This is a genomic window from Bacillus sp. B25(2016b) (assembly GCF_001679765.1).
Classification (GTDB): Bacteria; Bacillota; Bacilli; order Bacillales; family Bacillaceae_G; genus Bacillus_A; species Bacillus_A thuringiensis_K.
Genome location: NZ_CP016285.1, coordinates 4,714,716 through 4,772,386 on the forward strand (window position 1 = coordinate 4,714,716; position 57,671 = coordinate 4,772,386).

Sequence of the window (57,671 nt, forward strand, 5' to 3'; positions counted from 1 at the left end):
TTCATCTTTTCAGGAAGACCGTAACGGTTGCTACGTGTACGAACAACAAGCCCCTTCTCTTCCATCGTTACAAGTGCCTTTACGAAATCTTTAAAGCCCTCAGAACCTTCAATTCCAAATGCCTCTTCTAACTCTTGTATCGTTAACGGTTTATACGCTTCTTCTCTCATAAATAATAACAACTTATCAATATGTTCTTGTATGATTTCTTCCAAGCAAAAATACCTCCTTTAAAACCTTATATTATTTAGTGTATCCGAAAGATAGGGGATGTATAAAGCGAAACTTCAATACTCCCCTTATGATTTTTACAGTTTTCACAAAAAATTCCTTATGAAAAAAAGAGGCAACTAGATCTTACCAATCTAGTTGCTCCAAGAAGTTATATACATCCTCATGTAGCTCGTCACGTTGTTTATCAAGTGTAATGACATGCGTAGAGTCTTCATACCATTTAATGTCTTTTAACGTAGATTCTACACCGTTATAAATAATGTTAGCACTATCTGTATTAATCATTTCATCATGACGCGCTTGTACAACAAATGTTGGCGCATAAATCATATCCACATTGTTACGTACGTCAGCAATTAATTGTTGTAATGCTTTTAATGTATTCATTGGTGTCTTTTGGAATTCCAACATTTCTTGTTCGATTTGTTCTAGTGATTTTTGCTCACGTTTTTTATATTCGCGGGCATATGCCAATATACCTTGGTACATAGTTTCTTCGCTCTTAATATACATCGGTGCACACATTGGTACCACACCTAAAACAGGTACTGTATAACCTAATTTTAAAGAAAATACGCCGCCAAGTGACAATCCAACAACAGCAATTTTCTCAAAACCTTTATCTTTTAAAAGCTGATATGCCTCCGTTACATCTTGCCACCAATCTTCAGGCCCTGTATGAACAAGCTCTTCTGGTGGTACACCGTGCCCTTTATAAATTGGCGCATGACAAGTATAGCCTTTCTTTTCTAAGAAACGCCCTAACATACGTACATCAGCTGAGTTCCCTGTGAATCCATGTAGTAATAAAACAGCGCGGTCTCCACCCTCAAATGTAAATGGTTTCGGAGATGCTAATTTCATCATGTACTTCTCCTCTTTCTCTTCTGTAATCTAGTCGTATTCTTTCTATATCTAGTGTACCATATTTATATTTCTATAATCTAATTAGAAACATCTTTCAAATGGTAAAACAAAAAAAGAAGAACCATTAGTACATCTTACTAACGCTTCTTCTTTCAATTCTATAAGTTTAAGTACGTAACAGCAATTGTTAATACAAAGAACAATACAGCTAAAACAATTGTAATACGGTTTAATACCGCTTCAATTCCACGTGCTTTTTGCTTACCAAATAATTGCTCTGCACCGCCTGAAATTGCACCTGAAAGGCCTGAGCTATTACTAGATTGCATAAGTACCATAACAATCATTAAAATCGATACAATAATAAGTAAAACTGATAATAACGTATGCACTTGGCGTACCTCCTACAAAGATTCAGTTATTGTAACTGTAGCATAAATCCTATAGAAAAGCGAGAGCTATAGAGTCGCTCTCGCTTTTCTTCTATTACATAAACATCATTGCAAATAACGGTCCAAGTAAACATGTCAAAATTGCTGTTAATGTCATTGTTACCGATCCAATAACACCTTCATGTTCGTTATTTTTCATCGCTCTCATAACACCCATAATATGAGACGCACATCCAAATCCGATACCTTTACCAACTGAGTTTGTAACACGGCTCCATTTTAATAAAAGAGGTCCTGTAATGGTTCCAGTAATACCCGCGATAACAACGAAAGCTGCTGTTAAGGAAGGTACACCACCAACTTGTTCAGAAACGCTCATCGCAACTGGCATTGTCACCGATTTTGGTAAAGAGGATAAGATTAAGCTTTTATCTGTTCCCATAAGTGAAGCAATGGCAAAATCACTAGCGATTGCAACTGTTGTACCTACTAATACGCCACCAGCAATCGGTACAACATATTTTTGCAGAACATGACGTTGTTTATAAAGAGGAATTGCAAATGCTACAACACCGGGTCCAAGTAACTTTGCAATCCAGCCACCACCACTTTCCATATAATGTTGATATGGTATATCAAGCACGATAAATAGGAAAGCCATTAATCCTGTTGCTACAAGCATTGGGATGGTGAATGGTGTTGGAAATAATTTATAGATTTTTTTAGATAATTGATATAATAGCACCGTAAAAAGAACCCAACCGATTCCGATTAATATTTGGCTCATCGCGACTCTCTTTCCTTCCTATTCGCAAGATATTGTCCTGTATGTCCTGCGACAATAATAATTAAAAATGTACTCGCTACAACTGTAATGAAAAGAGAAATTCCTTTACTCATAAAAAAAGCACCGTAATTCATTAGGCCAAGCGTTGGCGGAATTAATAAAAACGGCATAATAGCAACGAGTGTTTCTGCTCCTAAATCGAACCATTTCACTGGAAGAACTTTTAGGCTAAGTAAAACAAGTAAGAGGAACATTCCAATCAAACTTCCTGGAATCGGAATATTTAATATTTCTTGCACCCAAGTTCCAACCATATAAAACACGTAAAGAGCAGCAATTTGGACAAGAATCTTTGTAAATTTCATGTTCATCATCCCTCATGTTTATACGATCTTCTGTTAATATCTTTATCATAGTATAAATTGTAAAAAGCTGCAATTTATCAACTTGACAGCAAAAACAGCCTATGTTATACGCTTACAACCTTGATATGACTGCATTTCTAAACAAAAATTATGTCAAAAACATTGACCTAATATAAAAAGTTTTTATTTTCTGAATTTAAAAGACTATTATTTCAATAAAATAATCTTTTTATCCTTAAACTTACATATATATAAAGTGAAACTTTAATCATTGAGGTTTTCCTCATCCCCATTAATTATTAGCCCTCACCAAGCGGATTTGTACGGGATAAACAAGATAGGTGGTGAACATATGCCCAAAAAAGTTCTCATTTTTTGTGATCCTGGGATTGATGATACGATGGCTCTCCTCTTAGCATTCTTTATCGATGAAATAGAAATCGTCGGTATCGTTGCTGATTACGGCAATGTTCCAAAAAAAATGGCCGTAGAAAATGCTCATTTTTTTAATAACGAAACAAAGAATAGAAATATCAAGATATTCGGTGGTTCAGAACGTCCCCTTACTGGTGCCCCACCTGCGTTTTTTACGGATGTACATGGGAAACAGGGGCTCGGTCCAATTATTCCAAAGGTGAATGTGACTAACGGAGAAATGGAGAATTTTTTTGAAGTCATTCCTCTTATTGAACAGTATAAAGATGAATTAATCATTGTGAGTTTAGGAAGACTTACCTCCCTAGCAATTTTGTTTATCATGTGCAAACAGTTAATGAAACAAATTAAATCTTACTACGTAATGGGCGGTACCTTTTTACATCCTGGTAATGTTACCCCTATTTCCGAAGCAAACTTTTATGGCGATCCTACTGCCGCTAATATAGTCCTTCAATCCGCAGTTAACATGTACATATACCCATTAAACGTCACTCAATACTCCATCATTACACCAGAAATGGCAGAATACATTGAGGTAAAAGGAAAAGCTCCACTTGTCAAACCGTTATTTGATCATTATTACTACGGATATTATAAAGACGCCCTACCACATTTAAAGGGGAGCCCCTTCCATGACACAATGCCAATACTCGCTTTATTTGATAACTCTATGTTCACGTATCATAAATCACCTATTGTTGTCATGACAGAATCCTCTGCACAAGGAGCAAGCATAGGGGAATTTCGCTCTCTAGTGAACCAGAAGCCATTTATTGATTGGCCGGTTCATCAAATTGCAATTGATTTTGACTATAACCGCTTCTTCAAACATTTCATGTCACTTATGACGGGTGAACAATTTTAGCATAAAAAAACAGACCGTGATTTCTCACGGTCTGTCGTTTATTTTCTACAATTATCGTTTGATGTTATAGAAAGATTTGATACCATCGTAAACAGCGATTTCGCCTAGTTCGTCTTCGATGCGTAATAATTGGTTGTACTTAGCAATACGGTCAGTACGGCTCATAGAACCAGTTTTGATTTGGCCAGCGTTAGTTGCAACTGCGATGTCAGCGATTGTAGCATCTTCAGTTTCACCAGAACGGTGAGATACAACTGCTGTGTAACCAGCACGTTTAGCCATTTCGATAGCTTCGAAAGTCTCAGTTAAAGTACCGATTTGGTTAACTTTAATTAAGATTGAGTTAGAGATACCTTTTTCGATACCTTCAGCAAGTTTTTGAGTGTTAGTTACGAATAAGTCGTCACCAACTAATTGTACTTTATCACCGATACGCTCAGTTAATAATTTGTGACCATCCCAGTCGTTTTCGTCTAAACCATCTTCGATAGAGATGATTGGGAAGTCTTTGCAAAGCTCTTCATAGAAATCAACCATTTCTGCAGAAGTTAAGCCAGTACGGCCTTCGCCTGCAAGGTCATATTTACCAGTTTCTTTGTTGTAGAACTCAGAAGAAGCAACGTCCATTCCTAAGAATACGTTCTCGCCAGCTTTGTAACCAGCTTTTTCGATAGCTTCGATGATTACTTCTAAAGCTTCACGGTTAGAACCAAGGTTTGGAGCGAATCCACCTTCGTCACCTACTGCAGTGTTAAGACCTTTGTCATGTAATACAGCTTTAAGTGCATGGAATACTTCAGCACCCATACGGATTGATTCTTTGAATGTTGGAGCACCAACTGGTAAGATCATGAACTCTTGGAAGTCAACGTTGTTATCAGCGTGAGAACCACCGTTGATGATGTTCATCATTGGAGTTGGTAATTGTTTTGCATTGAATCCACCAAGGTAACGGTATAATGGAAGACCTACGAAGTCAGCTGCTGCGTGAGCTACTGCCATAGATACACCAAGGATAGCGTTAGCGCCTAGTTTACCTTTGTTTGGAGTGCCATCTAATTCGATCATAGCGCGGTCGATACCAGCTTGGTCAGTTACATCGAAACCAGCGATTTCTGGAGCGATAATTTCGTTAACGTTGTTTACTGCGTTAACAACACCTTTACCAAGGTAACGAGATTTGTCACCGTCACGTAATTCTACTGCTTCGTGCTCACCAGTAGATGCACCACTTGGTACGATAGCGCGTCCGAAAGCGCCGCTTTCTGTGTAAACTTCTACTTCTACAGTTGGGTTACCACGAGAGTCAAGGACTTCGCGAGCATAAACATCAATAATTGTTGACATAATAAATTCTCTCCTTTTTATATAAGCAAATTATTTAATAATTGTTTTACCTGTCATTTCTTTCGGTTGCTCAACACCAAGAAGTGTAAGCATTGTTGGAGCGATATCACCTAAGATACCATCTTCACGTAATTCTACGTCGTTCTTAGTAACGATGAAAGGAACCGGGTTAGTTGTATGAGCTGTCATTGGCTCTCCTTCAGAAGTTAATTCTTCATCCGCATTACCATGGTCAGCAGTAATAAGTGCTACACCATCTTTTGCAAGAATCGCTTCTACAACTTTTCCTAAACATTCGTCAGTTGCTTCTACTGCTTTAATTGTTGGTTCCATCATCCCAGAATGGCCAACCATATCACAGTTCGCAAAGTTAAGAATGATAACATCATGTTTATCATTTTCGATTTCATTTACTAAAGCGTCCGTTACTTCGTAAATGCTCATTTCAGGTTTCAAGTCATATGTTGCAACCTTCGGTGAGTTAATTAAGATACGCTCTTCTCCTGGGAATTCAGCCTCACGACCACCGCTAAAGAAGAATGTAACGTGCGGATACTTTTCAGTTTCCGCGATGCGAAGTTGCTTTAATCCCGCTTGCGCAACAACTTCACCTAAAGTGTTATCAAGGTTCATTGGCTTGAATGCCACGTAACCATCTACAGTTTCACTGAAGTGTGTCATACATACGAATTCTGGAATGTGAGGTACTTTTTCACCACGATCGAACTCACGGAAGTCTTCGTTTGTAAATACACGAGCAATTTGAATTGCACGGTCTGGACGGAAGTTATAGAAGATAACTGCATCATCATCATTGATTGTTGCAACTGGCGTGTTATCTTCGTTAACAATTACAGACGGCAATACGAATTCATCATAGATACCGTTCGCATAAGAGTCTTCTACACACTCTTCTGCTGATTTATAAGTAGGGCCTTCACCATTCACCATAGCACGGTAACATTTTTCTACGCGATCCCAACGCTTGTCACGGTCCATGGAGTAATAACGACCAGAGATAGTCGCGAATTGTCCTACTCCTGTTTCTTTAATTACTTCATTTGTTGCATCGATATAGCTTTGTGCTGTTTTTGGTCCAACATCGCGGCCATCTAAGAATGCATGAATGTATACTTTCTCAACGCCTTCTTTAGCTGCTAAGCGAAGAAGAGCAAACATGTGATTCATGTGACTGTGCACACCACCGTCAGAAAGTAAACCGAATAAATGAAGTGCAGTACCTTTTTCTTTTACTCTTTTAATTGCACTTTGGAACGTTTCGTTCTTATCGAACTCACCTTCACGAATTGCAACGTTAACGCGTGTTAAGCTTTGATATACAATGCGGCCAGCACCAATATTTAAGTGACCAACCTCAGAGTTACCCATTTGACCTTCTGGAAGACCTACTGCCTCGCCACAAGCTGTAAGCGTTGTGTGAGGGAATTTATTCCAGTAACCATCAAAATTAGGTTTCTTAGCTTGTGCTACAGCATTCCCGTAAGTTTCTTCACGAAGTCCGAAACCGTCAAGAATGATTAAAGCTGTTGGCTTTCTCATTTTACCGCCCCCAGAAGACCTAAGAACGAAGCAGGCTCTAAGCTAGCACCGCCAACTAAAGCGCCGTCGATGTCAGATTGTGCCATATACTCTTTAATGTTTTCTGGTTTTACGCTACCGCCGTATTGGATACGAACAGCTTCTGCAGCTTCTGGAGAAACAGCTTCTGCAACAACTTTACGGATGTGCGCACATACTTCGTTTGCATCTGCAGAAGAAGAAGATTTACCTGTACCGATAGCCCAGATTGGCTCATAAGCGATAACAGTTGCTTTAACTTGCTCTTCTGTTAAACCTGCAAGTGCTTTTGTCACTTGACCTGCTACTAGATCAAATGTTTTTCCGCTTTCGCGCTCTTCTAAAGTCTCACCACAACATACGATTGGTGTTAAACCATGTTCAAATGCTGCGATAGTCTTTTTGTTTACTGACTCATCTGTTTCAGCAAACATTTCACGACGCTCAGAGTGGCCAAGTACTACATAGCCAACTTTTAAGTCGCTAAGTGCTACTGGGCTAATTTCGCCAGTGAATGCACCATTTTTTTCGAAGTGCATGTTTTGTGCACCTACTTGTAAGTCAGTTCCTTCAGTTGCTGCTACAAGGCGCTCTAAGAATAGAGCTGGAGAGCAAACTACTGCATCAACAGCTGAAGCTGCTGGGATTTGACCTTTAACTTCCTCTACGAAGCTAACTGCTTCTGATAGAGTTTTATTCATTTTCCAGTTACCTGCGATAATTGGTTTACGCATGCTTTGCACCGTCCTTTTTCTTTGGCTGCTACTTATTTGTCGTTAAGACAAACTACACCTGGAAGCTCTTTACCTTCCATGAATTCTAATGACGCACCGCCGCCAGTAGAAATGTGGCTCATTTTATCAGCCATACCGAATTTTTCAACAGCTGCTGCAGAGTCACCACCGCCGATAACAGAGTATGTATCTTCTGCATCTGCTAATGCTTGTCCTACTGCTTTTGTACCTTCTGCGAATGGAGTCATTTCGAATACACCCATTGGTCCATTCCATACAACAAGCTTAGAATTTTTAATTACATCTGCATAAATTTCACGTGTTTTAGGACCGATGTCCACGCCTTCCCAGTTAGAAGGGATAGAGTCGATACCAACGATTTTAGTTGTTGCAGTTTCAGAGAATTCCTCAGTGATTACAACATCAACTGGCATGTAGAAGTTTACGCCTTTTTCTTTTGCAAGTTGCATAAATTCTTTAGCTAGTTCAATCTTGTCGTCTTCACATAGAGATAGACCAATTTCATGACCTAAAGCTTTAACGAATGTGTAAGCAAGTCCTCCACCGATGATTAAGTTATCTACTTTGTCTAATAGATGACGAATTACACCGATTTTGTCTTTTACTTTCGCACCACCGATGATAGCTGTAAATGGACGTTCTGGGTTAGAAAGTGCTTTACCAAGTACATCTAACTCTTTTTCCATTAATAGACCAGATACTGCTGGTAGGTAGTCTGCGATACCTGCTGTAGAAGCGTGAGCACGGTGAGCTGCACCGAATGCATCGTTTACGAAGATGTCAGCAAGTGCTGCAAATTCTTTCGCAAGTTCTGCATCGTTCTTTTCTTCGCCCGCATAGAAACGTACGTTTTCAAGAACTAATACGTCGCCTTCGTTCATTGCTGCAACCATTTCTTGTGCAACTGGTCCGAATGCTTCATCCACTTTTTTAACGTCTTTACCAAGAAGCTCGCCTAAACGTGCTGCTACTGGAGTTAAACGCATTTCTTCTACTACTTGACCTTTTGGACGGCCTAAGTGACTTGCTAAAATAACTTTCGCACCTTGCTCTACTAAATATTGAATTGTAGGAAGAGCTGCACGGATACGAGTTTCATCTGTAATTTTGCCTTCTTTCATAGGTACGTTGAAATCAACGCGGCAAAATACACGCTTACCTTTTAAATCTACGTCACGAATTGATTTTTTGTTCATTGGATTTCCCTCCGACTACTAGTTAGGATTGACAAAACCCACTCAAAAGCTTAACACATTTGCTTTTAAAACGAAAGAAGAGAGAGAGGGAACAAACCCTCTCCCTCGTTTTGTCATTGATAACTTATATAATTAAGAATTAAAGACCTTTTGAAGTCATGTAAGCTGCTAGGTCTACTACGCGGTTAGAGTAACCAGTTTCGTTATCGTACCAAGAAAGTACTTTAACCATGTTACCTTCCATTACCATTGTAGATAATGCATCGATTGTAGAAGAAGCTGTACATCCGTTATAGTCGATAGATACTAATGGCTCTTCGCTGTATCCAAGGATACCTTTTAATTCGCCTTCAGCTGCTGCTTTGAATGCTGCATTTACTTCTTCAACTGTTACTTCTTTGTCAAGTTCAACAACTAGGTCAACTAGAGAAACGTTAGCAGTTGGAACACGTACAGCGCCACCGTTTAATTTACCTTTAAGTTCTGGTAATACTAATGCTACAGCTTTAGCTGCACCAGTAGATGTTGGGATCATGTTTTCAGCTGCTGCACGAGCACGACGTAAATCTTTGTGTGGTAAGTCTAAGATTTGTTGGTCGTTAGTGTAAGAGTGAATTGTTGTCATCATTCCGCGTTTTACGCCGAATTTTTCGTTTAATACTTTAGCGAATGGAGCTAGACAGTTTGTAGTACAAGAAGCGTTAGATACTACGTTGTGGTTAGCTGCATCGTATTGTTCGTGGTTAACACCCATAACTACAGTGATATCTTCGTCAGAAGCTGGAGCTGAGATGATAACTTTCTTAACTGATCCACCTAAGTGTTTCTCAGCGTCTGATTTTTTAGTGAAACGGCCAGTAGATTCTACTACTACTTCTACTCCGTAGTCGCTCCATGGTAATTGAGCTGGGTCACGCTCAGCGATAACTTTAATTTCTTTACCGTTAACAACGATGCTGTTTTCGTTAGCAGATACTTCTGCATTTAAAGTTCCGTGAACTGTGTCATATTTTAAAAGGTGAGCTAATGTTTTAGCATCTGTTAAATCGTTGATTGCTACTACTTCTACCTCAGAGTTGTTAAGAGCTGCGCGGAATACGTTACGTCCGATACGTCCAAATCCATTAATACCAATTTTAGTCATTTGAATTTCCTCCTTGGGGGATTATATTAAAGGGTAAAACCCTTTGTTAACTGTTTTGCTGCACCTTCATCTGTAATTAGAATTGAAGTGTGCCCTTGTTTAATTACAGCCTGTATTGCTTTTGCCTTTGAAGAACCTCCAGCGACTGCAACAACGTGAGATACATTTTGTAAGTCCTCTAGTTGCATACCAACTGTTCTTACTTTATGAACAACATTTCCTTCTTCATTAAAGTAGTAACCGAAAGCTTCGCCAACTGCTTCGCTTGCCTGAATCTTTAACCAATCTGCTTCTGAAGTACTTCTGCGACGTGCCATTGTTAACGCATCACCTATTCCATGAATGACGATATTGGAAGATCGAATCAACTCAAGAACTTCTTTCACGGAAGGCTCTGTCACAATAGACGCATATGCTTCGCTGCTAACATGGTCTGGAACATACAATAAGCGATAATTACTCATCGTATTTTGCGCCATCTTGGCACAAATGGTATTGGCTTCTAACTCGACGCCTTCTCCAATTCCACCACGTGCTGGGACAAATAGCATATGTAAATCTTTGCAATCAAGTTGCATCATGTCCGCAGCAGCAGCTAGCGTAGTTCCTCCAGCCACAGCAACGATATTATTCGCTGTCAGACGGTCTTTTATACAAGTCACACAAGCACGGCCCATCTCCAGTTTGACCCAAGGTGATTCATCACTATCGCCAGGGACAACGAAAACTTCATCCAAGTCTAATGTTTCCTTAAGTTGCTTTTCTAAAACCTTTAACCCGGAAATTTCTTTCATAAAGTCTTCCAAAGCAAGAACTAAAGCTGTTCCTTCTTCTGTCAAAGTCATTCCAGAAGAAGCGACGTGAACTAAGTTTTGTTCTTTCAAAACTTGTACTTCACTTCGCAATACTCGTTCTGTCATACCGAGACTTGCTGATAAGTTTCTTCTTCCAATCGGCTGCATGAGCCTAATGTATTGCAGAATTTGCATTCTCGTTTGCATAACAGGTAGCAGATCAGGTAATAATTTTTTTGTGTTCTGAATCCATGAGCGCATATCTTTTCTCCTCACTACATCGGTTCATTTCCCCTCGTGGTCACTTTACGTCCCGTAGTGACATTTTGTGTCCCACATAGGTTAAAAAAATAATCCCTGCTACGTGTATTATTGTAACAGGAGATAGAAACTTATTCAACTCTTAACTGCATTCTTTATATAGTTTATTATGACACCTTTGTGAATGTTACCATATTCTACTTGTTTTCCGTCCATTTCTACAACCGGAATCATTAAATGATATTTTTCTAAAAGGTCATTATCTTCATATATATCTATTTCCTCGATTTGAAAAGAATATTCACATTGTACTTCCTGTAAAACTTGTTTCGCCTTCACGCAAAGGCCACAATCTTTTTTGGTATACAGTACAACTTTCATCTTCTTCACCTATCCAATCGTTTTTCTTAATGACGAAGCTGGGATATGCATTTGCTCTCTATACTTCGCCACTGTTCTTCGAGAAATAACAATTTCATGCTCTTCTTCTAATAATTTTGAAATCTTTTGATCTGAAAGTGGCTTTTTCTTATCCTCTGCCCCAATAAGCGTTTGAATAAATTGTTTTACACGTTTTGTAGAAACTTCTTCATCTTCAGTCGTCGAAACGGCATTGCTAAAGAACGATTTCATCTCAAATAAACCGTGTGGTGTTTGCACATATTTATTTCGCGTCGCACGACTAATTGTCGATTCATGCACACTTAACTCTTCTGCTACCTCTTTTAAAGCGAGCGGTCTTAAATACTCTGGACCTTTCCAGAAGAAATCACGTTGTTTTTCCATAATAATAGTCATTACTTGCAGCAATGTCTGTTTTCTCTGCTTCAAACTGCGCATAATCCACTGCACATGCTGATACTTTTCTGACACGTAAGATGCTACTTCACTTTCACTATTATTAAGAAGCGCACTATACTCAGAATGAATTTCAATTCTCGGCATATTTCTCTCATTCATTTGCAAAACGAGGCGATCATCTTCTTTTTTTACTGCCATATCAGGCACAATATAAAGTGGCTTATCTGAAGAAAATGCAAGACCTGGTTTTGGTTGTAATGACGTTATACAATTTACTGCACTCTGCAATTCTTCATTGCTACACTTCAACACTTGAACGAGCTTTCGCCAATCTTTCTTCACAAAATAAGCGAAATGATCTTCTACAACCTCTTCTGCTAATCCATTACGTCTTTGTAAGCGCTTCAATTGTAAGGTTAAACATTCCTGAATATTACGCGCCCCTACCCCTGCTGGCTCCAGTGATTGGACAAGCTCTACAGAGCGGTCAACTACATGAATATGTGCAGAAAGGAGCTCTGCTAACTCTTCATTCGTTTCTTGTAAATACCCGTTTCCATCCATGTTCATAATAATGAAAGAAGCCACTTTCCGCTCTTCTTCATCTATTTTATAATACTGTATTTGATTTAATAAATGTTGCTGAATCGTTGTAGAATCCACACTGTAGATTTCCATCTGATTCTCGACTTGTTTGCTGGTACTTTTACTTGTGTTAGAGCTCTTTTTCTTCTCCCTCTCAAAACCACCTAACTCAATAAGGGGATTCTCTAACGATTGCTCATACAAAAACTCCGATAATTCTTGTACATTATACTGGAGCATTGTAATCGCTTGCCTTAACTCTTGTGTCATTGCCAAACGTAAGCTTTGTTCTTGTAAAAGACTTGCCTTCAAACTAATCTCCCCCTTGTTTCTATTGTACAATAAGTTTGGTAAAAGGAGAATCCTCACGCAGACACCCATTCCAAAATATTATTAATTTATATGTATTAATGAGATTTACAACTTACAACCGAAATTTGAATAATATTGAAAGAAAATATTAAGGTCAAAAATTATTATCAAGTACTAATAGTAAATCTTATCACTAGATATAACAAGAGGGAAATAAAAAAAGTCCTAACCTACAAAACGTAAGTTAGGACTTTTTGACGCGCCCAGAGGGATTCGAACCCCCGGCAGACGTGGTACCGGAAACCACCGCTCTATCCGACTGAGCTATGGGCGCATGATTATAGAAAACACTTCATTTTCTTCTCATAATAATAGCAATAAAATCCATCTAAATCAATAAAAATATCCCCGTAATACCTTATGCATCTTAGCTAAAATCATATAAAATCTATTCCAACCCTAAATTTTCCAATCATAAATTCACCCCAACTCACAAATTATAACCTATGAATTGATATTCCAAAGGGGGCTTCATTCAATGACTGTAATTACAAAATTAAAGCAAACTGTTTCTGGATTAAAAAGTGCACAAGCTAGCTTAGAGGGATTCGCTCTTGATACGGATAACCAACAAGCTAAGCAACTTTTCCAAACAGCTGCGCAGCAAACACAAACGATTATCGATTCTTTAAACCCACGCGTTGAAGAAGTCCAACAAGAAGAACCACAATACTCACAGCAATAACGCATCCGTCTTGCTGTGAAATAGAAAAAGGATGATATGCAGTCATCCTTTTTCTATCACATTACATATTGCAATAGAAATGGAATGATAATTATGCGAAAACTCGGCCTCATAACCGCATTATTTGCACTTCTATTTAGCTCTTTTACCGGATGTAATAATAGTCCTTTAGATAAAAAAGTGAAAGAAGAAGCAAAACGAACGGAGAAAGAAAAAGGTCCAAAGTTAACAAAGACGAGTACGGAATCCTTTAATCAATCTATATCACAAGGAGCGAAGAAAAGAGCTCTCGCTATGGATGAAATTATAAAAAGCACAGCAGTGAATTCAAATTTAGATCTCTACATAGCAGTTACACCTGAGCATCACGAAAGGTTTGGATTAAAACCGCTGCGCAGCAAACTTCAAAAGCAATTAAGTGATGAATACCCCACTTTCGATGTTCGTGTAAGTACAGATAAAAAAATCTTTATGTTACTCGAAAAACTTGAAAACAAAATTAAGAAAAAAGAAGTATCTAAAGATGAAATTAATAAGCAATTAAAATTCATCGGCAAAAAAATGGAGTCTAACACTTAACGCTTTTTAAAAGAAAAGGAAGGATTGCAATGTCTAGTAAAGATAAAAACTTAACCCCTGTACAACAGGAGTATAAAAAATTCGAACAAGAACGCGAACCGAAACGACCTGTCTTAAAAAATTGTATAAAAGCCTTTTTCGTCGGTGGTTTTATTTGCTTCATAGGACAACTAATCTCTACTTTTTATATTACTTATTTCGATTTCACTGAACGTTCGGCAGGAAATCCAACCGTCGCAACTCTTATTTTTATTTCTATGTTACTAACTGGATTTGGTATATACGATCGTTTTGGGCAGTTTGCCGGTGCTGGTACAGCTGTACCTGTTACTGGATTTGGTAACTCTGTTATTGCCGCATGTATCGAACACCGAACGGAAGGATTTGTACTCGGCGTTGGTGGTAACATGTTCAAATTAGCTGGTTCTGTTATTTTATTTGGTGTATTTTCTGCTTTCGTCATCGCACTTATTAAAACGATTCTCGTTCAATGGGGAGGGCTATAAATGTTACAAGGGCACCGAACGTGGGTATTTGAAAACAAACCAGTTATTATTTCGACAGGAGTCGTTGGGGGGCCATTTGAAGCAAAAGGGAAAATCCCAGAAGACTTCGATACCCTCCATGAAGATTTATGGCTCGGACAAGATTCCTATGAAAAAGCACATAAAATTTTATTCGAAGAAGCTTGTAGTCGCGCAACTGAAAAAGCAAAACTTCGTAAAGATGATATTCAATTCGTACTTGCAGGAGATTTAATTAATCAAATTACCCCTACAAGCTTTGCTTGCCGTACACTGGGCACTCCTTATCTCGGGCTATTCGGGGCTTGTTCTACTTCTATGGAAGGTTTAGCACTTGGAGCAAGTATCGTAAATGCAAAAGGCGCAAAATATTTATTAACCGGGGCATCAAGCCATAACACCGCTGTAGAAAAACAGTTCCGCTATCCTACCGAATATGGTGGACAAAAGCCACCTACCGCACAGTGGACAGTAACCGGTGCTGGGGCCGCTATTTTAAGCGATACTGGTCACGGCCCTAGGGTAACATCTGCAACAATCGGACGAGTGGTTGATATGGGATTAACAGATCCGTTTAATATGGGAGGTGCAATGGCTCCAGCTGCCGTCGATACAATTGAAGCTCATTTACGTGAACGTCAAATTGATGCCTCTTACTACGATTTAATTGTAACAGGCGATCTCGGACATGTAGGCCGTGAAATTGCTTATGACTTACTACATAAACACGGAACAAAAGTAACGAGCGAACAGTTTCAAGATTGCGGGCTACTCATTTATAGAGAAGGACAGCCTGTCATAGCTGGTGCTAGTGGACCAGGATGTTCCGCAACAGTCGTTTATGGTCATTTATTAAACCGAATGAAAAGAGGAGAGTTCAAAAAAATACTTGTCGTTGCGACAGGCGCTTTACTATCTCCACTTACATTCCAACAAGAAGAAACGATTCCGTGTATCGCTCACGCCGTTTCGATTGAATTTGGAGGTGCAACGCAATGATTTTTTTCTGGGCTTTCGTCATTGGCGGACTCATATGTGTAATCGGACAACTTATGTTTGATGTTGTAAAACTTACACCAGCTCATACAATGGCAACACTCGTTGTTGCCGGAGCTATATTAGATGGATTCAATTTGTATGAACCATTAATTGATTTCGCTGGAGCTGGTGCAACTGTGCCTATTACAAGCTTTGGTAATGCTCTCGTTCATGGCGCAATGGAAGAAGCTGCAAAACATGGCATCGTTGGTGTTATCACAGGCATGTTTAAAGTAACGAGCGCCGGCGTATCCGCAGCTATTATTTTCGGCTTCATTGGAGCATTGTTATTCAAACCGAAAGGATAAGGAGTGTTTGTATGACTGTTATCGCTAGCGTTAAAACTTGCCTTGCTAGTGTAAGAGGAGCTCAAGCAAGCTTAAGTTCCCTTTCGCTAAATTCTACAGACGATGAAGCTAAACGCATATTTCATGAATGTATGTTAGAAATGGACAGTATCATCGCTGATTTACAAAATAGAGTTTCAGTATTGGAACGTGAAGAACCTCAATATAAAGGGTTTTAAGTAGACTGGAGGAAATGACTATGTCTCACCTGCCGGAATGGACACTTGTCATTATTCGCTCTGTATTCATATTAATCATTTTATTCACTATCACAAAGTGCTTAGGAAAAAGGCAAATTTCTCAGCTTTCCTTTTTCGAATACATAGCAGGAATGACAATCGGTGATATCGCCGCTCAAATATCTACAGGGCTTGACCAAAAGTTTTTCCATGGCGTCTTCGCTATACTTATTTTCGCCTCAGTACCTTTTTTCGTTGGCATTCTTTCCTTAAAAAACAAAACTGCTAGAGACTTTTTTGAAGGAAAATCTACAGTGTTAATAAAAGATGGCAAAGTACTTGAGGATAATTTAAAGAAAGAAAAATATACTAGTGATGAGTTACTCGAACTTCTTAGAGGAAATGGTGCATTTAGTATAGCTGAAGTCGAATTTGCTGTCTTAGAACCGAGCGGAGAATTAAATGTATTATTAAAGAAAGATTCTCAGCCACTTACTGCAAAAGACATCGGTTTAAAAGTACCAAACGAGAAAGAACCACAAACTGTTATTATGGATGGAAATGTACTAGATGAACCTCTTTCAGCAAGCGGACATAACCGCGCTTGGCTACATTCAGAATTAGAAAAACTCGGTGTTGTTATTGAAAATGTCTTTCTCGGTCAAGTGGATTCATACGGACAACTTACTATCGACATTTACAATGACAAACTCCAAATGCCTTCTCCTCAAAACAAACCTTTATTATTAGCATCTTTAAAAAAATGTCATGCTGATCTTGAACTATTTTCCTTAGAAACAAAGTCGAAATCAGCAAGCGAAATGTATAGTAAAAACGCGAAACAAATCGAAAAGATTTTAAATAAAGTAACCTATCTTTTAAAAGACTAATTATCGAAAGAACGCTTCAGTTAAAAGGCGTTCTTTTCTTTTTTTCTCCAGTTTTCATAACGTTTAAATTTATGTAATTCGGTTATGATGTTGAAGATACATAAGCAGGGAATTTCGAAAACATAGCGAATATTTCATGGTACAACTACATATTTTTTTGATTTAAAGTGGTTTCGTTTGACCTTTATTGACCATAATTGTATTATAAGACTAAGAAAGCTTTAGAAGGAGGAAATAACAGATGAATTTAATTCCTACAGTAATTGAACAAACAAATCGTGGAGAACGCGCTTACGATATTTACTCTCGACTATTAAAAGACCGCATCATTATGCTTGGTAGTGCAATTGATGACAACGTAGCTAACTCAATCGTTTCCCAGCTTTTATTCTTGGAATCTCAAGATCCAGAAAAAGATATTCACATCTACATCAACAGCCCTGGTGGTTCTATCACAGCGGGTATGGCAATCTATGATACAATGCAGTTTATTAAACCACAAGTATCAACAATCTGTATCGGTATGGCAGCATCTATGGGTGCCTTCTTACTTGCAGCAGGTGAAAAAGGAAAACGTTATGCACTTCCAAACAGTGAAGTAATGATTCACCAACCACTTGGTGGAGCACAAGGTCAAGCGACTGAAATCGAAATCGCTGCAAAACGTATCCTATTCTTACGTGAAAAACTAAATCAAATTCTTGCTGACCGCACTGGTCAACCACTTGAAGTACTACAACGCGACACAGACCGCGACAACTTCATGACAGCAGAAAAAGCTTTAGAATACGGTTTAATCGATAAGATCTTTACAAATCGTTAATACTTAAAAGCGGAAGCGGCTCGTTTAGAATCGCAGGGCGAAGCGACCGGAGATTCTAGCCGCTGGAGCTGGATATAACTAAAAGTGGAAGCGCCCTATAATTGGGCGCTTCTTTTATATATTGTTCCCCGCTCACATACCCCATCCAGTATCCCTCTAAATATATCAACGATTTTTCAATTATATCGAACAAAACTTAAATTATATCAACGATTTTTTTAATATATCAACGGTTCGACACAACATATCGATTTACCGACAATCTACGACAAGGACAAACCACCTACATACCCCCTATCCCGAAAACTCCCTTTAAGTAAACCGCAAAAACAAAAAGCTATCGCATATACGCGATAGCTTCTTATTGTACATATGCAGCTAATGCTTCTAAAGCCTCTTCTGCATCTGAACCTTCTGTTGTAATTGTTATCATGCTTCCAGTTCCAATTGCTAAGCTCATAATCCCCATTATGCTCTTTGCATTTACTGTCTTTCCATCTTTCTCGATGAAGATATCTGCATGAAAGCGATTTGCCTCTTGTACAAACAACGCAGCCGGACGTGCTTGTAAACCGTTTTTTAATGAAACCCGAACTCTTTTTTGAACCACAGCTCCATTTCCCCTTTAACCTCTTATTTTTTTGCTACCGTTTCCCCCGCGCGTAATTTCTCTGCAATTTCATCGATTTTACGCAAACGATGATTAATACCCGACTTACTAATCTTCCCCCCGGATACCATCTCACCTAACTCTTTCAATGTTACATCTTGATAATCTCTTCGTAATTGCGCAATCTCTTGTAGTTTATCCGGCAATATATCAAGACCAACTGTCTCATCAATGTAACGAATATTTTCAATCTGCCTTAGTGCTGCACCAATTGTTTTATTTAAATTAGCTGTTTCGCAGTTCACTAAACGATTTACAGAATTACGCATATCACGTACGATTCGAATATCTTCAAATCTTAAAAGCGCATTATGAGCACCTATAATATTTAAAAACTCTGTAATTTTTTCTGCTTCTTTCAAATACGTAATGTACCCTTTTCTTCTTTCCAACGTCTTACTATTTAAATCAAATCCGTTCATCAGTTCACATATAGCATCATTATGTTCCTTATATAACGAAAAGATTTCTAAATGATAAGATGATGTTTCTGGGTTATTTACTGAACCACCTGCTAAAAATGCACCTCGTAAATACGATCGTTTACAACATTTCTTCTCAATCAATTCTTGTGATATATTTCGAATAAATGAAAAGTCATCTCGAACGATATGAAGATCAGCTAATATTTCACGAGACTTCTCAACAAGCCGCACAATATATACATTATTTTTCTTCAATCGCATTTTTTTACGAACAAGTAATTCTACCGTCACGTCATATCCTTTTTTCAAAAGCGTATAAATCCTTCTTGCAATTGCCGCATTTTCCGTTTGAATATCGATAGATAGACGACGGTTTGAAAAAGAAAGCGACCCGTTCATTCGAAGCAACGCTGATAATTCTGCTTTCTCACAGCATTCCTTCATCTCAAGATTCGTCAACTCTTTCTTTGTTTCTGATGCAAATGACACAGTCAACACCTCCTTATACGATTATTGCGGAACAAAAATCTTGTCCTATATGAATGAGGAGCGCTACCTCAAACGAGGCAACGCATATTTATAACAATGAATATAAAATCGAAGCTAACTTTAACGTATCATGCCTTACAACATGATCATCATACTTCGCTAATCCCTCTTGAATAACATCAATATTATTTTCAACAAAACGTTCTTCATCCACTACAACTGGTGTAGACATTTCTTCATCATATAACTTACGTAATTCACAAGGAATCTCACGGTTATTTACAATTGCAGTATTAATAAATGGTTGCCCTAAATGATCGTGTAACGCCTGCACATGATCAAAAGCAGTATATCCCATCGTTTCACCCGCTTGTGTCATAACGTTACATACATATACCTTCTTCGCCTTTGCAGCAAGAACAGCGTCTCCAATTTTGTTAACAACTAAATTGGGTAATATACTCGTATACAAACTTCCTGGGCCGAAAACAAGTAAATCAGCTCGTTTAATCTCAGCCAACGTTTCATGCAATGGCTCTACATCTTCTGGAGTCAAAAAGACGCGATTAATCTTCTTTCCGTAATAAGGAATCTTTGATTCACCTGTTACAATTTCTCCATCTTCAAGTTCCGCATGAAGTACCGCACTTTGATTCGCTGCTGGTAATACACGTCCTCTGACATTTAATACTTTACTTGTTTCCGTAATCGCATGGAAAAAGTCTCCTGTAATCGAGGTCATACCTGCCAACAATAGATTTCCTAACGCATGACCTTTCAGTCCGTCTCCTGTTGTGAAACGGTGCTGAAATAAAGCTTCCACCAGTGGCTCTACATCCGATAACGCAACAAGTACGTTACGGATGTCACCTGGAGGTGGAATTTCTAGCTCATCACGTAATCTACCTGAACTGCCACCATCATCAGCAATTGTAACAACTGCTGTAATATCAACAGGATATTGCTTTAATCCTCTTAATAAAACAGAGAGTCCAGTTCCGCCTCCCATGATGACAATTTTAGGCTTTCTCTCTTTTTTCATCCCTTAATGGCCCTTTCTCTTCTCCACATCACGATGAGATACATGAACACTATACTCTGGTTTCAAATGTTTCCCAAGGTATTCTGTAAGCGTAACAGAACGATGCTGTCCACCTGTACATCCAATTGCAATTACAAGTTGACTTTTGCCTTCTCTTTTATAATGAGGCAGCATGAAAGTAATCAGATCCGTCAACTTCTCTAAAAACTTATGTGTCTCATTAAATTTCAGTACATAGGAAGAAACTTCTTCATCTAGTCCTGTTAATGGCTTCATATGTGGAATGTAATATGGATTTGGTAAAAAACGAACATCAAATACTAAATCTGCATCAATTGGAATACCGTACTTAAATCCAAATGACATAACATTTACACGGAATGCTTGCTCAGTTTCTGTTGAGAACAAGTGAACGATTTTTTCACGTAATTCTTTCGGTTTTAAATCCGATGTATCAAGCACAATATTCGCTCGTGCCTTCATATCTGTTAATAAATTGCGCTCAGCTTCGATTCCCTTTAACGGCAAACCAGTTGGTGCAAGTGGATGCGAACGTCTCGTTTCTTTATAACGAGTTACAAGCGTACTATCTTTCGCATCTAAAAATAAAATATGAGGAATAATCCATGTACGTTCTGATAAATCATCAAGTGCTCCCCATAAATGTTCGAAAAACTCGCGGCCACGTAAATCAATACCAAGTGCCACTTTATTCATTTTCCCTTTTGAATCCGCCATAAGCTCAATAAACTTTGGCAATAACATCGGTGGCAAATTATCTACACAAAAATATCCTAAATCTTCAAAACTTTGTAAAGCTACTGTTTTTCCAGCTCCAGACATTCCTGTAATAATTACCATTTTTATATCATTATTCTCTGTCATCGTATCCTCTCCTTGACGGTTTAACTCGGATCTAATCGATATGAAAGCAACTCAAAATCTGGGGTATATACAAATGTACCGTAGATTATGCCATTTCCTTTAATTAAATAATCAATAATGTGATAATCTCCTGGCGCCATTGCTAAATCATCAATTTTATCAAATGTATGCCAACCAATGATGCCTTCTTCGCTCTCTAGTTTGTTTTCTCCTGCAAAATCTGTCGCTAAAAAGGAGAACATCATCCATTCAGAAACAACTTTATCACCTTCTTGGATGACAAAGGTGAAGACCCCCTTTAACGCTGGGTTTTTCAAATAAATACCTGTTTCTTCACGATACTCGCGAACAACGGAATCTCTTACAGTCTCCCCACGCTCCATTTTCCCGCCTGGTGCAACCCACCAATTCCGGCGAGGTTTTTGGAGTAAGAGTACTTCATTATCTCTAATTAACACACAGTTTGTCACTCTTTGCATGTTTCTTCACCTCAGCTACTTGCAGTAAAATTCCTCACTGCATACTTATTTCATTATACTATCAAAAACAGTTTGCTACAACGAAGGAGCCAGTCCTCTTTCGCTAAGCATATGCTACTCAGCAATTTTAAAAAAGCTTTCTATAACAAGCAATGTAAATGCTTAGATTTTTAATGAATAGCATGAAAAATCCCCTTAACGATTTTTATCGTCAAGGGGATTAAAATCCTTATTTCTTACCGAAATAAGTAACAATCGCAAAGCCTAAAATAAAGGTAATAATTGAACTTATAATTGAAAATCCGCCAGTCGGAATCCCAGGGAATACAATTACAATCGAACCGATTACAAGTCCAATAATTGCCGCAAATGTCATACTTTTATAACGATCTAATAAAAAACTAATGCCTTTACTACTTACAACAAATCCAACCATAACACCAGCACCGATAACCACGATTAAAGGTAAGTTAAGTGTAGTTAAAGCGTTAATTGCTGTCGGATACACACCAATAATTAATAAAATAAACGATCCACTAATTCCAGGAAGCAGCATGGCCATACTAGCCATCCATCCTGCGAAAAATAAACCAATTGCATTTAAAATTGTTAAAGTCGTAATTGGATCTGCTGCCTTATCTGGTTTAAAGAAAGCTGTAATCGCAACAAGAATTGCTGCAACTATTAATAAAACGATGTGCTTACCTTTAAACGACGACTTTGCATCAGCTTCCCTCATTAGCATCGGTAATATACTAATAATTAAACCGAGGAAGAAAAATTGAGTCGGTTCATAATGATTTGCAAGTAAATATTTAATAACGTGACTTAACGTTAAAAATGCCGCTGCCACGCCAGCTGCAAGGGGAATTAAAAATCCTAAATGTTTTTTCCATTCACGACTAAAGAATCCACTAATTGCCGCAAGCAATTGTTCATAAATCCCTAACACAACAGCGATTGTACCGCCGCTCACACCAGGAATTAAATCACTAACGCCCATACAAAATCCACGATATATATTACGCCATTCCATACTGAATAAATTCCTCATTTCTTATAGTGATTTTTTCCGTAAAGTCCAGTATATCAATAAGAAAGCTTATAATCCTTATATTTTTTGACAAAACTTTGACATTTTCACACAAAAAAAGAAGAAAGCTCCTGTCGGTAGCTTTCTTCTCACAAGGTATATTATCCCTTATTTTTCTGATACAGTTTTTAATTCCTCTAATAATTCTTCTACGTAATGTTGTGCACTTTGCGCTGCAATACTACCGTCACCTGTTGCAGTTACAATTTGACGAAGCATTTTCTCACGAACATCACCAGCTGCGAAAATACCAGGGATTTTCGTTTCCATACGCTCGTTCGTTTCAAGGTAACCATTTTCATTTGTAATACCTAGTTCAACAAATGGTTTTGATAAAGGTAACATACCGATGTATACGAATACGCCATCAGTTTTGACTTCTTTCTCTTCTCCACTATTTACGTCCACAAGTGTTACACTTCCTACTTTACCACTTGCTTCGTTGATTTCTTTTATCGTGTGGTTCCAAATGAAATCTACTTTTTCGTTTTGGAAAGCACGGTCTTGTAAAATTTTCTGTGCACGAAGCGTGTCACGACGGTGAACGATCGTTACTTTTGATGCGAAGCGTGTTAAGAACACACCCTCTTCAACAGCAGAATCTCCGCCGCCAATTACGATAAGTTCTTTTCCTTTAAAGAATGCCCCGTCACATACTGCACAATATGATACACCGCGGCCGCCAAGTTCTGTTTCACCCGGTACACCAATTTTTTTATACTCTGCACCGCTTGCAACGATAATTGCACGTGCTTTATATTCTTTTTTACCAGCAATAATTGTTTTGTATTCCTTACCATCGATGACTTCTTTTACATCACCGTATGCATATTCGGCACCAAATTTCTTTGCATGCTCGAACATTTTATTTGATAAGTCTGGTCCTAAAATAGACTCATAACCTGGGTAGTTTTCTACATCTTCCGTGTTTGCCATTTGGCCACCTGGAATACCACGCTCAAGCATTAATGTGCTTAAATTTGCACGAGATGTATATACTGCAGCTGTCATACCAGCTGGTCCTGCACCAATAATAACGACATCATAAATTTTTTCTTCTGACACACTATTCACTCCTATCCATTCCTACACAATTAAGTTACCCTCATTATACTGTTAGCATCATTTTTTTCCCAATGATTTGCTTATCTTATGTGTGCGTACGCTTAACAGCTTGCACATACTTTCGGACAGTCGCTACAGATACATTATATACATCTCCAAGCTCCGACTGTGTCATTTTATTTCCTTGTTCGCCGCGTACAATGTATTCAATCGCAGCTGACCAGCCGTACACATTTGTAAATATGTCTCCAGATGTATATAAACGTATGAACGTACAAAACCAAAAGTGTAAACACTCTTCAATTAATTCATCATCTTTTTTCGTATAATTGTATAATGCATCCGCGATTCGTACGCACTGCTCAAATTGTTGTAAATCAGCTGGAATACTCTTATGACTATTAAGTAAAAAGAAGTACTTTGCAAGTTGCGACACGATGGGAACACCGTTCTTCGCTTGCGTTATATCAAAAAAGAATCCAACCTTCTCCGGCGTTGACAATTCATTCATTAAATATAAAGCTAGCATTTGTTCTTCTAGCGTCGCACTTTGCTGAAATGATTTTCGTAATTCTTCAAATAACACGTTTTGTCCTTCATCTGCTAAATTCAGCGCATTCCACGGTTCTTTTCCCTTTTTATCAGGATGCAATTCCACGACATGTTGCCACATTTTTTCAGCTAGTTGTTGATCTTTCACCATATACGCAGAATATGCAAACCAATAATAAAAACTAACGTCTCCCTCGTATCCTTGACGCTTTAATAGTTTGAACCATTTATATGCATGCTCGAAATAACCAATTGTTGCAAGTGTAGTTCCCAGTTTCAAACGATGTTCAAATGAAATTGGATATACTGAAACTAGCTGTCCCGCTAACGCTTCTACTTGTTTATGCTCTCCAATTGAATATAGAAAAATAAGCGTATTACAAAGCGCATGTATATTACCAGGATTTTTCTCTAAAATCATTTCTGTTAACTTCAGTGCTTTGTCTACATTACCAGATTGAAAATGTGCAATGGCTAAATTATTATGCCCTGACCAAAACTCCGGATAATCCTTAGTAACAATTTCTAATGTAGCAATTGCTTCTTCCAATTGTCCATTACGAATATAACGATTCGCTTCTTCCTGCATAACAATTAAATCATCTTCATCTTCAATCTCTTCCGCACCCATTGCTTCTTCTTCCATAATCTCAAGAAGTTCTAATGTATCTTCTACGAATTCCTTCTCTTTTGCAACTTCTAAATAACGATCTGCATATTTCTTCGCCTGTTGAAATAACCCCATATATGCATAATTATTTGCAATAAAATAATAGCACTGTTCAAGTTCTGGATTAGATCTAACTAACTTTAAGAAGATTTGATTCGATTCTTGATATTCACCAGCCTCAGATAATACTGTTGCTAATTGACATAGAATAAACGGCTCCTTCTCACTTTGTGCCGCTCTTCGAAAATATTTAATTGCATCTTGCAATTTTTGTCCTTTGTAAGCTCTCATCCCTTTTTTATAAAAGAAGTCCGCTAATTGATTAAAAGAGATAACTTGTCCGTTCTCCTTATATATCCTTTGATTTTTCCCCATATATCCTCCAGTTTTTTGTTTTCTTCGTTCACACATTCTTCTATCTATAAGTATAAACGATTCCGTAAAAAACAAAACAGTATATTATACTCAATTATTTCCTTTTTATTCATAAAAAAAGAGGAGAAATGTTACATTTTCACCATGAACCTTCTCTTGCGGTCATTTGCTCTTTCGTATAAATAATACGCATTGGATTTCCACCTACGAAAGCACCGCTCGGTACATCTCTATGAACAAGTGTGCCAGCTGAGACAGTCGCACCGTCTCCAATTTTCACACCTGGTAATATTGTTACATTCGCTCCAATCATTACTTCATTTCCAATGACGATTTCGCCAAGTCGATATTCACGAATTAAATATTCATGTGCTAAAAGCGTTGTGTTATAGCCAATAATCGAATTCTCTCCCACAGTTATCTTTTCTGGGAACATAATGTCCGGCATAACCATAAGTGCAAATGATGTTTTCTTTCCTACTTTCATCCGTAAAAAAGTACGGTACAACCAATTCTTCACAGATAAAAATGGCGTGTAACGCGCAATTTGGATAATAATAAAGTTTTTCATTACCTTCCAAAAAGACACTGTTTTATACACATTCCATAACGAATTTTCTCCTGAAACAGGATAGCGCGTTGTCCGTCGCACTTAGCTCGCTCCTCTACTAACTTACTTGGACCTTTATGAACGGTTCATATTAGACAAAATCGGTAGCAAATCACTCATTTTATCTAGCATAAAGTCCGGCTTGTAAGCCTCTAAATACGCTCTACCTTTCAACGTCCATGAAACCGCAGCTGTTTTCGTCCCCGCATTTTGACCACCGACAATATCATGATGATTATCCCCAACCATCAATGCCTCTTCTGGTTTTGCATCTAATAATTCAAGCGCTTTTTGAAGTGGCTCCGGATGTGGTTTCACATGCTCTACATCATCAATTGTCACGACAACATCAAAAAATTCATCAAGCTTTGACAACTGTAATCCCATCTCAACGGTTTGTCTCGCTTTCGTTGTAACAATACCAACTTTATAACCTTGCTTCTTCAACTCTTGAACTGTTTCATATACAGTTTCATATTCTTCTACTAATTCATCATGATGATCATGGTTAAATTGACGATAGCTAGTAATCATCTCTTCAACCTTACTTTCATCAATCTTGCTGAAAGTATCATGTAAAGATGGACCGATAAATGGCAACACATCTTCACGCTTATATTGATTTGGATAATATGTATGTAAAGTATGTAAAAAAGAAGAAATAATAAGTTCGTTTGTATTAATTAAAGTTCCATCTAAATCAAATAACACTGTATTTATTCTCATCGCCTTAGTCCTTTCGCCTTCCTGAATATGAAAGAAGCAGCATCTTATAATAAGATGCTACTTGTCTCTAATTTTCTAAATATCTTTTATCAGCTTGCCCCATTTTTCGTCTCACAATAATGAAAATAATAGAAATAACAACAAGTCCAATTGACATTACTTGTGCAATACGAAGTGGTCCTAGCATTAAACTATCTGTACGTAAGCCTTCTACGAAGAAGCGTCCTACTGAATACCAAATTAAATATGTGAAGAATAATTCCCCGCGACGTAAATTCACTTTTCTTAATGCAAGTAGTAAAATTACACCTACAAAATTCCATAATGATTCATATAAAAACGTCGGATGATAGTACACACCCTCAATATACATTTGATTAATAATGAAATCTGGTAAATGAAGACCTTCTAAAAACTGTCTCGTTACTTCATCACCATGCGCCTCTTGGTTCATAAAGTTTCCCCATCGGCCAATTGCTTGTCCTAGTAAAATACTTGGAGCAGCAATATCTGCTAACTTCCAGAATGAAAGTCCGCGTCGTTTCGCAAAAAGAATCCCTGTAATAACAGCCCCGATTAAACCACCATGAATCGCCAAACCACCTTGACGAATATTAATAATTTGACTCGGATTTTGTGCGTAGTATTCCCATTCAAAAATAACATAGTACATTCTCGCAAAAAGAATAGCGATCGGTACCGCAATTAATACAAGGTCAACAAATGTATCTTTTGGAATACCTAGCCTTTCTCCCTCGCGAGTTGCCAGCCAAAGACCTAATAGCACACCTGTACCAATAATAATCCCGTACCAATATACAGGAAACGGCCCAAGTTGGATAGCTACACGGTCAAGCTGTGGTACAGAAGCTAACAGCATATGTATATGACCTCCCTCTCCAAAGTTTACTCCTGATTTCCTAACTCAATTGCACTCATTAATCGTTCAGAGAACTGCTGTGCTGCATTAACTCCCATACGTTTTAAACGGAAGTTCATCGCTGCTACTTCAATAATAACAGCCAAGTTTCGACCAGGACGAACTGGAAGTGTAATCTTCGTAAGTTCTGTATCAATAATTTTCATCTTCTCTTCATCAAGACCTAAGCGATCGTAATTTTTCTTTTGATCCCAAATTTCAAGATTAATAACAAGTGTAATACGCTTATAATTTCGTACTGCCCCTGCACCGAATAACGTCATAACGTTAATAATACCTAGACCACGAATTTCTAATAAATGCTCGATTAAATCTGGTGAGCTTCCTACTAATGTGTCTTCATCTTCTTGGCGAATTTCTACACTATCATCAGCAACAAGGCGGTGGCCACGCTTTACAAGCTCAAGAGCTGTCTCACTTTTACCAACACCACTTTGACCTGTAATTAAAACACCAACACCGTAAATATCTACTAATACACCATGAACAGCAGTTGTTGGTGCTAACTTACCTTCTAAATAATTGGTTAAACGACTTGATAATCTCGTCGTCGTTTGAGAAGAACGTAATAAAGGCATGCCTGATTCACGTGATGCTTGTAATAACTCATCTGGTACATCTTGATTACGAGTTATAATAATACATGGCGTCTCCTCAGTACAAAGCGCTTTCATTCTCTCTTGTTTTTGCTCTGTTGTTAACGTATCAAAGAACGTAAGCTCCGTTTTACCAAGAAGCTGCACACGATCTGCTGGATAGTATGTAAAAAATCCTGCCATTTCAATTCCAGGTCGTGATAAATCACTTGTATCAATCGGACGATGAATGCCTTCTTCACCACTGATTAACTCCAATTGAAATTGTTCAATTAAATCTTTTGTCCTTACTTTCGGCATATGTATAAACCTCCACTCCGCTGCGGGTTCAGTCTCGTTTGATGTGAAATTCCATTCTATCGGATATTGTACCATTTTTTTCTGGAAACAAGAAATACGGTTTCTAATAAATAGAAAAAAACATTTCATACGAATAATGAAATGTTTTTCTTTTTGTCACTTTCTCTTTTTTTCATATAGAGGTTCAACAATTGCCTTTTCAATTATCATATTAAAAATTGAAATACAAATTGCCGCAACAATCGCTACACCAAATCCTGATATATTAAAAGCATCTCCTAATAATGAATCTGCTATTTTTAACGTAATCGCATTAATAACAATTAAGAAGAACCCGAAAGTTACAACCGTAATTGGTAACGTAATTAAAATTAAAAACGGTTTTACGAACACATTTAAAACAGCCAAAATAATACTCGCAATAATTGCAGTTTGTATATTTGCTACGTAAAATGCATCTGGTGCAATCCCTTTTAAAAGTCCCGATACAGCGATTAACACAACGCTATTTACAAGAAGTGATACAATCCATCTCATTTCGTTACACATCCTTTTAACCATATATATTTCATCATACGCTAATAGATAATAAACGCAAGTATCATACAAATACTTATATCAACTTATTCTACTCTTCATGCTTGTATACCTACTAACACTTCCTCGCAAAATAAGGACCACACCACCTATTTTCATGAGTTTTTACAAAGGTCCAAGTGAAATCTTTATCTACAATATAGATATCGCCTTTATACGCATCGTCTGTCTCACACAATATATCATCCATATGTAACAAACTCGCATCCTTTATTAACAGTACTTCATCACAGTGTTGGTAGAAAACATAGCACTCCTTTTTCGCTTCATTATGAAACGCTCTCTCTGCTTCTGTTCCTTCTAAACACTTCTTTTTCTCATAACTAAATATGTGCCATAGATAACCACATGCATACCTATCTCCATAAAGAAAAATATCTTCTTTTTCTTCATCACTTAAATGATTTGCAAAGTGATCCTCCCAGCGCTTGCGAAAATATATACCCCAACTTTGAAATTCTCTTACCTTCATATTTTTCTTCCTTAACATCTCTAAAAACTCCATCTTCTCCCCCTATACAATAAAAAACCGAGCGTCATTTCCACTCGGTTTTCATCAATAAACTTATTGCGATAACTCTACTTCTTTTATTTTCTCTTTCATTCTTGCTTTATCACGATTTAAGATCTCTTTTAAATACTTACCTGTGTACGAGCGCTCTTCTTTCACTACTTGCTCTGGCGTTCCAGAAGCAACGATTTGTCCACCTTTATCTCCGCCCTCTGGTCCAAGATCAACGATATAATCAGCTGTTTTAATTACATCTAGATTATGTTCAATTACAAGTACAGTTTCACCGCTCTCAACAAGACGTTGCAGCACTTCTAAAAGACGTGCAATATCATGCGCATGCAAACCAGTCGTTGGCTCATCTAAAATGTATAACGTACGACCTGTAGAACGACGGTGTAATTCAGAAGCTAATTTCACACGCTGTGCTTCCCCACCAGATAATGTTGTTGCTGGTTGACCTAATTTCATATAACCAAGCCCAACATCTACAAGCGTTTGAAGTTTACGCTTAATTTTAGGAATATTGGCGAAGAATTCTACTCCATCTTCAATTGTCATCCCTAACACTTCAGAAATATTCTTATCTTTATATTTCACTTCTAACGTTTCACGATTATATCGTTTACCGTGACAAACTTCACACGGAACGTATACGTCTGGTAAGAAGTGCATTTCAATTTTAATAATTCCATCACCACGGCACGCTTCACAACGGCCACCTTTTACGTTAAAACTGAAACGTCCTTTTTGATATCCGCGCACTTTCGCTTCATTCGTTTGTGCAAACACATCACGAATATCATCGAATACACCTGTGTACGTCGCTGGATTAGAACGTGGTGTACGACCAATTGGCGATTGATCAATATCAATTACTTTATCTAAATGTTCAAGACCTCTAATCTCTTTATGAGTACCTGGCTTCGCTTTCGCTTTATATAGCTTTTGCGCTAACGATTTATATAGTACTTCATTAATCATCGTACTTTTACCAGAACCAGATACCCCTGTTACCGCTACAAACGTACCGAGTGGAAATGACATCTTCGCATTCTTTAAGTTATTCTCTTTTGCGCCGACAATCTCCACTTTACGTCCGTCACCTTTACGTCTTTCAAGTGGAACCGGAATAAACTCTTTACCGCTTAAATACTTCCCTGTTAATGAATTCTCATCTTGCATCACTTCAGCTGGTGTACCTGCTGATACGACTTGTCCACCGTGAATACCTGCCCCAGGCCCGATATCAAGTAAATAGTCAGCTGCCATCATCGTATCTTCATCATGCTCAACAACAATTAACGTATTACCTAAATCACGCATTTCTTGCAATGTACGAATAAGACGATCGTTATCACGCTGGTGTAAACCGATAGAAGGCTCATCAAGAATGTAAAGCACGCCAGTAAGACGAGAACCAATTTGCGTCGCTAAACGAATACGCTGCGCCTCACCACCTGATAATGTTCCGGCGGCACGACTTAACGTTAAATAATCTAAACCGACGTTTACTAAGAACCCAACGCGCTCCTGAATTTCTCTTAAAATTAAATGAGCAATTTTTTGTTGTTTCTCCGTTAACTCCACATTTGAGAAGAATTCCTGTACTTCTTGAACAGAATATTTCGTTACATCAGCAATCGTTTTCCCACCAACGAAAACAGCTAAACTCTCAGGTTTTAAACGTCCACCTTTACACTTCGGACAAGCTTGTTCTGCCATATACTTTTCCATTTGCTCACGAATGTAATCAGAACTCGTTTCGCGATAACGACGTTCAATATTTGGAATAACACCTTCAAATAAAATCTCATTTTCCTTTACTTGACCAAATTCATTTACATAGCGGAAATAAACTTTCTCTTCACCGCTTCCGTACAACACTTTATCAAATAAATCTTTCGGTATATCTTTCACAGGCACATCCATATCAACGCCGTAGTGATTACATACAGATTGTAAAAGTTGTGGATAGTATTGTGAACTTGTCGGTTCCCAAGGCGCAATCGCATGTTCATTTAATGATAAATCCCAGTTCGGGATAACAAGCTCTAAATCGACCTCTAGCTTTGAACCAAGTCCATCACAACAAGGACATGCTCCGAACGGACTGTTGAATGAGAACATACGCGGCTCTAATTCTCCGATTGAAAAACCACAATGCGGACAAGCATGATGTTCACTAAATAGAAGTTCCTCTTCTCCCATTACATCAATTAACACTCGGCCTCCGCCAAGCTTTAATGCACTTTCAAGTGAATCAGCAAGACGGCTTGCGATTCCTTCTTTTACAACAATACGGTCAATTACAACTTCAATGGAATGCTTTTTATTTTTATCTAACATAATCTCTTCAGATACATCAAGCATTTCACCATCAACACGTACACGAACATATCCTTGCTTCTTAATATCTTCAAGTACTTTCACATGTGCACCTTTACGCCCAGACACGATAGGAGCTAACACTTGTAATTTCGTACGTTCAGGATATTCAAGAACACGGTCTACCATCTGCTCTACTGTTTGTGATGTAATTTCAATCCCATGATTTGGACAAATTGGCGTACCAATTCGCGCAAATAATAAACGTAAATAATCATAAATCTCCGTTACCGTTCCGACAGTTGAACGTGGATTACGACTCGTTGTTTTTTGATCGATTGAAATCGCTGGTGACAATCCTTCAATCGTGTCCACATCCGGCTTATCCATTTGTCCTAAAAACTGGCGCGCATACGCAGATAATGACTCTACGTATCTGCGCTGCCCTTCTGCATAAATCGTATCAAATGCTAATGATGATTTCCCCGAACCAGACAATCCCGTTACAACGACAAGCTGATTTCTCGGAATGGTTACATCAATATTTTTTAAGTTATGTGCTCTAGCACCTTTTACAACGATAAAATCCTTGCTCTTACTCACTTTTTTCACCCTTCCGCTTTTAATTCTAATAGTAAATCTCTTAGTTCAGCTGCACGCTCGAAGTCTAACGCTTTTGCTGCTTCTTTCATCTCTGCTTCCATCTTCGCAATTGTCTTTTCGCGCTCTTTTTTCGTCATCTTCTTAGCTGGCGTTGCTTCATACGTTTCCGTTTCTTCAGCAGCTGTCGTTGCACGGATAACATCACGAACGCCTTTTTGAATCGTTTTCGGCGTAATACCATGCTCTTCATTGTAAGCTTCTTGTATACTACGACGACGCTTCGTTTCTTCAATCGCAATTCCCATAGATTTCGTTATACGATCTGCATACATAATAACGCGGCCGTTTTCATTACGTGCGGCACGACCGATTGTTTGAATTAATGAACGCTCTGAACGTAAGAACCCTTCCTTATCAGCATCTAAAATAGCGACAAGTGATACTTCTGGAATATCTAATCCTTCTCGTAATAAGTTAATACCGACAAGTACATCAAACTTACCAAGGCGAAGATCACGAATAATTTCAATACGTTCTAACGTTTTAATTTCAGAGTGAAGATAGTTCACTTTAATTCCTACATCTTTTAAGTAATCCGTTAAATCCTCTGACATCTTCTTCGTTAAAGTCGTAATTAATACACGCTCATTTTTTGCAATACGATCTTGAATTTCTCCTAATAAATCATCAATTTGACCTTCAATTGGTCGTATATCAATTGGTGGATCTAAAAGCCCTGTTGGACGAATAATTTGCTCTATTACTTCTGGCGACTGCTCTAACTCGTACGGTCCTGGCGTTGCTGAAACATAAATAACTTGATTTGTTTTCTCTTCAAACTCATCAAACATAAGCGGTCTATTATCTAAAGCCGATGGCAGACGGAATCCATGATCCACAAGCACTTGCTTACGTGCTTGGTCACCGTTATACATCGCTCTTACTTGCGGTACTGATACGTGCGACTCATCCATGACGATTAAGAAATCTTCAGGGAAATAATCTAATAACGTATACGGTGTTGCCCCTGCTGGTCGAAGCGTTAAATGGCGGGAATAGTTTTCAATGCCTGAACAAAAGCCCATCTCACGCATCATTTCTAAATCATAACGTGTACGCTGTTCTATACGCTGCGCTTCTAACAACTTACCATTATCATTTAATTCCTTTAAACGCTCTTCTAATTCTTTTTCGATATTTTCAATAGCGACCTTCATTTTCTCTTCACGTGTAACGAAGTGAGATGCTGGGAAGATTGCTACATGATCACGTTCTGCTAATACTTCACCTGTTAACGCATTTACTTCACGAATACGATCGATTTCATCACCGAAAAACTCAATTCGAATACAATGCTCATCAAGTGATGCTGGGAAGATTTCAACTACATCTCCGCGCACACGGAATGTACCACGCTTGAAATCAATATCATTACGTCCATACTGTACATCAACAAGTTCACGAAGCAATTGATTGCGGTCTTTTTCCATACCAACTCGAAGCGAAACAACTAACTCGCGGTATTCTTCTGGAGAACCTAAGCCATATATACACGAAACACTCGCAACGATAATTACATCGTCCCGTTCAAATAATGCAGACGTTGCCGAGTGACGCAATTTATCAATTTCATCATTAATCTGCGCATCCTTTTCAATAAACGTATCTGTTTGTGGTACATACGCTTCTGGCTGGTAATAATCGTAGTAACTAACAAAATATTCAACTGCATTATTCGGGAAAAAGTCTTTCAACTCACTATATAACTGCCCTGCTAACGTTTTATTATGAGCCATAACAAGTGTTGGCTTTTGCACTTCTTTAATGACATTTGAAATCGTAAATGTCTTACCCGTTCCTGTCGCTCCAAGCAACACTTGCTTTTTCTTTCCACTATTAATTCCCTCTACAAGCTTCTCTATAGCTACCGGCTGATCACCTTGCGGGGAATACGCTGAGACAATTTCAAATTGACGTTCCAAGAAAATCCGACCTCCTCATAAAAATCTGTATTATTATTTTACCACGAATACCTATAAAAAACCTAAAAAAACGAACAGATATTCGGTAAAATTTTCGACAATATACACGTAGAAAAAGGAAGGAGTAAATACTTCCTTCCTCTACTAATTCTATTTTTTAGGTACATATACTAAGTCATATCCATTGCGCCCATTTTCATTCACACAGTCTATTAACCTATAAGCCGTTTGCGATTCACACTGCTCTTTAACAATCCTTTTACAGCTATCTTTATATAACCTCTTATCCTCACCAGCAAATTTGTCTTGTCTACTATCTAACACATAATGTATATCTTTCCCACTATGCTCTAATGTTTGAAAAACCGGGTCATCTTCTTCGGTATACTGTACAATTCTTATTTCATCAACTTTCCCTTGTTCCACATTCCAAACGAACTGCTCGAATTTATCTAGATTGGAAATCCTGGTTCCCTTTACAATGACATCATTCTTCTTGTTAATTGTAGTGTTAGATGGTGAACATGCTACTAAACTAAAGAGAAATAGATATATATAAATGGTTCTTTTTCCTATTTTTATCCTCTCCTATAAAAATTATTTGTATACCCAAAAGCTACTTTCAACTATGAAAGTAGCTTTTCTTTTCCTTTCTCCTTCTTCGGAAAAATAACATATGAAAATGAAATTGCTGTATCAATTAAAAATACAATCGCCCACACTTGGCTGACGCGACTTGCAGCTTTATTTAAAACGATTCCCGATTCTAACCAATTACCCCATTTTTCAAATGGAATAAATCCATACGCGAAGTAAAAGAATATGTGCACACCAACGAATAAAACAAGATGTAATACCCAATTTTTTATTTCCTGCTTCGCATAAGCCATACCTGTTAATTCTACGTGCTCTTCCATAATTGGCGCTGGTTCATTCCGCCATTTCGCAACTAGCTTTTGCGCAAATATATCAAGCTTCTTCAAATCCTTTTTCCCGTAGAAAACTGCATACAATAAAATAATTACAGTAATGATCTGAAAGTTAGAGAACTTTCCTGTTTGATAATAGTCCACTACTCCTAAGGATAAAATGAACACTTCATTTACGAGTAGTACAATCCCCATAATAAAGCTTGCCTTCTTCAAACGGAATCCGTAACGGAGTAAAAAGAAACCGATAGCCGATAACCAAAATACAATCTCTGCCCCAATTAAAAAATACCAACGATATTCTGCGAGTATACTCATTTACCCTTCTCCTTTTCATCATATATACGAAAAGCTTCATCCATATATAATAAAAATTCTTCTTCAATTGGATACATGCTCATTTTCTGTGAATCTTCCTTCGATTTTCTAACTTCCCATAACTTATCTAAAAATGCTTCATCACCATTGGCCATTTCTAAACACTTCTGCATTAATCTCTTCGTTGCCCTTTGTACCTCATCACTCGCGACTTCTTTGCCGTATTTCATAAAAGTGCGTAATTGCTTTAATACATCTACCCACTCTAAAACATTCGGATCTTGTTCACTCATATTTGGCAAATTATGAAGCAATTTTTGTTCTTCCTTTGAAAACACTTCATTTTGAAATATTTCACGTATACGAGAAGACTGTTTTGAAAGCTGAATCAGTTCAAACATAACTTTCCAATCAAGTTCTCCCTCTACATCTACCGAATAAACAACAGCTTGTAAAACACGCTCCATTCGATTAAACTTCTTTTGTTCTTCCTGTACAAATCGAAGTTGTTTTTCAAGCAAATCCTTTAAATTAAGCTCACCTTTTACTAACATATTCGCAGACTCTTTTAATGAAAATCCCATTTCCTTTAAAAATAAAATTTGTTGCAAACGAATAATGTCATTTTCACTATATAACCGATGCCCGCCTTCTGTTTTCCCGCTCGGCTTTAATAAATCTATTTGATCATAATAACGTAATGTACGTACTGTTACCCCTGTTTCTTTCGTCAATTGTTGTATTGAAATCACTACCATCACCTCTTCCCCTTCATTATAAAAGATGACGTTACGTCACTTTCAAGCCTTTTGTAAAAAAATACAAAAAGCTGTTTATACTCTTCGTATAAACAGCTTTTACGGAAATAATCCTTTTTGTACAGCGCGCCCACAAAATAAAATAAGTGCTCCAACAACAACACTCGTTGCCGTTTTATGATAATGGGCTAATAATAATAAATAATACGATAAACCTACAGTACCAATCATAATACACATACTCGGCACTGGATTACGAGAAAAGTTTTGCATTCCCCAAAGAAGCGCAAATATAGCTGTAGCGACACATAACACCGGTAATCCCATCCCAGTTCCCCTTTTTCTATCTATTATTCCTTGTTGCCAACACGCTCGTTGATGCCGTACTAATTAAACTAATTAATAAACCAAAACCAATCCTTATATATTTAAACGTTTAATTTAATTGAAATCTCTCAAGCTTGTCAGTTATTTTCTTTCTCCTTACTCCAGCGTAAAGATTTCCTCCACCTTCACTCCAAAATATTTGGCGATTTTTAAGGATAGCTCTAGACTCGGGTTGTAATGATGATTTTCAATCGCCACGATCGTCTGCCGCGTCACCTGCATCGCCTTTGCCATTTCAACTTGTGTTATATGATTTTGCTTTCTTAATTCTTTTATTTTATTTTTCACACCCATAGAATCCACCTTCAAAAGTAAAGATATCTTTACTTGAATTATAAATATTTTCCAGTTTTAAGTAAAGATATCTTTATAAATTTTAGAAAAATATTTCACTGAACATCTACTCTAACGAAGTACAAGAGTAATTCAATTTATATCAGCGATTTCCCAAATATATCAGCGCAACTCCATTTATATCGGCGATTTTTCAAATATATCGACTTACCGACAAATATCGACATCCGTAGCGCTACTATAATCATAAGAAAAAGCTGTCCCCAAATACCTTCAGGAACAGCTTTCTCCTCTACTACATAAATCCTAACGCATATACAAGAACGTATCCAAGAACCGATAAGCAAATCGAGCCAATCAGCCCTGCCACGAATGCTTTACTTCCTAATTTACGGAATGTTTTAAACTCTACATTTAAACCGAGCCCTGCCATCGCCATTGCGATTAGCATATAAGCAATGACAACAATATATCCCGCAACTACTTCTGGAATAATCCCGAGCGAATGCACTGCACTCATTGCTAAAAACCCGAAGATGAACCACGGAATTGGAAGGTCGCGCCACGATCTTTTTTCCTTGCTTCCCTCGCTCTTACCAAACCATAATCCGATTAAAATCGCTACTGGTACAAGCATTGCAACGCGCGTTAGTTTCACGATAACTGCGATGTCTACAGCCGGGCTTCCTCCTGGCGCCGCAGCTGCGATGACATGAGCGATTTCGTGAAGCGTCGCACCTGAGAATACACCGTAACCGTACGGAGATAAACCAAGCACTGGATATAATAACGTATAAATAAGCGTAAATATAGTACCTAAAATTGCGATGATTGCTGCTCCAACTGCCGTTTCGTCATCTTTTGCTTTCACTTGCGGTGCAATTGCCACGACCGCGGCTGCGCCGCAAATTGCCGTACCGCATGCAGTTAAAATTCCAAGTTTCTTTTCTACTTTAAATACTTTCGTTAATCCGTATACAACAAAAATAGTAAATGTAATAACAACCGCCGCGATGACCAATACTTTCGGTCCCGCCTTCGCAATATCAACAAGATTTAATCGCATTCCAAGTAAGATGATTCCAAAGCGCAGCAACTTCTTACTCGCAAAGTTCGTTCCTGCAATCGCATCGTGAGGAACTCCAATTGCAGCGCGCCAAATCATCCCAATTAGAATAGCAATTACTAATTGTCCCATAATATTTAAAAATGGAAGCTCTGCTAAATATTTCGCGGCAATTGCGATTAATAATGTAATCCCAATTCCTTGCGAAAATCCAAAGCCCTTCTTCTTTTGTATAACAAGTATTTGTTCCACCTTGTACCACCCCAATAATCGTATTGGAACATGCATGTTCTTTCTACTTACATTATAAGAGAGTTTCTATAATAAGTTTAATATCAATACCAAATCTCTATCATCATAAATACTTATGATAAGATGATAGAAAAAGAAAGGAGCAGATTATATGAACGTAGACATTTTAAAAATTTTTGTTACTGTCGTTGAACAGAAACACTTCTCCCGTGCAGCAGAATTATTAAACCTTTCACAGCCTGGCGTAAGTATGCATATACGCAACTTAGAAAACGAATTTGGCACTACGCTTATTCAACGCTCCCCGAAACACGTCCAAGTTACGGAAGCAGGAAACATATTATATATACATGCAAAGCAAATGCTCTCTCTTTACGAAGATGCTAAACAAGAAATTAACGAACTACATAACGTTGTAACAGGAACACTTCGCATTGGTGCTAGTTTTACAATTGGTGAATACTTACTTCCAAAAATATTGGCTAACTATGCGAATGAAAACCCACACGTCGAAGTTCATACTTTCATCTCAAATACAGAAGACGTTTTGCAGAGCCTTCGTTCTAATCAAATTGATATCGGCTTAGTGGAAGGGCAAGTCGTATACGCTGACGTTGACGTTGAAACATTTATGCAAGATGAAATGAAGCTCGTCGTCCCGCCAAATCATCCATTGCTCCGCACAAATGAAATAAATGAAAGCACACTCCAAGATCAAGTATGGGTATTAAGAGAAAGTGGTTCTGGTACACGCGCTTATAGTGATCGCTTTATTCATCAACACCATTTAAAAATGAAACGATTCTTTACATTCAGTAGTATCCAAAGCGTAAAGGAAGCTGTTAGTGCCGGGCTTGGCATCGCTATACTTTCTGATTGGACTGTACGGAAAGAGCTACTAGCAAAAGAACTATTCCACGTCGAAGTTCCAAATGAACAACTCATCCGTCCATTCTCCATCGTACGCGGCAAATATTTCATTCCATCTAAAGCCATTCAAGTGTTCTTAAATCATGTAGATTCTTTTGCGAAAAAACAGAGTTGACCTTCACATTAGTGTGAAGGTTTACAATACATGTAAAAGGAGTGAAACACATTGCGAATTGGAGAATTATCAAAAGAAACTGGCGTTAGCGAAAGATCAATAAGACATTACGAAGAAAAGGGACTACTCCCTTCTAAGCGCCTCGCAAATGGCTACCGTGATTTTAATGAAAGTGCCATCGAAAAAGTGGAGCTGATTCAAATGTACTTACAAATCGGCTTAAATTTAGAAGAGACGGCAAGGATGCTGCGTTGCCTTGCAATTGAACCGCACCTGTACGACAATCCGTGTAGCAGTATCCTTACGCTTTATGAAGATAAACTCAATGAAGTAACAAAGCAAATCACATTGCTTTCCAACATCCAAACGAATTTGCAAAAACACGTTTCACTCCTAAAACAAGCAAAAGAAAAGGGATGATTACATGTTTGTTATACATGGCAGTTCAAGACAAAACGGAAATACAGAAGCTTTAACACATATGATGATAGAGGGCATTGAAACAGAACAAATTTACTTGCGTGATCATACCGTCTATCCTATTACAGACCAACGTCATGATGCAGAAGGATTCCAACCTGTAAATGATGACTATGAGCAGTTAACGAAACGCATGCTAGAGCACGACACAATTATCTTTGCTACACCATTATATTGGTACGGAATGAGTGGACATATGAAAAACTTCGTTGATCGCTGGTCACAAAGCTTGCGCGATACATCTCTTCATTTCAAAGAAAAAATGAAAGGCAAAAAAATGTATGTTGTCATCGTTGGCGGGGACAATCCAAAGCTAAAAGCATTACCGCTTATTGCTCAATTCCAATATATCTTTGATTTTGTTGGTTCTTCATTTGAAGGTTATGTTATTGGGGATGCGAATGGACTAAATAAAATTAAAAACGATGCTGAGGCGCTGGCAAAAGCACAATTGTATAATAATAAATTCAAAAATAGCGAACAGAAATAAGTTTGACAAACCCTTTTGTATGCGCATACAATAAAAGTAATATTATGAAAGGAAGGTACTTTGACCAATGAAGTTCTAATTCTCTTATTTATTTCATCCATCACAAATAGTGAACAAAAATGATGAAAACTAGCAGGGGATTAGTCTGTCCATTTGTCGATACTTTCTTTCGAAACGATCATGTAAAAAATCGTTTATTTATGTACGATTTTTTACATACAAGGGCGACGTTTATCCTCTCTAGTGAAACTAGGGAGGTTTTTTTATGACTATTTTATTCGCAAGTAATATTGAAAAGAGCTTTGGTGATCGCACAATCTTTACATTACCATCACTGGAAATTCAAGCACAGGATCGCATAGGAATTGTCGGAGTCAACGGAGCTGGTAAATCTACGTTATTACAAATATTAAGTAAAGAAATAGAAGCTGACAGAGGCATAGTAACTCATCATAGTTCTATCGCCATCATTCCTCAGCTTAGCGAAGAACTACCGGAAACCGCTTCTTCTCTCGCAAAAGGAAAATGGAGTATTTCAAACGTTACCGACGCAATGAGCGGCGGTGAACGAATGCGGCTAAAGATTGCTCATGCTCTCGAACAAAATGCAGGCATTTTATTCGCTGATGAACCAACAAGCCACTTAGATATGGTCGGTACAGAGCAATTAGAAAAGGCACTTTCATCTTATAAAGGGGCACTTGTTTTAATATCGCATGATCGTGAATTTCTAGATAATATATGTACCAAAATTATTGAAATTGAAGACGGTATTATTCAAGAGTACAAAGGGAATTATTCAAACTATCGAAAACAAAAAGAACGTGAACGAATACAAAAACAAGCAGAATATGAGCAATATATACAAGAAAAAAATCGTTTAGAACAATCCATTCTACAAAGAAAACAACGTGCTTCTAACATGACAAAAATCCCAACACGGTTCAGTTCATCTGAATCTAGACTTTATAGGTTAAGTGGGGCTCATGGCCAAGAACAAGTTAGCAAAGCAGCGAAAGCATTAGAGACACGTCTCGAAAAACTAGAAAAGAAGGAAAAACCAAAGGATCTTTCTCAAGCTCAATTTGACGTACAATACCATACACCCATTCATAGTAAGGTGGCAGTACAATTCAATAAAGCAACAAAGAAAATAGGCGACCGCACACTATTTAAAAATATGAATGGAACTATTGCCCCTGGTGCAAAGCTTGCCGTTTTAGGGGCAAATGGAAGCGGCAAAACCACTTTGTTCAACATGCTTCTCACAAACGAGCGTGGCATGCAGTTATCGAAAAGTTGTAAAATTGGATACTTTGAACAAACATTATCTATTTTAAAAACAGATAAAACAATTTTAGAAAATGTTCTAGAAGAAACAAACTATACGGAAGCATTCGTTCGCACAATACTTGCGCGGCTTCTATTCCGCCGTGAGGATGTTCATAAACCTGTGCACATTCTAAGCGGGGGTGAACGAATGAAGGTTGCACTCGCAAAAGTATTTTTAGGAAACTATAATATGCTTCTGCTCGATGAACCGACAAACCATTTAGACTTAGCAACGCAAGAAGAATTAGAAACCATGTTACAGGAGTATCCTGGCACTATACTTTTTATTAGCCATGACCGTGCCTTTATTCGCTCTGTTGCAGACCATATTCTCCAAGTAGATGAGAGTGAACCAAGAATCTTCCACGGTAATTACGAGCAATACACAAAAAGAACCAGCGGAGATTCTGTAAATGTTACTGAACAAGAATTGTTACGATTACAAACAAAATTAACAGAAGTCATCGGCCGGATTTCCATTCCAAATCATCACGATGACATCACATCTCTCGAACAAGAATATGCAAAATTATTAACTCAAATTCAAAAATGTAAAGAAGCACTCTAATGTCTTCCCTATATATCGACGGGACCTTCCGCATTTCCCAAGAAATATTGAAACTTCGACATATAAAGTAAAAAGCCGTGCATCAGCACAGCTTTTTACTTTTATATACGGACAGCAGTCCCGCTCACAGCAACCATTAGCATTCCTTCGCGAACTACTTCGTAATCCACGTCTATACCAACAATTGCATTCGCATTTTTTTGTCTTGCGAAAGTTTTCATTTCTTCCATTGCGATGTCGCGTGCTTCTTTTAATTTACTTTCATAAGCGCCCGCACGACCGCCGACAACGTCACGAACAGAGGCGAAAAGGTCACGAACAATATTCGCGCCCATAATCGCTTCTCCATTGACGATATCGATATACTCAATAATTTCTTTTCCTTGAATTGTAGACGTTGTTGTTACAATCATACTTTATAGCCTCCCATATGAGATTTTTACCTACTTATGGTGCACTAATTCAGTACAAATTATATTTACGAACTAAACTGAGCTTCGTATAACCTACTATATCCTCCGCCTTGCTCAATTAATTCATTATGTGAACCTTGTTCTGCAATACCATCTTTATTTACAACGACGATGCGATCTGCATTTTTAATCGTTGCAAGTCTGTGAGCGATAACTAATGTTGTACGACCAACAGATAGCTCCGCAAGCGATTTTTGAATTGCAAGTTCTGTCTCAGTATCTAATGCAGAAGTTGCTTCATCCAATATTAAAATTGGAGGGTTTTTCAAGAACATACGAGCAATAGCTAGACGCTGCTTCTGTCCACCTGAAAGTTTCACGCCGCGCTCACCGATAACAGTATCTAAACCGTCCGGCTGTGAGTAAATTAAATCTTCTAACTGCGCACGTTTTACTGCCTGCCAAATTTCAGCTTCTGATGCTTTTAAATTTCCGTAAGCAATATTTTCACGAATTGTTCCTGAGAATAAGAACACGTCTTGCTGCACAATTCCAATTTGCTTACGAAGTGAAGATAACGTCATATCTTTCGTATCAATACCATCAATTTGAATCGATCCAGATGATTGCTCATAAAAACGTGGTAATAGGCTACATAACGTCGTTTTCCCAGCTCCTGATGGTCCAACGAACGCCACTGTTTCACCTGCATGTATTTTCAAACTAATGTCATTTAAAATCGGTTCTTTGTTTTCATATCCGAACGTAATGTTGTTATATTGAATATCACCATGTACATGTTTAACTTCCATTGCATCTTTAGAGTCTACAATGTCAGGCTCTGTTTCAAGAAGCTCTACATATCTTTTAAAACCAGCAATCCCTTTCGGATAGCTTTCGATTACCGCGTTAATTTTTTCAATTGGACGGAAGAAAATATTCGTTAATAGAACGAATCCGATAAATCCGCCGTACGTTAATTCTCCTTGCAAAACAAACCATGTACCGCATATTAAGACGAAAAGCGTTACAAGACGCATAAGCATATAACTAATCGATGAATTTAACGCCATAATTTTATACGCCATTAATTTCGTTGTACGGAAACGAGCGTTGTTCACAGCAAATTGCTCTTTCTCAAACTTTTCATTTCCGAATGCTTGTACAACACGAATTCCCCCAACATTGTTCTCAATGCATGCATTAAAATCAGCAACGTCTGAGAATAAACGTCTAAATGTACCTGTCATTTTTTTATTGAAGTAAAGTGCTAACCATAATAGGAATGGAATGACGAAGAACGTTAATAACGCTAACTTCCAGTTGATCATCATCATAAATGAGAATGCCCCAACTAAAGTCATTACGGCGATAAATAAATCTTCTGGTCCATGGTGAGCAATTTCCCCAATTTCCATTAAATCGTTTGTAAGGCGTGAAATTAAATGACCTGTTTTATTATTGTCAAAAAATCTAAATGATAGCTTTTGAATATGATCAAATAATTTCTGCCTCATATCTGTTTCAATGTTAACACCAAGCATATGTCCCCAATATGTAACGACATATTGTAAGCCTGCATTTAACATATAAACTGCGAGTAAACCGAAACAGGCCCATAAAATAAGCGTCCAGTTTTGCCCTGGCAATAACTTATCAATAAATTGATTTACGATAAGCGGGAAGCCAAGTTCTAATAATCCTGCGACAACCGCACAAGAAAAGTCGAGTATAAATAAACCTTTATATGGTTTATAGTACGAGAAAAATTTACGCAGCATATCTTACCTCCATTTTCCAAAATTAAAAAGACTCACTAAATGATAACCATTATCAAATAATTATTCAAGTTATCCGTCTATGAAACTGAAAATAAGCTTTCCGACAGTTGTCTTTTTTTGCCGGAAAGTCAATATATTCGAATAATCGCCGATATATTTCAAGTTGCACTGATATATTCGGATAATCGCCGATATAAATTTCATTTACTAACTATCCTCCCCCCAAAAAACAAAAAAAAGGTACCACCACAAGGTGATACCATTCCTTCTATTACATCGCTTCTGAATCCCACTCGTGCTCCTGCTCAACGAATACAATACCTAATTCATGATGTCCACCAGCATATAATGCAGTTTGTGCAAGACGAAGCTCACCATTTGTATCTAATACTTCTAATTTACAAAACGCCCCTGTCGTCTTCGTTTGAAGCGCATCATAAAATTCCTCAGCGCTTTTTGGAATGACTCCATTTACTTTCGTAATAATTTCTCCAGGAAGTAATTTCAGCTCTGCTCCAATTGTATTTGGAATTGTATCTAATACAACGAGCCCATCATTGCGTGCAGCAAAATATGCTGGTCTTGTTTCATCGGCAATTTTTTCTTGCATCGAAATTGTGAAACGCCCAAGCATAGCGACTCCCATCGCGATAATTGCAAGTACGTGCCACCAGTAGCTTGCGATTCCTAAAACGAGCACAAGTCCCGCTAACCCATAAACACGTCTTCCTGTAAATAATAAAGCTTCCGTCGGCTCATAACTTTTAATCTTTCTCATAAATCCAATTAAAAATGGAACGAGGAATAGAGAATATGTATTTGACCCTATTGAAACGATAGGCCACCATGAAATAAACTGCGTTACCGCATCACCCGGTACAAGAATAAAAATAGGAACGATCCATAAACGCTTTGATTCGTGTAAACCAATCTTTAATCCACGCTTCCCCTTCCTAATCTTCGGCGTCGAATATCCTACTGCGTTTTTAGAAATCAATAAGCCTTCTACAATAAGCATCACGCCTAGTAAAATAACAAGGGATACAATGGTACTCTCTTCACCTTCTCGAAGCTGTAAAAAGGAAACTGGTAGCTTAGAAGATAATAGAACACATACAATCGCAATGCTAAATGTATAAGCTGCCGATAAATATCGATACATAGCCGTTAATCCAAATAGTAACGTCCAAATTAAAATGGCCCATAAGCTTGCTTTAGAAACAACAAGTCCAAGCCCAATCGTAACAATAGACACTACTAATCCATATCCAATCCCTGCAAATAGAGAGGTTCGCAGTTCAAACCAAATATCATAAACTTTAAAAGAAAAATCTTTTCGTTCTCTTAACATACGTAAGTATCCAACGAAGATACTACTTATTACAAATATATAGACAGCAGGGTGTAAGAAAAAACGTCCAACTGCCCGCATTATTTCAAAAATCCACGCCTCCATGAACTCATTCACCACCATTTATATCATTCTTTCTTTTTATATTATCATAACTAAACAAACGTTTGTTTAACACAAAAAAATACAGGCAGCAAACTGCCTGTATTTCTTCTTATTTTGCCATTAATTTTAATGCTGACTGTAATTGTAGATCATTTTCTCCAGAACGGATTTTTTCGATAATTTTAGTTTGAATCGCTTCAGCTGTCTTTTTATCAAGCTGTCCTGTCGCTTCCATCTCATTTGCATTTTGGAATGCTTTCAGAGCCGATTCTGTCTCTTTACTAAAGTATCCATCTTCACGACCTGGTACATACCCTAAGCTCTTAAGCATTTCTTGAGCATGTTTTACTTGTACATCATTTGAATTGTATGAAAGTGTTTTTTCAATTTGAATTGGTGTCGCATGATAATAATTTGGTTGCTTCACTTCTACTGTTGGCGCGATTCCTTTTTTATGAATCCAGTTCCCATCCGGTGTTAACCATTTAAACATCGTTAATTTAATGTTGCTGCCGTCTTTAAATGGAACAGCTTGCTGGACAGTACCTTTACCAAATGTCTTTTCACCAATTAAATCGTATCCTTCTCCTTCTTTTAGCGCACCCGCTAAAATCTCTGAAGCAGAAGCACTTCCATTATCAATTAATACTGAAATTGGATATGGTTTTCTCTCTTTCAGTTCTGTAGAGAATTTCTTCTTCTCACCATTTCGCTGCTCTACTTGTAGCATCGGCTTTTTATTCGTCATAATTTCTCCTAGTATATCTTCTACACTATTTAAATAACCACCAGGATTACCACGCACGTCAATAACTAAGCCTTTTATATTTTTCTTCTCTAACTCTTTTAACTGATCCTTAAATTCTTTCGCTGTATTTTCAGCAAAAGAAGTGATTTGCATATAACCGATATCTTTTCCACTCTCTTGCTTCACAGAACTAAATACTGTAAAGATTGGAATCTTTTCACGCTTAATTTTAAATACGATCGGATCAGTTACTCCCGCACGTTTAATTTCAATTGCGACAGTCGTTCCCTTTTTACCACGAATTTTTAATACTGCTTCTTCACGTGATAAGTCTTTCACACTGTTTCCATCTACAGATAAAATTTGGTCATTCGGTTTAATTCCTATCTTTTCTGCTGGTGAACCTTTAATTGGCGATACGATAATAAGCTTACCGTCCGTCTTGTTCACCTCAGCCCCAATCCCCTCTAATTCGGGATCAAGCGATTCACTAAACTGTTTGGCTGTTTCTTTATCCATATACGTGGAATAAGGGTCCTTCAGCGTAGACAACATACCTTGTATTGCACCTTCAACTAACTTTTCATCTTTCACGTCTTCCACATAACGTGAATCAATTAGTGCATACGCCTCATTAATTTTTGCCAAATTCCCTTGCGCAGTGCTAGCATTCCCACTCGAAATTGTTTGCGTTACTTCTGATGGGTTAACCCCAAATACAGACATGCCTGCAAACATTCCGCCAGCACCAATTAAAAATGCAACAACCATTCCAATAATTGCAACTCTACGTTTCAATGCGGAATTCCCCTTTCCAAAACACACAGGTGGTGTAGCAAAAGGCATCACACAGTGTGTGATGCCTTTACCTATTTCTACTATATGATAAGCTTGTACGAATTATGTTTGCAACTTTTTATACTTTTAAGAAGCGACGAATTGACATTACACTTCCCCACATACCGATTAAAGCACCGATTAACACTAGTAAACCAGCTAATTGGAATACGAACGGACTGTATGGTAGAAGCTCGAAAATTGTTCCGCCAAGTTTTTCATTAAACACACCTTGCAACGAATTATACGTAATTAGAATTAGGCCAATTGGAATAATTGATCCTAATACTCCTAAGAATAATCCCTCTAGCAAGAATGGCCAACGAATAAACCAGTTTGTTGCACCAACAAGTTTCATAATTTCAATTTCTGTACTACGAGCATAAATTGTAATTTTAATTGTATTAGAGATTAAGAACATCGCTGTGAATAAAAGACCAGCAATTAACGCAATCCCAATGTTACGACCAGTTTTTACAGTATCAAATAATCGTTCAACTTGCCCTTTTCCGTACTGAACATTACTAACAAACTGCATTTTTTCAACCTTCTTCGCGATTGTCGCTGTATCGGTTGGTTCTTTTGCTTTTACAACGAATACGTTTTTAAGTGGGTTATCTTGTTCAAATAACTCAAACGTTTTTCCACTATCACCTAAGCTTTTAATTAAACGTTTTAACTCTTCTTCTTTAGAAGAATATTTAATAGAATCTACTTTTGCAATCTTACTCATATCTTCTTCTAATTTCTTTTGATCCGCTTCTTTTGCAGCTGGATCAATGTGTACACGAATCTCTACATCTTGCTCTACTTTAGTCGCAAAATGGTTCATATTCATAATCGCTGTTAAAAAGACACCTACAAGTAATAATGTAACTGTTACTGCACTAACAGAAGCAAATGTCATCCATCCGTTACGTGATAGATTCTTTACACCTTCTCGCAAATGTCGACTAAGGGTCTTAGCCTTCATATCCGTATCCTCCCTCAATCTCATCTCGAACAATTTTTCCGCCTTCAATCGCGATTACACGATGACGGATTGTATTTACGATATCTGCATTATGCGTCGCCATAACGATCGTTGTGCCACGCTCATTAATGCGAGTAAAAATATTCATAATATCAAGAGCTGTTTCAATATCTAAGTTACCTGTTGGCTCATCGGCAATTACAACCTTTGGTCTATTTACAATTGCTCTTGCAATAGCCACACGTTGTTGCTCCCCGCCCGAAAGCTCACTTGGAAGTGCGTCTGCACGATCTTCAAGGCCTACAAGACCTAACACTTCTGTTACACGCTCACGAATTGCATCTGGTTCTTCTTCAATTACTTCTAAAGCAAACGAAACATTCTCATATACCGTTAATTTAGGTAGCAATTTGAAATCTTGGAAAATTACGCCTAATTGGCGACGGAAATACGGAACGTCTCTTTCTGCCAATGTTTCGATAGTAAGTCCATTTACATTAATAGATCCTGTAGATGGTTTCTCTTCACGATACATCATTTTAATAAATGTAGATTTCCCGGCTCCACTCGGTCCAACTACGTATACGAATTCACCTTGTTTAATGTTAACTGTAAGACCAGCAATGGCTTTCATACCATTCGGGTACTCCTTATAAACATTCGTCATTTTTATCATTATTTATCACCCAATACTTAATGATTTTTTTCGAAATACTTTTCTGTACATCTGAAAATAAAAGACATCCTTCATTTTCATTTAGTCATCCTTGTTGAAGGTAGTTTACTTATGCTTTCTCATAAGCAATACCACTCTATGTAATATATTTCAGCAAAATTCTACAAACCCCATTGTAACATCAAACGGTTTCCAATTTGGATACATTTTTGTTACAGTTATGTTACATACCAGAAAAAAGGAAAACGAGCTGACTATATTATCAACTCGCCCATTTCACCTTTTTATTTATGTTCAGCTAACCATTCAGATACTTTTTTCGCATCTTCACCTTGAATAAGTCCTGGTGACATTGAACCACGGCCTTTTTTAATAATCTCTTCGATATCTGCAGCGTCGTACTTACCGCCTACTTTTCTTAAATCAGGTCCAGTTGCCCCTGATAAATCTGTTGCGTGACATCCCGCACAACTTCTTTGGAAAATTTGTTCTGCGCTGTCTTTGCTTGCAGACTGTTTCGAAGACTTACTCTCTTCTTTATTTCCGCATGCTCCTAAAGCAAAAACAACCGATGTCCCTAGCGCAATAGCCAACAATTTCTTTTTCACTTCTATCGCTCCCCATTGTTGATATTCTTTTTATTCCTAACACACTCATTTTCATTATAAGCATTATCTTTATATAGAAAAACTAAGGTGTATTTCATATTCCTCAAAAATACAGTGAGAACCTTGATAAAATAAAGCTTTCATAAGTTGTTTCAATTCTGTGAACAACTTAAAAAACTTCTATAAAGTATCCTTTTTAAAAGGAAAATTAGAAAAGTTCTATATAAATCTTTACCCTATTACCGCCTATTTTACTATTCTCTACTTTTTACAAAACAATATACAGCATTGTAATCTACATATAATCCCATCAAAAAGAGAAGTTGTCGTTTCCAACTTCTCTTCCTCTTTACTTCATCTATAAAAATAGAATCAAATTCTTTATATCCTCTATTGTCCTCAGCATGCGCCAACAATTTCGTTGGCTTTTTTTCGCTTATTAGATGCGAGAACGTAAGTAAGCATCAATAAATGGATCAATCTCTCCATCCATAACAGCTTGTACGTTACCAACCTCCGTATTTGTACGATGGTCTTTTACAAGAGAATACGGGTGGAATACGTAAGAACGGATTTGGCTACCCCATCCGATTTCTTTTTGCTCTCCGCGAATTTCATCTAATTCTGCTTGTTGCTCTTCTAGTTTCTTTTGATATAATTTCGCTTTTAACATTTTCATCGCATGCTCACGGTTTTTAATTTGAGAACGCTCCGACTGACATGTTACAACCGTATTTGTCGGTGTATGTGTAATACGAACTGCTGAATCTGTCGTATTTACGTGCTGCCCACCAGCTCCACTTGCTCGGTACGTATCAATTTTTAAGTCTTCTGTACGTACTTCGATTTCAACTTCATCATTGAACTCTGGTACAACTTCACAAGATACGAACGATGTATGACGGCGCCCTGAAGAATCGAATGGTGAAATACGTACAAGACGATGTACACCTTTCTCTGCTTTTAAGTAACCGTAAGCGTTATGACCTTTAATTAATAAAGTTACACTCTTAATACCAGCTTCATCACCTGGTAAATAATCAACCGTTTCTACTTTGAATCCGCGTTTTTCAGCCCAGCGTGTGTACATACGTAATAACATAGAACCCCAGTCTTGTGACTCAGTTCCACCTGCACCTGGATGTAATTCTAAAATCGCATTATTTTTATCATAAGGATCACTTAATAGTAACTGAAGCTCATACTCATTCATTTCTTGAATTAAGCCTTTTACTTCTGATTCTAATTCCTCATGTAAATCTTCATCATACTCTTCTTTTAAAAGCTCATGCGTGATTTCTAAATTTTCGAACGTCTCATCTAACTGACGGAACTTTCCAACCATATCTTTTAACGCATTCGCTTCATTAATTACAGCTTGTGCGCCTTGTTGGTCATCCCAAAATCCTGCGCCCATCATTTTCTCTTCTAATTCTGCAATTTGTTTCTCCTTAGTAGGGAGGTCAAAGAGACCCCCTAAAAGCCGCTAATCGCTTAGCCATTTTCTCTAATTCCTGTCTAATTTCTACTAATTCCATTTCCTTCACCTCTATGTAATTGCTGTTACTTTCGTATGAAAACAAGGGAAACTCTCTCCACTTATTACGGAGAGAGTTTAATCCTTCTTAATTATACATTTTTGATATAAAAGTTTGCAAAACAGCCAAAGCTACCGTCCTATATTACTGAACGATACCACAGCAGTTTTTATATTTTTTACCGCTACCACATTTACATAAATCGTTGCGGCCCACTTGGTCACCTTTTACAACTGGCTTTTTCTTTGCTTCTTCGCCATCGCTAGAAGGATGAACAGCTTCACCTTGAACAACTTCTTGACGTTCTAAGTTTTGTTCAATTTCAGCTTTCATAATGTAACGAGAAATTTCCTCTTCAATAGAAGCAACCATTGACTCGAACATCGCGAACCCTTCCATTTGGTACTCACGAAGTGGATCGATTTGACCGTAAGCACGTAAATGAATACCTTCACGAAGGTGATCCATCGCATCAATATGCTCTGTCCATTTCGTATCTACAACGCGGAATACAACAACTTTCTCAAACTCACGCATTTGCTCTTCTGGCATAAGCTTTTCTTTGTCATTGTAACGCTCTATTAATTTCGCCATAATCGGTTCGCTCATTTCCTCAGGAGCAAGGCGACGTAATTCTTCTTCTTTTACATCTCCGTCTTGAAGAAGGTTTGTATTTAAGTAGTCAACAAGACCTTTAATGTTCCAATCTTCTTCAATTTCCTCTTGTGTATGAAGCGCAACAGCACGTTCTACTGTAGATTTCATCATACCTTCAATAATGCCACGTAAGTTTTCCGATTCCATAACCTCTTGACGTTGCTTATAAATAACTTCACGTTGCTGACGAAGTACATCATCGTATTGTAATAACTGCTTACGTGCATCATAGTTATTTCCTTCAACACGTTTTTGTGCAGATTCTACCGCACGAGAAACCATTTTACTTTCAATCGGCTGTGAATCATCCATACCAAGGCGGTCCATCATTGCTTTCATATTATCTGAACCAAATCTGCGCATTAATTCATCTTCCATTGATAAGTAGAACTGCGTCACACCAGGGTCCCCTTGACGACCGGCACGACCACGTAACTGATTATCAATACGACGGCTTTCATGTCGTTCTGTACCGATAACTGCTAGACCGAAGATTTTTACATCATCTCCAAGCTTAATATCTGTACCACGACCAGCCATATTCGTTGCAATCGTTACAGCACCTTTCATACCTGCTTCCGCAATAATATCAGCTTCACGTGCATGGTTTTTCGCATTTAAGATGTTATGACGTACACCTTTACGCGTTAACATTTTTGAAATAAGCTCTGAAGTTTCAATTGCAACTGTACCTACAAGAACAGGTTGCCCTTGTTTATGACGATTTACAATATCCTCAACAACAGCATTGAATTTACCTTCCATTGATTTAAAGATTAAATCGGCACGATCATCACGAATAATCGGTTTGTTTGTCGGAATTACAATAACGTTCATATTGTAAATGTTACGGAATTCCTCTTCCTCTGTTTTCGCTGTACCAGTCATACCAGATAATTTTTCATACATACGGAAGTAGTTCTGGAATGTAATTGTTGCAAGCGTCATGCTTTCATTTTGAATTTCTACACCTTCTTTTGCTTCAATCGCTTGGTGTAATCCTTCGCTATAACGACGACCTTTCATAAGACGACCAGTGAATTGGTCTACAATTACGATTTCGCCTTCTTGTACAACATAATCTGTATCACGATGCATAACAACGTGTGCACGAAGCCCCTGATTAATATGGTGAAGAAGTGCTACATGTTTTAAATCGAATAAGTTTTCAATATGGAAAGCTTTCTCTGCTTTCGTAATACCATCTTCTGTTAGCATTACATTTTTCGTTTTCACATCAAATGAATAATCTTTTTCATTTTCTAACGTACGAACAAATGCATTTGCAAACATGTATAGCTCTGTTGATTTTTGAGCTTGTCCTGAAATAATAAGCGGCGTACGTGCTTCATCGACTAAAATAGAATCGACTTCATCGATAATAGCAAAGTGAAGTGGACGTTGAACGCACTGCTCTTTATATAAAACCATGTTATCACGTAAGTAATCGAATCCAAGCTCATTATTTGTGCTATACGTAATATCAGCAGCATAAGCCTCTTGTTTCTCTTCGCGTGACATACTATTTAAGTTAATTCCTACTGTTAAGCCTAGGAACTCATGAAGTTGTCCCATTTCATTCGCATCACGTTGTGCTAAGTATTCATTGACTGTAACAACGTGAACACCTTTTCCTGTTAAAGCATTTAAATATACAGGTAATGTAGACGTTAACGTTTTACCTTCACCCGTTTTCATCTCAGAAATATTCCCTTCATGTAAGGCAATACCACCCATTAACTGTACGCCATATGGACGCATTCCAAGAACACGAGTTGCCGCTTCGCGAACAACCGCGAAAGCTTCAGGTAGTAGATCATCTACTGTTTCACCTTTTGTTAGACGTTCTTTAAATTCAAGCGTCTTTCCTTTTAATTGTTCATCAGTTAGTGGCTTAATAGATGACTCTAATGCATCAATTTGCTCAACTGTTTTCTGCATACGTTTAATTTGGCGTTGGTTTACATCAAACACCTTTTTTAAAATACCGATCATAGGAAATACGCTCCTCTTTTTATTAAAATAAAACTTCCGATTGTTTTCTTTTTCTCTATTACAATCAGTCGTTATAACAATCAAATGTATGTTATGCCAATTTTTCTCCTAATTAAAAAAACTAAAATGTATATACCTAATGATAATTGTAACACTTGTCTTATAACTATGACAACAATCGGCCGAATGTCTCGTTCTAAATTAAGAAAAGTTTTTTAAAAATCTATTTTCAGCAAAAAAAGCGCAGCCATTTCGGCTGCGCTTTCGAATTATTATTTAGTTTCGATTAAACCGTATTTCCCATCTTTACGGCCATATACAACATTAGTTTCATTTGTATCAGCATTTGTGAAGACGAAGAAATTATGTCCTAGCATATCCATTTGTAGGATTGCCTCTTCAACGTCCATCGGTTTTAAGTCGAATCGTTTTGTACGTACAAGTTCTAATTCATCTTCTTCTACCTCATCCAAAACAGCTACTGCTTCTGGAAGGATAAAGTTCGTTTTCATAGAACCTTTCTCACGTAACTTACGATTTACTTTTGTTTTATGTTTACGAATTTGTCTCTCAATTTTATCAACTACTAAATCGATAGCAGCGTACATATCGCTATTAGTTTCTTCTGCACGAAGTAATAAATCAGTAAATGGGATTGTTACCTCGACACGTTGCTTGTCAGAGTATACTTTTAAATTAACTTTAATCTCTGGGAATGTATCAAAATAACGCTCTAACTTACTTAGTTTTTTCTCTACATATTCCTTTAATGCTGGAGTTACTTCAATATTTTCACCACGAATGTTGAATTTCATAGATGAATTCCTCCTTTCAAGCCTATGTACTATAATTTCGACATTGGCTTAAAAACTCCTTCTAACTTTTTTAAAAAAATTAGTGGAATTGCGATTTTTTTATCGTTTTTTGTTGAAATGAAAAGATGCATCGTTTCTATCTTTATTTTATCCTATTAACATCGTGAATAACGAATATTTCTGTGGACAATTCGTTACAGAAAAGAAACAACTTTTTGACAACTTACCCTATAACAAAAACCCCTTGCGAAAAACAAGAGGTTCTACTACATATATATAACGTTGCCACAAACGCAGCTTTCTCTTCCAAAAACAATATCCCCTACAGTTTCACAACATTAGCTGCTTGTGGTCCACGTGCTCCATCTACAATGTCAAACTCTACTTGTTGCCCTTCTTCTAATGACTTAAACCCATCTTGTTGAATAGCAGAAAAATGGACAAATACATCGTCACCATCTTCACGCTCAATAAACCCAAATCCCTTTTCTGCATTGAACCATTTCACTCTTCCTTGCATGTTCATTCCATTCCCTTCACTCTAAAAATCAGGGCATTCGCCCCATATTTTGACTATAACGAATGACAACATATGAAGTCAAAGAAGACTTATCGCCTTTTTATTATCCCTTTCGACACTGCCATATTAACTTCTACAAAGTGTCAAACTAGATACTTCCCTTGCCCCTCTCTCATATAACAAACTTCCGATTTGCCTAACTGTAATTCCTGTCGTATACACGTCATCAACGAGTAAAATATGTTGTCCAGAAAACATCTCTTCTCCCTGAAAATAAAAAGGATTGCTTCCTGACACCCTTTCTTTACGTGTCTTCTTACTTTGCTTTTCTGTTTCCCTTCTTCTTAATGATGGATAAGAAATTTTGACAGGCAAACAAGTTGCTAATAACTCAGCTTGATTAAAACCACGTTCAACTTCCCTTTCCTTACTAAGCGGAACAGCTATAACGGTTGAAACATTGGCAAAATAATTTTGAAATAAATTTCGAAACGGGCGATAAAAAATGCGAACTAACTCTGCATCCCCCCGAAACTTAAACTGCGCTACTATTTCTTTCATCCCATCATCATACATGTATAACGAACGGTTTTTAAAAGAACGATACTTCTCCTCTTTCATCCACCTTATACAATCTATACAAATACCGTCTTCTTGAAATGAGGTAGAAACAAATTCTAAAGGTCGCCCACATTCCATGCAAATTTCTCCTATAATATAGGAAAGTTTCTGTTCACATCTATCACATATATATTTTCTATGACACTTTACAAAAAAATTGTACCAACTAACCTTTTCTACAAAACACTCATCACAAAGTAAACAATGCATTAATCAATCAATCCTTGTTCTTCCGCATTTTTATTCATACCTTGAATATGTTTTTTCGCGCGCACCATCGCTTCTGTCTTACCATAGTGAAAATAAATAACCTCTCCATACGGCGCTTCAGAGCTCCGCCCTGCTCGACCCGCAATTTGTACGAGTGCACTTTCTGAGAATATTTCTTCTTCCGCCCCTAAAACTGCGACTTGCAAATTTTTCACCGTTACGCCTCGCTCTAAAATTGTCGTTGTAACTAATAATGGGATTTCTCCGTTTCTGAAAGCCGCTATTTTTTCTTTTCTCCCCGGATCTTCTGCATGTACACCTTCAATTCGATTGTTTAATGGTTTTAACAACAAGCTTATTTCTTCTATATATCGCACATGGGGGACGAATAAAAAAATAGGGAATTTTTTATTTAAGTATGTTTGTAACCACTGTAGTAAAACTCGAGGAATTCTTTTATGAATGAGGTTTTTTTTCCAATTCCCGCACCAACAAAATAAAGGAACTGGCAAGGGATGACGGTGATATCGTCCAGAAACAATAACACCTTTTTGTTTACCTTTTCTAAGTTTTCGCTTCCACGTTTCATCTGGAGTCGCAGTTAAATAAATACGCGCCGCTCTTTCTTTCATCGCTTGTTTTACCGCGTACTGTAACATTTGATCTACACAATATGGAAAAGCATCTATTTCATCTACAACCATGACATGGAATGCCCTATAATAACGTAATAACTGATGCGTAGTCGCAACCACTAGTACTGCATCTTTTTCTTTATCCACACTCCCTCCATATAAAGCCGCTACCTTTATATATGGAAATACTTCTTGCAATCTCGGTGCTAATTCTAGAACAACATCCGTTCTCGGCGTTGCGATACAAACTCTTTCCCCTTTTTGAAGCGCTTCGTTAATTCCGTAAAACAACATCTCTGTTTTCCCAGCCCCGCATACAGCCCAAATAAAAAAGGATTCTTTTTGCTTAATGGCCTCTATAACTCCTTGCGCCGCAAAATCTTGTCCAGCAGACAACGTCCCGTTCCACTGTAACAAGTTTAAATTCTTTTCTCTCTTTCTTTCACCAATCCCGCGAACAAGTACAGCACATTCACTTACCCTCC

General features: G+C 37.7%; 61 protein-coding genes and 1 tRNA gene (2 of these 62 cut by a window edge). 13 read left to right on the top strand and 49 right to left on the bottom strand.

The features are described 5' to 3' along the window. The 5 genes from rnr to BAQ53_RS24235 form a co-directional block, all read right to left on the bottom strand. Positions 1-215 carry the beginning of a ribonuclease R gene (rnr, locus tag BAQ53_RS24215; protein ID WP_000391110.1) on the bottom strand. 2,212 nt of this gene lie to the left of the window's left edge, so the window shows 215 of its 2,427 coding nt (coding positions 1-215); it begins with the start codon at positions 213-215; its stop codon lies off the left edge, out of view. Between the two features lie 142 nt (positions 216-357). Continuing rightward, entirely contained in the window at positions 358-1,098 is a 741-nt protein-coding gene (gene estA / locus BAQ53_RS24220; protein ID WP_000761974.1) for a carboxylesterase, read from the bottom strand. A gap of 161 nt (positions 1,099-1,259) precedes the next feature. Next, complete coding sequence (gene secG, locus BAQ53_RS24225; RefSeq protein ID WP_000557263.1) at positions 1,260-1,493, bottom strand: preprotein translocase subunit SecG; 234 nt, start codon at positions 1,491-1,493, stop codon at positions 1,260-1,262. Between the two features lie 94 nt (positions 1,494-1,587). Further along, entirely contained in the window at positions 1,588-2,280 is a 693-nt protein-coding gene (locus BAQ53_RS24230; RefSeq protein WP_000078304.1) for an LrgB family protein, read from the bottom strand. After that, positions 2,277-2,645, bottom strand: a complete 369-nt coding sequence (locus BAQ53_RS24235; protein ID WP_000673217.1) for a CidA/LrgA family holin-like protein — start codon at positions 2,643-2,645, stop codon at positions 2,277-2,279. The genes BAQ53_RS24230 and BAQ53_RS24235 overlap by 4 nt, the downstream gene beginning before the upstream one ends. Before the next feature lie 352 nt (positions 2,646-2,997). Here BAQ53_RS24235 and BAQ53_RS24240 point away from each other — a divergent pair, with 352 nt between their 5' ends. Continuing rightward, positions 2,998-3,948, top strand: a complete 951-nt coding sequence (locus tag BAQ53_RS24240) for a nucleoside hydrolase (RefSeq protein ID WP_208906318.1) — start codon at positions 2,998-3,000, stop codon at positions 3,946-3,948. Between the two features lie 51 nt (positions 3,949-3,999). Here BAQ53_RS24240 and eno read toward each other — a convergent pair whose 3' ends face one another. The 9 genes from eno to BAQ53_RS24285 form a co-directional block, all read right to left on the bottom strand. Beyond that, positions 4,000-5,295 carry a phosphopyruvate hydratase gene (eno, locus tag BAQ53_RS24245; RefSeq protein WP_000103951.1) on the bottom strand — a complete coding sequence of 432 codons (1,296 nt, stop codon included), beginning with the start codon at positions 5,293-5,295 and terminating at the stop codon, positions 4,000-4,002. A gap of 30 nt (positions 5,296-5,325) precedes the next feature. Beyond that, positions 5,326-6,855 carry a 2,3-bisphosphoglycerate-independent phosphoglycerate mutase gene (gene gpmI / locus BAQ53_RS24250; RefSeq protein WP_208906319.1) on the bottom strand — a complete coding sequence of 510 codons (1,530 nt, stop codon included), beginning with the start codon at positions 6,853-6,855 and terminating at the stop codon, positions 5,326-5,328. Next, positions 6,852-7,607, bottom strand: coding sequence for a triose-phosphate isomerase (tpiA, locus tag BAQ53_RS24255; protein WP_001231038.1), 756 nt, complete (start codon positions 7,605-7,607; stop codon positions 6,852-6,854). The genes gpmI and tpiA overlap by 4 nt, the downstream gene beginning before the upstream one ends. A 32-nt stretch (positions 7,608-7,639) precedes the next feature. Beyond that, complete coding sequence (locus BAQ53_RS24260; RefSeq protein ID WP_208906320.1) at positions 7,640-8,824, bottom strand: phosphoglycerate kinase; 1,185 nt, start codon at positions 8,822-8,824, stop codon at positions 7,640-7,642. Between the two features lie 139 nt (positions 8,825-8,963). Beyond that, positions 8,964-9,968 (bottom strand): type I glyceraldehyde-3-phosphate dehydrogenase, encoded by a 1,005-nt coding sequence (gene gap, locus BAQ53_RS24265; RefSeq protein WP_000161236.1) that lies wholly within the window; start codon positions 9,966-9,968, stop codon positions 8,964-8,966. Positions 9,969-9,994: 26 nt separating this feature from the next. Then, complete coding sequence (cggR, locus tag BAQ53_RS24270) at positions 9,995-11,023, bottom strand: gapA transcriptional regulator CggR (protein ID WP_001258185.1); 1,029 nt, start codon at positions 11,021-11,023, stop codon at positions 9,995-9,997. A 135-nt stretch (positions 11,024-11,158) separates the two neighbouring features. Beyond that, positions 11,159-11,404, bottom strand: coding sequence for a glutaredoxin family protein (locus tag BAQ53_RS24275; protein WP_000869730.1), 246 nt, complete (start codon positions 11,402-11,404; stop codon positions 11,159-11,161). Positions 11,405-11,413: 9 nt separating this feature from the next. Further along, the gene (gene rpoN, locus BAQ53_RS24280; RefSeq protein WP_208906321.1) at positions 11,414-12,721 is read right to left on the bottom strand and encodes an RNA polymerase factor sigma-54; all 1,308 of its coding nucleotides are present in this window, start codon (positions 12,719-12,721) and stop codon (positions 11,414-11,416) included. A gap of 258 nt (positions 12,722-12,979) precedes the next feature. Further along, positions 12,980-13,055: transfer RNA gene (locus BAQ53_RS24285), tRNA-Arg, on the bottom strand. A gap of 204 nt (positions 13,056-13,259) precedes the next feature. Here BAQ53_RS24285 and BAQ53_RS24290 point away from each other — a divergent pair. The 8 genes from BAQ53_RS24290 to clpP all read left to right on the top strand — a co-directional run bounded on the left by BAQ53_RS24290 (position 13,260) and on the right by clpP (position 17,846). Continuing rightward, a complete protein-coding gene (locus tag BAQ53_RS24290) occupies positions 13,260-13,466 on the top strand; it encodes a DUF1657 domain-containing protein (protein WP_000216166.1) in 207 nt (68 codons plus the stop codon). Between the two features lie 93 nt (positions 13,467-13,559). Then, positions 13,560-14,045 (top strand): YhcN/YlaJ family sporulation lipoprotein, encoded by a 486-nt coding sequence (locus tag BAQ53_RS24295; protein ID WP_001228550.1) that lies wholly within the window; start codon positions 13,560-13,562, stop codon positions 14,043-14,045. A 29-nt stretch (positions 14,046-14,074) separates the two neighbouring features. Further along, the gene (gene spoVAC, locus BAQ53_RS24300; RefSeq protein WP_000095399.1) at positions 14,075-14,551 is read left to right on the top strand and encodes a stage V sporulation protein AC; all 477 of its coding nucleotides are present in this window, start codon (positions 14,075-14,077) and stop codon (positions 14,549-14,551) included. Continuing rightward, positions 14,552-15,568 carry a stage V sporulation protein AD gene (gene spoVAD, locus BAQ53_RS24305; protein ID WP_000938963.1) on the top strand — a complete coding sequence of 339 codons (1,017 nt, stop codon included), beginning with the start codon at positions 14,552-14,554 and terminating at the stop codon, positions 15,566-15,568. It begins immediately after the preceding gene. Continuing rightward, positions 15,565-15,915 (top strand): stage V sporulation protein AE, encoded by a 351-nt coding sequence (gene spoVAE, locus BAQ53_RS24310; RefSeq protein WP_000575924.1) that lies wholly within the window; start codon positions 15,565-15,567, stop codon positions 15,913-15,915. Before spoVAD ends, spoVAE begins: the two co-directional genes overlap by 4 nt. 11 nt (positions 15,916-15,926) lie before the next feature. Then, positions 15,927-16,133, top strand: coding sequence for a DUF1657 domain-containing protein (locus BAQ53_RS24315; protein WP_000215912.1), 207 nt, complete (start codon positions 15,927-15,929; stop codon positions 16,131-16,133). Between the two features lie 20 nt (positions 16,134-16,153). Continuing rightward, a complete protein-coding gene (locus tag BAQ53_RS24320) occupies positions 16,154-17,023 on the top strand; it encodes a DUF421 domain-containing protein (RefSeq protein WP_000018892.1) in 870 nt (289 codons plus the stop codon). 241 nt (positions 17,024-17,264) lie between these two features. Further along, positions 17,265-17,846 (top strand): ATP-dependent Clp endopeptidase proteolytic subunit ClpP, encoded by a 582-nt coding sequence (gene clpP / locus BAQ53_RS24325; RefSeq protein ID WP_001049162.1) that lies wholly within the window; start codon positions 17,265-17,267, stop codon positions 17,844-17,846. A gap of 361 nt (positions 17,847-18,207) precedes the next feature. Here clpP and BAQ53_RS24330 read toward each other — a convergent pair whose 3' ends face one another. The 22 genes from BAQ53_RS24330 to BAQ53_RS24435 all read right to left on the bottom strand — a co-directional run bounded on the left by BAQ53_RS24330 (position 18,208) and on the right by BAQ53_RS24435 (position 38,788). Continuing rightward, positions 18,208-18,456 carry an HPr family phosphocarrier protein gene (locus BAQ53_RS24330; RefSeq protein ID WP_000250310.1) on the bottom strand — a complete coding sequence of 83 codons (249 nt, stop codon included), beginning with the start codon at positions 18,454-18,456 and terminating at the stop codon, positions 18,208-18,210. Between the two features lie 23 nt (positions 18,457-18,479). Beyond that, positions 18,480-19,430 (bottom strand): DNA-binding protein WhiA, encoded by a 951-nt coding sequence (whiA, locus tag BAQ53_RS24335; protein ID WP_000006560.1) that lies wholly within the window; start codon positions 19,428-19,430, stop codon positions 18,480-18,482. Between the two features lie 88 nt (positions 19,431-19,518). Next, positions 19,519-20,472 carry a gluconeogenesis factor YvcK family protein gene (locus tag BAQ53_RS24340; RefSeq protein WP_000712186.1) on the bottom strand — a complete coding sequence of 318 codons (954 nt, stop codon included), beginning with the start codon at positions 20,470-20,472 and terminating at the stop codon, positions 19,519-19,521. A 3-nt stretch (positions 20,473-20,475) separates the two neighbouring features. After that, positions 20,476-21,357 carry an RNase adapter RapZ gene (gene rapZ / locus BAQ53_RS24345; protein ID WP_000138459.1) on the bottom strand — a complete coding sequence of 294 codons (882 nt, stop codon included), beginning with the start codon at positions 21,355-21,357 and terminating at the stop codon, positions 20,476-20,478. Between the two features lie 20 nt (positions 21,358-21,377). Further along, positions 21,378-21,836 carry an NUDIX hydrolase gene (locus tag BAQ53_RS24350; RefSeq protein ID WP_001190080.1) on the bottom strand — a complete coding sequence of 153 codons (459 nt, stop codon included), beginning with the start codon at positions 21,834-21,836 and terminating at the stop codon, positions 21,378-21,380. A gap of 229 nt (positions 21,837-22,065) precedes the next feature. Beyond that, entirely contained in the window at positions 22,066-22,872 is an 807-nt protein-coding gene (locus tag BAQ53_RS24355) for a DUF368 domain-containing protein (protein WP_000455196.1), read from the bottom strand. Positions 22,873-23,037: 165 nt separating this feature from the next. Further along, positions 23,038-23,994, bottom strand: coding sequence for a thioredoxin-disulfide reductase (trxB, locus tag BAQ53_RS24360; protein WP_001288078.1), 957 nt, complete (start codon positions 23,992-23,994; stop codon positions 23,038-23,040). An 85-nt stretch (positions 23,995-24,079) separates the two neighbouring features. Next, the gene (locus tag BAQ53_RS24365; RefSeq protein ID WP_000517724.1) at positions 24,080-25,591 is read right to left on the bottom strand and encodes a tetratricopeptide repeat protein; all 1,512 of its coding nucleotides are present in this window, start codon (positions 25,589-25,591) and stop codon (positions 24,080-24,082) included. 139 nt (positions 25,592-25,730) lie between these two features. Then, complete coding sequence (locus tag BAQ53_RS24370; RefSeq protein ID WP_001255070.1) at positions 25,731-26,243, bottom strand: acyltransferase; 513 nt, start codon at positions 26,241-26,243, stop codon at positions 25,731-25,733. Positions 26,244-26,276: 33 nt separating this feature from the next. After that, positions 26,277-26,927 (bottom strand): pyrophosphatase PpaX, encoded by a 651-nt coding sequence (gene ppaX, locus BAQ53_RS24375; protein ID WP_033703200.1) that lies wholly within the window; start codon positions 26,925-26,927, stop codon positions 26,277-26,279. A 67-nt stretch (positions 26,928-26,994) separates the two neighbouring features. Further along, positions 26,995-27,807: a prolipoprotein diacylglyceryl transferase gene (gene lgt, locus BAQ53_RS24380; RefSeq protein ID WP_000922847.1), complete on the bottom strand. Its 813-nt coding sequence runs from the start codon at positions 27,805-27,807 to the stop codon at positions 26,995-26,997. Between the two features lie 26 nt (positions 27,808-27,833). Further along, positions 27,834-28,763: an HPr(Ser) kinase/phosphatase gene (gene hprK / locus BAQ53_RS24385; protein WP_001127251.1), complete on the bottom strand. Its 930-nt coding sequence runs from the start codon at positions 28,761-28,763 to the stop codon at positions 27,834-27,836. A gap of 156 nt (positions 28,764-28,919) precedes the next feature. Continuing rightward, positions 28,920-29,300, bottom strand: a complete 381-nt coding sequence (locus BAQ53_RS24390) for a phage holin family protein (protein WP_001267308.1) — start codon at positions 29,298-29,300, stop codon at positions 28,920-28,922. Positions 29,301-29,415: 115 nt separating this feature from the next. Further along, positions 29,416-29,865 carry a DUF4275 family protein gene (locus BAQ53_RS24395; protein WP_000394732.1) on the bottom strand — a complete coding sequence of 150 codons (450 nt, stop codon included), beginning with the start codon at positions 29,863-29,865 and terminating at the stop codon, positions 29,416-29,418. A gap of 60 nt (positions 29,866-29,925) precedes the next feature. After that, positions 29,926-32,802 carry an excinuclease ABC subunit UvrA gene (gene uvrA / locus BAQ53_RS24400; protein WP_208906322.1) on the bottom strand — a complete coding sequence of 959 codons (2,877 nt, stop codon included), beginning with the start codon at positions 32,800-32,802 and terminating at the stop codon, positions 29,926-29,928. 5 nt (positions 32,803-32,807) lie between these two features. Then, the gene (uvrB, locus tag BAQ53_RS24405; RefSeq protein ID WP_061884745.1) at positions 32,808-34,784 is read right to left on the bottom strand and encodes an excinuclease ABC subunit B; all 1,977 of its coding nucleotides are present in this window, start codon (positions 34,782-34,784) and stop codon (positions 32,808-32,810) included. A 150-nt stretch (positions 34,785-34,934) separates the two neighbouring features. Continuing rightward, positions 34,935-35,366: a DUF4362 domain-containing protein gene (locus BAQ53_RS24410; RefSeq protein WP_033690032.1), complete on the bottom strand. Its 432-nt coding sequence runs from the start codon at positions 35,364-35,366 to the stop codon at positions 34,935-34,937. 44 nt (positions 35,367-35,410) lie between these two features. Continuing rightward, a complete protein-coding gene (locus tag BAQ53_RS24415) occupies positions 35,411-36,031 on the bottom strand; it encodes a hypothetical protein (RefSeq protein ID WP_000025199.1) in 621 nt (206 codons plus the stop codon). After that, positions 36,028-36,789 (bottom strand): MerR family transcriptional regulator, encoded by a 762-nt coding sequence (locus BAQ53_RS24420; RefSeq protein WP_208906323.1) that lies wholly within the window; start codon positions 36,787-36,789, stop codon positions 36,028-36,030. Before BAQ53_RS24420 ends, BAQ53_RS24415 begins: the two co-directional genes overlap by 4 nt. A 99-nt stretch (positions 36,790-36,888) precedes the next feature. Beyond that, the gene (locus tag BAQ53_RS24425; RefSeq protein ID WP_000524136.1) at positions 36,889-37,116 is read right to left on the bottom strand and encodes a hypothetical protein; all 228 of its coding nucleotides are present in this window, start codon (positions 37,114-37,116) and stop codon (positions 36,889-36,891) included. A 156-nt stretch (positions 37,117-37,272) separates the two neighbouring features. Next, positions 37,273-37,470, bottom strand: a complete 198-nt coding sequence (locus tag BAQ53_RS24430; RefSeq protein WP_000538364.1) for a helix-turn-helix transcriptional regulator — start codon at positions 37,468-37,470, stop codon at positions 37,273-37,275. Positions 37,471-37,765: 295 nt separating this feature from the next. After that, positions 37,766-38,788 carry a YeiH family protein gene (locus BAQ53_RS24435; protein ID WP_208906324.1) on the bottom strand — a complete coding sequence of 341 codons (1,023 nt, stop codon included), beginning with the start codon at positions 38,786-38,788 and terminating at the stop codon, positions 37,766-37,768. 151 nt (positions 38,789-38,939) lie between these two features. Between BAQ53_RS24435 and BAQ53_RS24440 the strand changes: the two genes are divergently transcribed. The 4 genes from BAQ53_RS24440 to abc-f all read left to right on the top strand — a co-directional run bounded on the left by BAQ53_RS24440 (position 38,940) and on the right by abc-f (position 42,703). Next, the gene (locus BAQ53_RS24440; protein WP_001099987.1) at positions 38,940-39,833 is read left to right on the top strand and encodes a LysR family transcriptional regulator; all 894 of its coding nucleotides are present in this window, start codon (positions 38,940-38,942) and stop codon (positions 39,831-39,833) included. 51 nt (positions 39,834-39,884) lie between these two features. Further along, a complete protein-coding gene (locus BAQ53_RS24445) occupies positions 39,885-40,253 on the top strand; it encodes a MerR family transcriptional regulator (RefSeq protein ID WP_001219187.1) in 369 nt (122 codons plus the stop codon). 4 nt (positions 40,254-40,257) lie between these two features. Further along, positions 40,258-40,803 carry a flavodoxin family protein gene (locus tag BAQ53_RS24450; protein WP_089148674.1) on the top strand — a complete coding sequence of 182 codons (546 nt, stop codon included), beginning with the start codon at positions 40,258-40,260 and terminating at the stop codon, positions 40,801-40,803. Positions 40,804-41,068: 265 nt separating this feature from the next. After that, positions 41,069-42,703 (top strand): ribosomal protection-like ABC-F family protein, encoded by a 1,635-nt coding sequence (abc-f, locus tag BAQ53_RS24455; RefSeq protein WP_208906325.1) that lies wholly within the window; start codon positions 41,069-41,071, stop codon positions 42,701-42,703. A gap of 101 nt (positions 42,704-42,804) precedes the next feature. Here the strand turns inward: abc-f and BAQ53_RS24460 are convergent, their stop codons facing one another. The 13 genes from BAQ53_RS24460 to comFA all read right to left on the bottom strand — a co-directional run. Further along, positions 42,805-43,116 (bottom strand): heavy metal-binding domain-containing protein, encoded by a 312-nt coding sequence (locus BAQ53_RS24460; protein ID WP_000637523.1) that lies wholly within the window; start codon positions 43,114-43,116, stop codon positions 42,805-42,807. A gap of 65 nt (positions 43,117-43,181) precedes the next feature. Beyond that, the gene (locus BAQ53_RS24465) at positions 43,182-44,897 is read right to left on the bottom strand and encodes an ABC transporter ATP-binding protein (RefSeq protein WP_000944620.1); all 1,716 of its coding nucleotides are present in this window, start codon (positions 44,895-44,897) and stop codon (positions 43,182-43,184) included. 271 nt (positions 44,898-45,168) lie between these two features. After that, complete coding sequence (locus BAQ53_RS24470) at positions 45,169-46,353, bottom strand: PDZ domain-containing protein (protein ID WP_000388611.1); 1,185 nt, start codon at positions 46,351-46,353, stop codon at positions 45,169-45,171. 109 nt (positions 46,354-46,462) lie between these two features. After that, positions 46,463-47,899, bottom strand: coding sequence for a S41 family peptidase (locus BAQ53_RS24475; RefSeq protein WP_000830313.1), 1,437 nt, complete (start codon positions 47,897-47,899; stop codon positions 46,463-46,465). A 118-nt stretch (positions 47,900-48,017) separates the two neighbouring features. Continuing rightward, a complete protein-coding gene (gene ftsX, locus BAQ53_RS24480) occupies positions 48,018-48,911 on the bottom strand; it encodes a permease-like cell division protein FtsX (protein WP_000645027.1) in 894 nt (297 codons plus the stop codon). After that, complete coding sequence (ftsE, locus tag BAQ53_RS24485; RefSeq protein WP_000594321.1) at positions 48,901-49,587, bottom strand: cell division ATP-binding protein FtsE; 687 nt, start codon at positions 49,585-49,587, stop codon at positions 48,901-48,903. The genes ftsX and ftsE overlap by 11 nt, the downstream gene beginning before the upstream one ends. 284 nt (positions 49,588-49,871) lie before the next feature. Next, positions 49,872-50,195 carry a cytochrome c551 gene (gene cccB, locus BAQ53_RS24490; protein WP_208906326.1) on the bottom strand — a complete coding sequence of 108 codons (324 nt, stop codon included), beginning with the start codon at positions 50,193-50,195 and terminating at the stop codon, positions 49,872-49,874. A 439-nt stretch (positions 50,196-50,634) separates the two neighbouring features. Continuing rightward, a protein-coding gene (gene prfB / locus BAQ53_RS24495) for a peptide chain release factor 2 (RefSeq protein WP_096001716.1) occupies positions 50,635-51,733 on the bottom strand; the annotation gives its coding sequence in 2 pieces (ribosomal slippage) (positions 50,635-51,660 and positions 51,662-51,733; 1,098 coding nt in all). 144 nt (positions 51,734-51,877) lie between these two features. Continuing rightward, positions 51,878-54,385 (bottom strand): preprotein translocase subunit SecA, encoded by a 2,508-nt coding sequence (gene secA / locus BAQ53_RS24500; protein WP_000579370.1) that lies wholly within the window; start codon positions 54,383-54,385, stop codon positions 51,878-51,880. Between the two features lie 272 nt (positions 54,386-54,657). Next, positions 54,658-55,200, bottom strand: coding sequence for a ribosome hibernation-promoting factor, HPF/YfiA family (hpf, locus tag BAQ53_RS24505; RefSeq protein ID WP_000671186.1), 543 nt, complete (start codon positions 55,198-55,200; stop codon positions 54,658-54,660). 322 nt (positions 55,201-55,522) lie between these two features. Next, positions 55,523-55,720: a cold shock protein CspC gene (gene cspC, locus BAQ53_RS24510; RefSeq protein WP_003303412.1), complete on the bottom strand. Its 198-nt coding sequence runs from the start codon at positions 55,718-55,720 to the stop codon at positions 55,523-55,525. Between the two features lie 126 nt (positions 55,721-55,846). Then, positions 55,847-56,551: a ComFC family protein gene (locus BAQ53_RS24515; RefSeq protein WP_033690030.1), complete on the bottom strand. Its 705-nt coding sequence runs from the start codon at positions 56,549-56,551 to the stop codon at positions 55,847-55,849. Continuing rightward, positions 56,551-57,671, bottom strand: the 3' portion of a protein-coding gene (gene comFA, locus BAQ53_RS24520) for an ATP-dependent helicase ComFA (RefSeq protein WP_000879412.1). The gene runs 229 nt beyond the window's last position; only the last 1,121 of its 1,350 coding nucleotides appear in the window; the start codon falls outside the window, past its right edge; its stop codon occupies positions 56,551-56,553. The genes BAQ53_RS24515 and comFA overlap by 1 nt, the downstream gene beginning before the upstream one ends.

Bases quoted from the DNA above. Each gene is read 5' to 3' on its own strand.
- BAQ53_RS24420 (WP_208906323.1), bottom strand. From the start codon at position 36,789: ATGGTAGTGATTTCAATACAACAATTGACGAAAGAAACAGGGGTAACA.
- clpP (WP_001049162.1), top strand. From the start codon at position 17,265: ATGAATTTAATTCCTACAGTAATTGAACAAACAAATCGTGGAGAACGC.
- ppaX (WP_033703200.1), bottom strand. From the start codon at position 26,927: ATGAGAATAAATACAGTGTTATTTGATTTAGATGGAACTTTAATTAAT.
- BAQ53_RS24415 (WP_000025199.1), bottom strand. From the start codon at position 36,031: ATGAGTATACTCGCAGAATATCGTTGGTATTTTTTAATTGGGGCAGAG.
- ftsX (WP_000645027.1), bottom strand. From the start codon at position 48,911: ATGAAGGCTAAGACCCTTAGTCGACATTTGCGAGAAGGTGTAAAGAAT.
- BAQ53_RS24395 (WP_000394732.1), bottom strand. From the start codon at position 29,865: ATGGAGTTTTTAGAGATGTTAAGGAAGAAAAATATGAAGGTAAGAGAA.
- BAQ53_RS24390 (WP_001267308.1), bottom strand. From the start codon at position 29,300: ATGAGATGGATTGTATCACTTCTTGTAAATAGCGTTGTGTTAATCGCT.
- BAQ53_RS24460 (WP_000637523.1), bottom strand. From the start codon at position 43,116: ATGATTGTAACAACAACGTCTACAATTCAAGGAAAAGAAATTATTGAG.
- BAQ53_RS24470 (WP_000388611.1), bottom strand. From the start codon at position 46,353: ATGGAGGCGTGGATTTTTGAAATAATGCGGGCAGTTGGACGTTTTTTC.
- ftsE (WP_000594321.1), bottom strand. From the start codon at position 49,587: ATGATAAAAATGACGAATGTTTATAAGGAGTACCCGAATGGTATGAAA.
- eno (WP_000103951.1), bottom strand. From the start codon at position 5,295: ATGTCAACAATTATTGATGTTTATGCTCGCGAAGTCCTTGACTCTCGT.
- spoVAE (WP_000575924.1), top strand. From the start codon at position 15,565: ATGATTTTTTTCTGGGCTTTCGTCATTGGCGGACTCATATGTGTAATC.
- BAQ53_RS24425 (WP_000524136.1), bottom strand. From the start codon at position 37,116: ATGGGATTACCGGTGTTATGTGTCGCTACAGCTATATTTGCGCTTCTT.
- BAQ53_RS24450 (WP_089148674.1), top strand. From the start codon at position 40,258: ATGTTTGTTATACATGGCAGTTCAAGACAAAACGGAAATACAGAAGCT.
- spoVAC (WP_000095399.1), top strand. From the start codon at position 14,075: ATGTCTAGTAAAGATAAAAACTTAACCCCTGTACAACAGGAGTATAAA.
- BAQ53_RS24230 (WP_000078304.1), bottom strand. From the start codon at position 2,280: ATGAGCCAAATATTAATCGGAATCGGTTGGGTTCTTTTTACGGTGCTA.
- BAQ53_RS24320 (WP_000018892.1), top strand. From the start codon at position 16,154: ATGTCTCACCTGCCGGAATGGACACTTGTCATTATTCGCTCTGTATTC.
- BAQ53_RS24295 (WP_001228550.1), top strand. From the start codon at position 13,560: ATGCGAAAACTCGGCCTCATAACCGCATTATTTGCACTTCTATTTAGC.
- BAQ53_RS24355 (WP_000455196.1), bottom strand. From the start codon at position 22,872: ATGGAATGGCGTAATATATATCGTGGATTTTGTATGGGCGTTAGTGAT.
- BAQ53_RS24340 (WP_000712186.1), bottom strand. From the start codon at position 20,472: ATGAAAAAAGAGAGAAAGCCTAAAATTGTCATCATGGGAGGCGGAACT.
- BAQ53_RS24315 (WP_000215912.1), top strand. From the start codon at position 15,927: ATGACTGTTATCGCTAGCGTTAAAACTTGCCTTGCTAGTGTAAGAGGA.
- BAQ53_RS24440 (WP_001099987.1), top strand. From the start codon at position 38,940: ATGAACGTAGACATTTTAAAAATTTTTGTTACTGTCGTTGAACAGAAA.
- BAQ53_RS24430 (WP_000538364.1), bottom strand. From the start codon at position 37,470: ATGGGTGTGAAAAATAAAATAAAAGAATTAAGAAAGCAAAATCATATA.
- cggR (WP_001258185.1), bottom strand. From the start codon at position 11,023: ATGCGCTCATGGATTCAGAACACAAAAAAATTATTACCTGATCTGCTA.
- tpiA (WP_001231038.1), bottom strand. From the start codon at position 7,607: ATGCGTAAACCAATTATCGCAGGTAACTGGAAAATGAATAAAACTCTA.
- BAQ53_RS24290 (WP_000216166.1), top strand. From the start codon at position 13,260: ATGACTGTAATTACAAAATTAAAGCAAACTGTTTCTGGATTAAAAAGT.
- secA (WP_000579370.1), bottom strand. From the start codon at position 54,385: ATGATCGGTATTTTAAAAAAGGTGTTTGATGTAAACCAACGCCAAATT.
- gap (WP_000161236.1), bottom strand. From the start codon at position 9,968: ATGACTAAAATTGGTATTAATGGATTTGGACGTATCGGACGTAACGTA.
- BAQ53_RS24235 (WP_000673217.1), bottom strand. From the start codon at position 2,645: ATGAAATTTACAAAGATTCTTGTCCAAATTGCTGCTCTTTACGTGTTT.
- BAQ53_RS24350 (WP_001190080.1), bottom strand. From the start codon at position 21,836: ATGCAAAGAGTGACAAACTGTGTGTTAATTAGAGATAATGAAGTACTC.
- hpf (WP_000671186.1), bottom strand. From the start codon at position 55,200: ATGAAATTCAACATTCGTGGTGAAAATATTGAAGTAACTCCAGCATTA.
- rapZ (WP_000138459.1), bottom strand. From the start codon at position 21,357: ATGACAGAGAATAATGATATAAAAATGGTAATTATTACAGGAATGTCT.
- hprK (WP_001127251.1), bottom strand. From the start codon at position 28,763: ATGCCGAAAGTAAGGACAAAAGATTTAATTGAACAATTTCAATTGGAG.
- gpmI (WP_208906319.1), bottom strand. From the start codon at position 6,855: ATGAGAAAGCCAACAGCTTTAATCATTCTTGACGGTTTCGGACTTCGT.
- BAQ53_RS24275 (WP_000869730.1), bottom strand. From the start codon at position 11,404: ATGAAAGTTGTACTGTATACCAAAAAAGATTGTGGCCTTTGCGTGAAG.
- BAQ53_RS24260 (WP_208906320.1), bottom strand. From the start codon at position 8,824: ATGAACAAAAAATCAATTCGTGACGTAGATTTAAAAGGTAAGCGTGTA.
- abc-f (WP_208906325.1), top strand. From the start codon at position 41,069: ATGACTATTTTATTCGCAAGTAATATTGAAAAGAGCTTTGGTGATCGC.
- BAQ53_RS24365 (WP_000517724.1), bottom strand. From the start codon at position 25,591: ATGGGGAAAAATCAAAGGATATATAAGGAGAACGGACAAGTTATCTCT.
- BAQ53_RS24240 (WP_208906318.1), top strand. From the start codon at position 2,998: ATGCCCAAAAAAGTTCTCATTTTTTGTGATCCTGGGATTGATGATACG.
- estA (WP_000761974.1), bottom strand. From the start codon at position 1,098: ATGAAATTAGCATCTCCGAAACCATTTACATTTGAGGGTGGAGACCGC.
- BAQ53_RS24515 (WP_033690030.1), bottom strand. From the start codon at position 56,551: ATGCATTGTTTACTTTGTGATGAGTGTTTTGTAGAAAAGGTTAGTTGG.
- BAQ53_RS24465 (WP_000944620.1), bottom strand. From the start codon at position 44,897: ATGCTGCGTAAATTTTTCTCGTACTATAAACCATATAAAGGTTTATTT.
- lgt (WP_000922847.1), bottom strand. From the start codon at position 27,807: ATGCTGTTAGCTTCTGTACCACAGCTTGACCGTGTAGCTATCCAACTT.
- spoVAD (WP_000938963.1), top strand. From the start codon at position 14,552: ATGTTACAAGGGCACCGAACGTGGGTATTTGAAAACAAACCAGTTATT.
- cspC (WP_003303412.1), bottom strand. From the start codon at position 55,720: ATGCAAGGAAGAGTGAAATGGTTCAATGCAGAAAAGGGATTTGGGTTT.